General features: G+C 45.6%; 47 protein-coding genes, 1 tRNA gene and 3 pseudogenes. 20 read left to right on the top strand and 31 right to left on the bottom strand.

Annotation, left to right across the window (positions count from 1 at the left end; all coding sequences use genetic code 11):
• Window positions 1-187: 187 nt before the first annotated feature.
• A pseudogene (locus tag ACWQXP_RS15445) lies at window positions 188-1,159 on the top strand (tyrosine-type recombinase/integrase); the annotation flags it as partial.
• A 133-nt stretch (window positions 1,160-1,292) separates the two neighbouring features.
• Here ACWQXP_RS15445 and ACWQXP_RS15440 read toward each other — a convergent pair.
• Window positions 1,293-1,368, bottom strand: a tRNA-Arg gene (locus ACWQXP_RS15440).
• 210 nt (window positions 1,369-1,578) lie between these two features.
• On the opposite strand from ACWQXP_RS15440, the gene ACWQXP_RS15435 reads away from it, so the two are divergent.
• Window positions 1,579-2,220 carry a YIP1 family protein gene (locus ACWQXP_RS15435; protein ID WP_454063768.1) on the top strand — a complete coding sequence of 214 codons (642 nt, stop codon included), beginning with the start codon at window positions 1,579-1,581 and terminating at the stop codon, window positions 2,218-2,220.
• A gap of 334 nt (window positions 2,221-2,554) precedes the next feature.
• Window positions 2,555-3,382, top strand: a complete 828-nt coding sequence (locus ACWQXP_RS15430) for a hypothetical protein (protein ID WP_454063767.1) — start codon at window positions 2,555-2,557, stop codon at window positions 3,380-3,382.
• A gap of 221 nt (window positions 3,383-3,603) precedes the next feature.
• Here the strand turns inward: ACWQXP_RS15430 and ACWQXP_RS15425 are convergent, their stop codons facing one another.
• The 5 genes from ACWQXP_RS15425 to ACWQXP_RS15405 all read right to left on the bottom strand — a co-directional run bounded on the left by ACWQXP_RS15425 (window position 3,604) and on the right by ACWQXP_RS15405 (window position 9,748).
• Window positions 3,604-4,044 carry a hypothetical protein gene (locus tag ACWQXP_RS15425; RefSeq protein ID WP_454063766.1) on the bottom strand — a complete coding sequence of 147 codons (441 nt, stop codon included), beginning with the start codon at window positions 4,042-4,044 and terminating at the stop codon, window positions 3,604-3,606.
• Window positions 4,045-4,077: 33 nt separating this feature from the next.
• On the bottom strand, window positions 4,078-5,073 hold the full coding sequence (locus tag ACWQXP_RS15420; RefSeq protein ID WP_454063765.1) for an RluA family pseudouridine synthase: 996 nt from the start codon (window positions 5,071-5,073) through the stop codon (window positions 4,078-4,080).
• 885 nt (window positions 5,074-5,958) lie between these two features.
• Window positions 5,959-7,113, bottom strand: coding sequence for a sugar-transfer associated ATP-grasp domain-containing protein (locus ACWQXP_RS15415; RefSeq protein WP_454063764.1), 1,155 nt, complete (start codon window positions 7,111-7,113; stop codon window positions 5,959-5,961).
• Window positions 7,114-7,189: 76 nt separating this feature from the next.
• Window positions 7,190-8,233 (bottom strand): GNAT family N-acetyltransferase, encoded by a 1,044-nt coding sequence (locus ACWQXP_RS15410; RefSeq protein ID WP_454063763.1) that lies wholly within the window; start codon window positions 8,231-8,233, stop codon window positions 7,190-7,192.
• A 207-nt stretch (window positions 8,234-8,440) separates the two neighbouring features.
• Window positions 8,441-9,748 (bottom strand): Mur ligase family protein, encoded by a 1,308-nt coding sequence (locus ACWQXP_RS15405; RefSeq protein WP_454063762.1) that lies wholly within the window; start codon window positions 9,746-9,748, stop codon window positions 8,441-8,443.
• 606 nt (window positions 9,749-10,354) lie between these two features.
• On the opposite strand from ACWQXP_RS15405, the gene asnB reads away from it, so the two are divergent.
• Complete coding sequence (asnB, locus tag ACWQXP_RS15400) at window positions 10,355-12,241, top strand: asparagine synthase (glutamine-hydrolyzing) (RefSeq protein ID WP_454063761.1); 1,887 nt, start codon at window positions 10,355-10,357, stop codon at window positions 12,239-12,241.
• A gap of 51 nt (window positions 12,242-12,292) precedes the next feature.
• Here the strand turns inward: asnB and ACWQXP_RS15395 are convergent, their stop codons facing one another.
• The 17 genes and pseudogenes from ACWQXP_RS15395 to rpmH form a co-directional block, all read right to left on the bottom strand.
• Window positions 12,293-12,742, bottom strand: a complete 450-nt coding sequence (locus tag ACWQXP_RS15395; RefSeq protein ID WP_454063760.1) for a F0F1 ATP synthase subunit epsilon — start codon at window positions 12,740-12,742, stop codon at window positions 12,293-12,295.
• Entirely contained in the window at window positions 12,742-14,199 is a 1,458-nt protein-coding gene (gene atpD / locus ACWQXP_RS15390) for a F0F1 ATP synthase subunit beta (protein WP_454063759.1), read from the bottom strand. Before atpD ends, ACWQXP_RS15395 begins: the two co-directional genes overlap by 1 nt.
• A 66-nt stretch (window positions 14,200-14,265) precedes the next feature.
• Window positions 14,266-15,141, bottom strand: a complete 876-nt coding sequence (atpG, locus tag ACWQXP_RS15385) for an ATP synthase F1 subunit gamma (RefSeq protein ID WP_454063758.1) — start codon at window positions 15,139-15,141, stop codon at window positions 14,266-14,268.
• A gap of 107 nt (window positions 15,142-15,248) precedes the next feature.
• The gene (gene atpA / locus ACWQXP_RS15380) at window positions 15,249-16,760 is read right to left on the bottom strand and encodes a F0F1 ATP synthase subunit alpha (protein ID WP_454063757.1); all 1,512 of its coding nucleotides are present in this window, start codon (window positions 16,758-16,760) and stop codon (window positions 15,249-15,251) included.
• 3 nt (window positions 16,761-16,763) lie between these two features.
• Complete coding sequence (atpH, locus tag ACWQXP_RS15375; RefSeq protein ID WP_454063756.1) at window positions 16,764-17,303, bottom strand: ATP synthase F1 subunit delta; 540 nt, start codon at window positions 17,301-17,303, stop codon at window positions 16,764-16,766.
• Window positions 17,304-17,723: 420 nt separating this feature from the next.
• A complete protein-coding gene (gene mnmA / locus ACWQXP_RS15370) occupies window positions 17,724-18,869 on the bottom strand; it encodes a tRNA 2-thiouridine(34) synthase MnmA (RefSeq protein ID WP_454063755.1) in 1,146 nt (381 codons plus the stop codon).
• Window positions 18,870-18,898: 29 nt separating this feature from the next.
• Window positions 18,899-19,354, bottom strand: coding sequence for a bactofilin family protein (locus ACWQXP_RS15365; protein ID WP_454063754.1), 456 nt, complete (start codon window positions 19,352-19,354; stop codon window positions 18,899-18,901).
• 83 nt (window positions 19,355-19,437) lie between these two features.
• On the bottom strand, window positions 19,438-19,926 hold the full coding sequence (locus ACWQXP_RS15360; protein ID WP_454063753.1) for a bactofilin family protein: 489 nt from the start codon (window positions 19,924-19,926) through the stop codon (window positions 19,438-19,440).
• A 155-nt stretch (window positions 19,927-20,081) separates the two neighbouring features.
• Complete coding sequence (locus ACWQXP_RS15355; RefSeq protein WP_454063752.1) at window positions 20,082-20,930, bottom strand: ParB/RepB/Spo0J family partition protein; 849 nt, start codon at window positions 20,928-20,930, stop codon at window positions 20,082-20,084.
• Window positions 20,930-21,679 (bottom strand): ParA family protein, encoded by a 750-nt coding sequence (locus tag ACWQXP_RS15350; RefSeq protein WP_454063751.1) that lies wholly within the window; start codon window positions 21,677-21,679, stop codon window positions 20,930-20,932. The genes ACWQXP_RS15355 and ACWQXP_RS15350 overlap by 1 nt, the downstream gene beginning before the upstream one ends.
• A gap of 171 nt (window positions 21,680-21,850) precedes the next feature.
• Window positions 21,851-22,513, bottom strand: coding sequence for a 16S rRNA (guanine(527)-N(7))-methyltransferase RsmG (rsmG, locus tag ACWQXP_RS15345; RefSeq protein ID WP_454063750.1), 663 nt, complete (start codon window positions 22,511-22,513; stop codon window positions 21,851-21,853).
• A 414-nt stretch (window positions 22,514-22,927) separates the two neighbouring features.
• On the bottom strand, window positions 22,928-24,808 hold the full coding sequence (mnmG, locus tag ACWQXP_RS15340) for a tRNA uridine-5-carboxymethylaminomethyl(34) synthesis enzyme MnmG (protein ID WP_454063749.1): 1,881 nt from the start codon (window positions 24,806-24,808) through the stop codon (window positions 22,928-22,930).
• A gap of 28 nt (window positions 24,809-24,836) precedes the next feature.
• On the bottom strand, window positions 24,837-26,273 hold the full coding sequence (gene mnmE / locus ACWQXP_RS15335) for a tRNA uridine-5-carboxymethylaminomethyl(34) synthesis GTPase MnmE (RefSeq protein ID WP_454064716.1): 1,437 nt from the start codon (window positions 26,271-26,273) through the stop codon (window positions 24,837-24,839).
• A 149-nt stretch (window positions 26,274-26,422) separates the two neighbouring features.
• Window positions 26,423-28,087: pseudogene (yidC, locus tag ACWQXP_RS15330) on the bottom strand (membrane protein insertase YidC); the annotation flags it as partial.
• Window positions 28,088-28,192: 105 nt separating this feature from the next.
• Window positions 28,193-28,381, bottom strand: coding sequence for a membrane protein insertion efficiency factor YidD (gene yidD, locus ACWQXP_RS15325; RefSeq protein WP_454064715.1), 189 nt, complete (start codon window positions 28,379-28,381; stop codon window positions 28,193-28,195).
• On the bottom strand, window positions 28,378-28,830 hold the full coding sequence (gene rnpA / locus ACWQXP_RS15320; RefSeq protein ID WP_454063748.1) for a ribonuclease P protein component: 453 nt from the start codon (window positions 28,828-28,830) through the stop codon (window positions 28,378-28,380). Before rnpA ends, yidD begins: the two co-directional genes overlap by 4 nt.
• Window positions 28,763-28,903, bottom strand: coding sequence for a 50S ribosomal protein L34 (gene rpmH / locus ACWQXP_RS15315; protein WP_447971938.1), 141 nt, complete (start codon window positions 28,901-28,903; stop codon window positions 28,763-28,765). The genes rnpA and rpmH overlap by 68 nt, the downstream gene beginning before the upstream one ends.
• 241 nt (window positions 28,904-29,144) lie before the next feature.
• Between rpmH and hisS the strand changes: the two genes are divergently transcribed.
• The 7 genes from hisS to gyrA all read left to right on the top strand — a co-directional run bounded on the left by hisS (window position 29,145) and on the right by gyrA (window position 39,252).
• Window positions 29,145-30,416: a histidine--tRNA ligase gene (gene hisS / locus ACWQXP_RS15310; RefSeq protein WP_454063747.1), complete on the top strand. Its 1,272-nt coding sequence runs from the start codon at window positions 29,145-29,147 to the stop codon at window positions 30,414-30,416.
• Between the two features lie 160 nt (window positions 30,417-30,576).
• On the top strand, window positions 30,577-30,924 hold the full coding sequence (locus tag ACWQXP_RS15305) for a hypothetical protein (RefSeq protein ID WP_454063746.1): 348 nt from the start codon (window positions 30,577-30,579) through the stop codon (window positions 30,922-30,924).
• 33 nt (window positions 30,925-30,957) lie between these two features.
• Window positions 30,958-31,230 carry a hypothetical protein gene (locus ACWQXP_RS15300; RefSeq protein ID WP_454063745.1) on the top strand — a complete coding sequence of 91 codons (273 nt, stop codon included), beginning with the start codon at window positions 30,958-30,960 and terminating at the stop codon, window positions 31,228-31,230.
• Window positions 31,231-31,540: 310 nt separating this feature from the next.
• Window positions 31,541-32,920, top strand: a complete 1,380-nt coding sequence (gene dnaA, locus ACWQXP_RS15295; protein ID WP_454063744.1) for a chromosomal replication initiator protein DnaA — start codon at window positions 31,541-31,543, stop codon at window positions 32,918-32,920.
• Between the two features lie 17 nt (window positions 32,921-32,937).
• On the top strand, window positions 32,938-34,065 hold the full coding sequence (gene dnaN, locus ACWQXP_RS15290) for a DNA polymerase III subunit beta (RefSeq protein WP_454063743.1): 1,128 nt from the start codon (window positions 32,938-32,940) through the stop codon (window positions 34,063-34,065).
• 105 nt (window positions 34,066-34,170) lie between these two features.
• Window positions 34,171-36,627 carry a DNA topoisomerase (ATP-hydrolyzing) subunit B gene (gene gyrB / locus ACWQXP_RS15285; RefSeq protein ID WP_454063742.1) on the top strand — a complete coding sequence of 819 codons (2,457 nt, stop codon included), beginning with the start codon at window positions 34,171-34,173 and terminating at the stop codon, window positions 36,625-36,627.
• A gap of 102 nt (window positions 36,628-36,729) precedes the next feature.
• Window positions 36,730-39,252: a DNA gyrase subunit A gene (gyrA, locus tag ACWQXP_RS15280; protein WP_454063741.1), complete on the top strand. Its 2,523-nt coding sequence runs from the start codon at window positions 36,730-36,732 to the stop codon at window positions 39,250-39,252.
• Window positions 39,253-40,151: 899 nt separating this feature from the next.
• Here the strand turns inward: gyrA and ACWQXP_RS15275 are convergent.
• Window positions 40,152-41,141 (bottom strand): zinc-dependent alcohol dehydrogenase family protein, encoded by a 990-nt coding sequence (locus ACWQXP_RS15275; RefSeq protein WP_454063740.1) that lies wholly within the window; start codon window positions 41,139-41,141, stop codon window positions 40,152-40,154.
• A gap of 593 nt (window positions 41,142-41,734) precedes the next feature.
• Here ACWQXP_RS15275 and ACWQXP_RS15270 point away from each other — a divergent pair.
• Window positions 41,735-42,292 carry a hypothetical protein gene (locus ACWQXP_RS15270; RefSeq protein ID WP_454063739.1) on the top strand — a complete coding sequence of 186 codons (558 nt, stop codon included), beginning with the start codon at window positions 41,735-41,737 and terminating at the stop codon, window positions 42,290-42,292.
• 1,077 nt (window positions 42,293-43,369) lie between these two features.
• Here ACWQXP_RS15270 and ACWQXP_RS15265 read toward each other — a convergent pair.
• On the bottom strand, window positions 43,370-44,176 hold the full coding sequence (locus ACWQXP_RS15265) for an aspartyl/asparaginyl beta-hydroxylase domain-containing protein (RefSeq protein WP_454063738.1): 807 nt from the start codon (window positions 44,174-44,176) through the stop codon (window positions 43,370-43,372).
• A gap of 631 nt (window positions 44,177-44,807) precedes the next feature.
• On the opposite strand from ACWQXP_RS15265, the pseudogene ACWQXP_RS15260 reads away from it, so the two are divergent.
• Both ACWQXP_RS15260 and ACWQXP_RS15255 read left to right on the top strand, forming a co-directional pair.
• Window positions 44,808-45,034: pseudogene (locus ACWQXP_RS15260) on the top strand (type II toxin-antitoxin system RelE/ParE family toxin).
• Entirely contained in the window at window positions 45,009-45,329 is a 321-nt protein-coding gene (locus ACWQXP_RS15255) for a HigA family addiction module antitoxin (protein ID WP_454063737.1), read from the top strand. The pseudogene ACWQXP_RS15260 and the gene ACWQXP_RS15255 overlap by 26 nt, the downstream one beginning before the upstream one ends.
• Window positions 45,330-45,438: 109 nt before the next feature.
• Here the strand turns inward: ACWQXP_RS15255 and ACWQXP_RS15250 are convergent, their stop codons facing one another.
• Together ACWQXP_RS15250 and ACWQXP_RS15245 are read right to left on the bottom strand one after the other, a co-directional pair.
• Window positions 45,439-46,086: an REP-associated tyrosine transposase gene (locus ACWQXP_RS15250; RefSeq protein ID WP_454063736.1), complete on the bottom strand. Its 648-nt coding sequence runs from the start codon at window positions 46,084-46,086 to the stop codon at window positions 45,439-45,441.
• Window positions 46,087-46,211: 125 nt separating this feature from the next.
• A complete protein-coding gene (locus ACWQXP_RS15245; protein ID WP_454063735.1) occupies window positions 46,212-46,670 on the bottom strand; it encodes a hypothetical protein in 459 nt (152 codons plus the stop codon).
• A gap of 2,122 nt (window positions 46,671-48,792) precedes the next feature.
• Here ACWQXP_RS15245 and ACWQXP_RS15240 point away from each other — a divergent pair.
• Both ACWQXP_RS15240 and ACWQXP_RS15235 read left to right on the top strand, forming a co-directional pair.
• Window positions 48,793-49,236: a hemerythrin domain-containing protein gene (locus ACWQXP_RS15240; protein WP_454063734.1), complete on the top strand. Its 444-nt coding sequence runs from the start codon at window positions 48,793-48,795 to the stop codon at window positions 49,234-49,236.
• A 219-nt stretch (window positions 49,237-49,455) separates the two neighbouring features.
• Window positions 49,456-49,800, top strand: a complete 345-nt coding sequence (locus ACWQXP_RS15235; RefSeq protein WP_454063733.1) for a four-helix bundle copper-binding protein — start codon at window positions 49,456-49,458, stop codon at window positions 49,798-49,800.
• A 306-nt stretch (window positions 49,801-50,106) separates the two neighbouring features.
• Here the strand turns inward: ACWQXP_RS15235 and ACWQXP_RS15230 are convergent, their stop codons facing one another.
• From ACWQXP_RS15230 to ACWQXP_RS15220, 3 genes are all read right to left on the bottom strand, one after another.
• Window positions 50,107-50,952, bottom strand: coding sequence for an aldo/keto reductase (locus ACWQXP_RS15230; RefSeq protein WP_454063732.1), 846 nt, complete (start codon window positions 50,950-50,952; stop codon window positions 50,107-50,109).
• A gap of 113 nt (window positions 50,953-51,065) precedes the next feature.
• Window positions 51,066-51,740 carry a hypothetical protein gene (locus ACWQXP_RS15225; RefSeq protein ID WP_454063731.1) on the bottom strand — a complete coding sequence of 225 codons (675 nt, stop codon included), beginning with the start codon at window positions 51,738-51,740 and terminating at the stop codon, window positions 51,066-51,068.
• Between the two features lie 12 nt (window positions 51,741-51,752).
• The gene (locus tag ACWQXP_RS15220) at window positions 51,753-52,298 is read right to left on the bottom strand and encodes a hypothetical protein (protein ID WP_454063730.1); all 546 of its coding nucleotides are present in this window, start codon (window positions 52,296-52,298) and stop codon (window positions 51,753-51,755) included.
• A gap of 661 nt (window positions 52,299-52,959) precedes the next feature.
• Between ACWQXP_RS15220 and ACWQXP_RS15215 the strand changes: the two genes are divergently transcribed.
• The 4 genes from ACWQXP_RS15215 (at window position 52,960) to ACWQXP_RS15200 (ending at window position 56,129) form a co-directional block, all read left to right on the top strand.
• Window positions 52,960-53,559: a LemA family protein gene (locus ACWQXP_RS15215; RefSeq protein ID WP_454063729.1), complete on the top strand. Its 600-nt coding sequence runs from the start codon at window positions 52,960-52,962 to the stop codon at window positions 53,557-53,559.
• Window positions 53,560-53,583: 24 nt separating this feature from the next.
• Window positions 53,584-54,495, top strand: coding sequence for a TPM domain-containing protein (locus ACWQXP_RS15210; protein WP_454063728.1), 912 nt, complete (start codon window positions 53,584-53,586; stop codon window positions 54,493-54,495).
• 6 nt (window positions 54,496-54,501) lie between these two features.
• Window positions 54,502-55,146, top strand: a complete 645-nt coding sequence (locus tag ACWQXP_RS15205) for a TPM domain-containing protein (protein WP_454063727.1) — start codon at window positions 54,502-54,504, stop codon at window positions 55,144-55,146.
• Window positions 55,147-55,559: 413 nt separating this feature from the next.
• Entirely contained in the window at window positions 55,560-56,129 is a 570-nt protein-coding gene (locus ACWQXP_RS15200) for a DUF488 domain-containing protein (RefSeq protein ID WP_454063726.1), read from the top strand.
• A gap of 350 nt (window positions 56,130-56,479) precedes the next feature.
• On the opposite strand, the gene ACWQXP_RS15195 is transcribed toward ACWQXP_RS15200, so the two are convergent.
• Window positions 56,480-56,905 (bottom strand): CBS domain-containing protein, encoded by a 426-nt coding sequence (locus ACWQXP_RS15195; RefSeq protein ID WP_454063725.1) that lies wholly within the window; start codon window positions 56,903-56,905, stop codon window positions 56,480-56,482.
• Window positions 56,906-57,671: the final 766 nt, after the last annotated feature.

Raw genomic sequence — 57,671 nt, 5'->3', positions numbered from 1 at the left:
TTAAAAGGTGTGCTGACAAAAGCAATATTTGATTTTTTATGATTTAGGAGTATTTAGGCCCTCTCAAATAAGAATAATTAAACAAAAAAGGTCAAAACTCTGAAGCTAAGCGAAAAATTCACCACAAAGTGTGGAGTTTTGTCGCGTAAAGGGTAATTTCTAGCCGCGTTTTTTAAGAGAAGATTAGATGGCACGCAAAGACGGAAAAGATCGAGGAGTTGTGTTTAAGGGCGGCAAGTGGTGGGTACGAGTGTATCCTGGAGGACGGGAAAAATGGTTTTTAGCCGACAATAAAACCCAGGCCAAAGCCCTCTATGGCAGATTAAAAGCTGAAATACGTGAGAAAAGATATTTTCCTGAACAATTTGAAGAGAAAAAAGATATTTCACTGAGCGCGTGGATTGATCGATATCTGGAAGGATCAACCAATCGTAATAAAAAAAATGAGTGTATCCATGGTCGGTTTTGGAAGTCTCGATTAGGAACTCGTACGTTACGGCAGATTTCAATCGAGAACTGTCGCCACATGCAAGCCAAACTTCTGGCGGAAGGAAGATGGAGCCCCGCAACCATCAATCGATATATGGCATTCTTGCGCCGAGTATTAATGGTGGCGATGAAGGAAGGAAATCTCGAGGTAAACCCTGTGAGCGCAGTCAAATTTTTTCCAGAGGAAAATCGCACACGATTTTTGACTGATCAAGAACTGCTCAACCTCCATCATCATTTAGACCCAGACGATTGGAAGGTCGTGGCGTTTGCTCTGGAAACCGGCTTACGTCGTGCCGAGCAATTTAACCTCCGATGGAGTCATATCTCGTTCGAGGCCACGATGCTGACCATTCCACTGTCAAAAAGTGGTTATACCCGTCATGTTCCCTTGACGGTCGAAGCGTTGACCATTTTAAGATCGCTGAATTCCATTCTGACATCTCCCTTTGTATTCTCCGGTCTGAAGAATACTCTACAACCCATGGACAGTCGGGCCTTCCTCAGACGCGCATTTGAGCCAGCGTTAAAAAAAGCAGGGATTCAAGAAGCGTCTTGGCATACCTTGCGTCATACGACGGCATCTCGCCTGGCCATGAATGGGGTGCCCATCCGAACCATTCAGGAAATACTGGGACATAGAGATATTACGACCACTCTTCGCTATGCGCATCTTTCGCCTGGGCACATCAAAGAATCTATTGAAAGGGGAAGCTTGGGACATTTGGGGATTGGAACCGGGAGTAAAACCGGGAGTAACGTGTCAGAGACGATTCGAGATCATTCAGAAGTGATTGATTTATTGGCGCGCCCGGAGAGACTCGAACTCCCAACCCTCGGTTCCGAAGACCGATGCTCTATCCATTGAGCTACGGGCGCGTAGGCTATTCTTTATACATCGCTTAACCCAACCCGTCAACCAACAGACCAGACCACATCATCCACGGTCTCTTGCTATTAGGCAAACGCGACGAAACTTGATCTCTTCTTTCGCGCACTTCGCGATATTTCTTAGGTAAATTGACGCCCCATCAAAGCTCAGAGTAAGGTACGCCATTCATCGAATCATCGTGAGAGGAACGTATTCTTATGTCAGAGACAAGCCCGCAAGAGAATCCACCATTGGCGACCGCCATTCTTCAAGATGTCTACACTATTCTCACCAACCCGAAAGGATTCTATCGCCGCATGCCGAAGGCTGGAGGATATGGCGACCCAGTTACGTTTGTCTTGGTCATTGCGGTGGTGACCGCGGTAGGGATGGCGGTCGTTTCCCTCTTTGGACTTGGGACTGTTGGCGAAGCGATGGCGGTGGGTTTTGGCGGAATTATTTTTATTCCTATCATGACATTGGTCTTAAGTTTTCTCGGTGCAGGTATTGTGTTTGCCGTATGGAAAATTATTGGCTCACAAGAACCATTTGAGGCAGCGTATCGATGCATGGCCTATGCCGCGGCTTTGTATCCTATCACGGTGGTGGCCAGTCTGATTCCTTATCTCGGCTCGATTATTGGAATTGTCTGGTGGACCTATCTCATGATTGTTGCAACAACCGAGGTTCATCGTCTACCGCAAAAAACAGCTTTTGTTGTCTTTGGAATTATAGGGATTTTCTTTGTGTCCACCAATCTTAGTAGTGAGATTGTGGTGAGGCGCATGTCCTCTGATATTGAGAATGCGGGAACCAATCTCCAGCAGTTGGAAAAGACGACTCAGGAAACATCAGAATAAAAACCTTGAACAGGATTTGAGTACGTGAAAAAATCCAGGACGGAATTTGACAATGTTCTCGGATGAATCTCATTCGCGCATCATGAAATTAATCATGAATTCTCTGCACCCTCATTCACTCTCTCCATTCCAATTTTTCACATTTGCAATCATGTCCCCAATTCCGTCCTAACCGCCGAACGGCTTGTAGCTTGTCACTGCCCAGCTAGGACTGCGTTCTCTTTCTCTAAATCCACAGCGAAAAACACACGTGAATGTAATTGAGCCTTATTGTGACTTAGGGTAGACTTCCAAAATATATTTTTTCTCATCAACTGTCATAAGAGGTGGAATAATGATTGGACGAATTGAAGGGTTTGATCAATTATTGGATGAAGGGTTTGCAGAACTTCGTCTTCGCATGAAAGATCGCGTCAGAGAAAGGCGAGTTTCACGTGAACAAGCTGCCGATCTCTTGCCACTCATTCGTGATTTGAACTTTCCTGCTCTGATGATGTTTTTGGCCAAAGGGACAGGCACCAAAGACAGTGGGAAAAGTAAAAAAATTTCATCATTTGATATTCGTGACTCGAAAGCCATTCGTGCCGCTCTGAAACGTGTTCCCTTACCGGCCGGTTTGAAGCCCAAAGAAGCGCAACAGGTGATCGATCTGCTTCTGACAGGACAATTCTTCGGTGATGTGGCCGATGCAACAGCCGCCACGCTTCATCTTATTCCCGACCTACCCATTTCTGTCGTTCGAGATGTCCGTTCACTTCCGAGACTGCCGATTCGGCTCGTCATTGCCATTAAACGAGACTTAATTTCGGTGCCAAGCCGAGTCCGTTTAGTGAAACAAGACCTCCTGGATAACGGCAAGCTTGATCGTCAACCCGTAATCTTGAACAACACGGTGAAGGTTATTTTTCAACAGGCTGCACCCTTTCAAATCGCCCAAACTCTTCAGACACTCTTGGGCAATGAAACTGTGCGTTTAGCGATTATCATTTACGCCAGATCTGAGGGCATTCAACTTAGTCAGAAAGAACTCGATGCCGTTCAAGAGGCGCTCGATCCCAACGACCCTGACTTGGGTGCGCTCGTTTTTCCAGCATTTGAACGATTTCGAAAAGATATTGGCCTGTCAAACGGGTTGAAGATGTTGGAACGGCTGGTTTTGTAAACGGGAACAAACGTATCTCGTATCTCGTCGCTCGCACCTCGTATTCCGTGAGAAGAGTCTTCTGCCTTTTCTTCACGAGATACGCTTCACGCTACACGAAGGATGCTTCACGTTCTTTACTGAGCTTTACGAGCAACAAGCGACGCATTCCGGCATGAGCGACGAGTTTGGAGAACAAAGCTCGTCGACTTTTTCAACGTTCCCCAAAGTTGAAAAGGGCATTAGTAGGAAGTGGGAGGCGGGAGTTCGAGCTCCGGTTTGTTGGCTTCCGGCAACAGTTTATGGAGACGGCGATACAGCTCTTGGATCCGTTGCTGCCCTGCTTGGGTCGTTGCGATTTTCTTATCTTTGTGAATCTCGACTAATTGCTCTACCGCTTGCTGGAGTGGAGGAACTGCATTAAAGACTTTTCCGGTTTCGAACGCTTCCAGTGAATCAATGAAAAGCGGACTCAGGCTCTTAAAGGTTGTTCCGGCTCGATCACGGAATCGATACACGATATCCTCATAGGACTCCACGGCTTCTTCGGTTGGGCGAATTCCGCCCGGAATCGACATAAACGACTGAGCCGGAACTTTCGCTGAAAACGTGGCGAGAGCCGCAACCAATTCCCCTAAAATATCGATGACTTGCGAAGATTCTAATTCTTTAGGTTTTTCCATTTTTCCAATATCCCTTACTTCTCTTGAACATCTTTATTTCTCGTTCCGTTCAGTCGAGCGACGGTCCGCCGTAGACGTGGCGTTTCGCAGACCTTCCATCACCCCAACTATATCCAGAGGCAATGGGGCTTGCAAGAGCAATTCTTTTTGAGTTGCAGGATGAACAAAACCCAACACCTTCGCATGAAGCATCACACGGGGAACCACAATGTCTTGCACCGCCATCACTTTTTTCCCGCCATATGTGGCATCACCCAAAATTGGACAGTTCAGAGAATTGAGATGTACACGCAGTTGGTGGGTTCGGCCGGTGCCGGGAATCAATTCCAAGTGACTCGCACATTTTCCATACCGCTCAAGGACTCGGTACATGGTCAGCGATTCTTTCGGTCGCGTCGTCCGAGCGGAAAACTTCTTTCGATCTTTCGTATCCCGGCCAATGGCTAATTCAATCCGACCTTGGTTGGCTTTAGGTTTTCCCCACACAACAGCTTCATAGACTCGCTTAATGCTATGTTGCTTGAACTGCGACGCAAGGGATCGATGGGCCTGATCGTTTTTAGCGACCACCATAACCCCGGTCGTATCTTTATCCAATCGATGGACTAGTCCAGGACGTTCCTTTCCGCCAATATTTGAAAGGTTTCCCTCACGCTGCACCATATGATGCAAGAGCGCATTCACTAACGTCCCGCTCCAATGTCCAGGAGCAGGATGAACCACAAGCCCGGCCGGCTTATTAATAACGAGTAATACCTCATCTTCATACATCACTTCGACCGGAATGTCCTCAGGCTCTATTTCTATAGGTTCCGGACGAGGAACCGTGAGAACAATTCGATCGCCGGGCTTGATCTTATGACTTGGCTTGACTGATTGCCCATCAACGGTAATATGGCTCTCAAGGATAAGACGTTGAAGAGCGGTTCGTGAGAAATACGGATCTCGATTGGCAAGAAAATGATCAAGCCGCTTCGTGGATTCCCCAGGAGTCACAATAATTTCCGTTCGTGTTTCAACGTGCGGCATGACAATTCCCTCAAAATACTGAAATCAACATTTTGTGTAGTACGATCAGAGCAGAAGCTTTTTATCCTGGAGTGTTCTCTATGAACATCACTGAAGCTCAATGTGCTGAATTACGACTGCCTTTACTCATTGTCTCTAAACACCAGAAAAAATTTCAGAACAATTCTAGAAAGCATTCTACTAGGCTATCCTCCCTCCGTCATCTATAAGTTGCTCCAATACACTTCATGATCAGACAATCACCACGTCCTATAGCTTCCTAACTACCTATGATCTGACGCCTGCTGGCTCTAGCCGTGCCACGACTTTTTCATATAGTTGACATGTGTTCTTGCGTTTGACCAGGCATGTGCATTCCGTGAGAAAGAATGAGGTTTCGCTAGAGTCCGTTGAGTGAGCGCCTCTCATACTGGGCGGGCTTGTTTGAGCGAAGCGAGTTTGCCCGCCCTACCAAACGGGGTTCATCTCATCCGATGAGCCTGGCCTGGGCGTTCATGGTTTTGGGTCCTTTTGCCGAAACAAAAGGGCCTCGGCTGCCGGGACGAACCCCGGCAGAGAGCAAAAACCTAGGACGATAAGAAATGCATACGATGAATAAGGGAATGGGAATGAGCCATGTTCTTGAGCCAAAGCTCTTCTGACACTATAGCAATCTACAAACGTTCCAAACAGGAACATACAACCATCTAGGGCACCGGTAAAAACTTATGTGGTTTCGCTATGGAATCTTGGAACCATTTCCAACGCAATGACACCAACTCCCAGTAGGCGGATTGAAGGACACCGGCTGAAAACAAGATCTGTTTGTCAAAGGAACGATAGGTAGCACAAGTCAGCAGATGATGAACGAACCGAATATTGTGTGTACAGGAAGGAAAGTGCCGATTAGGCTCCAGATGAACCCTGTTGTTCTCGCATCGTCCGTTGGACAATCGAGGCAATTTCCTGACGAAACGCTTCGTGATCCTCAAGAGCTGCGCTAACTTCCGGCGATAAAAACCCTTTTCCTGAAGCATGTTGGAGAAGGTCTAAGTTTCCTCGGAAGTTCACTTCTAAGAGAAGTGGGCCCTTGTCAGAAATTGCCACATCGAAATGCAACAAGCGTAAACCAGGGAGAAGTCGAGCGGCTGTGAGACACAGATCTTCCACTTTTTCCCAATCAGGAATCCTGAGAGGCCTCAGTTCAGCACCGGTATCAGGATGAGTCGAAATCTGCGTGAATTCTCCATCGGTGGCTTGCCCGATTACTCTGTAGACATCACCTGTCGTGACATCAACCGAAGCTAACAAATTCCCAGTCCGACCATGTTGGAAATTATCAATAATATTACTACCCGTTGGAATTTTCCAGACAGCACGGCAAAGCTGAGGGCCGTACTTTGTCATAATCACCACGACGCGCAGGGTTGAAGATCGTGAGCCACATCGAATCGCCAGATCAGGGTGAGGCTTGAACACATCCTGAAAAATTTGCCCACCGGATAATTTGGTTTCGAGACCCTCGATAAATTCAGAAATCGATGACTGTGTACCATTGGCGAACACGACAGAATCATCTTGCGGACAATAGGAAGATAAGTAGTGAGCGCCACGCCCAAAATTTCCATGACTCGGTTTGACAAAAATGGGATAGACAGCTTGGCTTTTGAGATAAATGGTCAGCGTTTCCTGAGAAGAAAATGTCGGAATTCCTTTAATAAACCGACCGTTCATATCAAAAATCGCTTGGATACGCGGATAGGGAATTCCTGCTCCCTCCATAAATGTATAAAACACAATCTTGTCGAGAGACAGTCCACCCCATTCAACTTTATTAAAGGTATTATTAATGAACGATTCGCTATTCCATCCAATAAACTCTTCTTTTGCTGACACGTCATACCGCTGATCATCAAATAATCCATAATCAAAGTACTCCGAAGGGCCAATCTTTCCACGAGACCGATGCAGGCGCACAATCTCCATCGCCTGTGCGAGAAGACCCTTTCCACTCTGACTCTTTGCCTGTCTGGCGCGCGCGAAGATCGCAGCAACATTCATTCGAATCTCCTTCAAATCGTAAAAACGAGAGAACCTGAGGCGTTATGCACTCTGGTCAACTCTATCTCCAGAACGGTTATCCACCGACATGAGTTTCTTCCGGCTTACCCCCAAATACATTTTTGGCAAGCACAATGCTCATATGGCGAAAGTAGTTAATGTGATACATCGTACGAAAGTCATTCGTCCATTTATCTGTCCATCCTTCGTTCACACGGCCATAGGTTTCCACATATTCGATTTCTTTGTCGTTGAACAATCGTTTTAAAATTTCATATTGAAGAATAAAACCAGGCGAGAGATGTCGATAGGTTTCATCATAGGCCATCTTTAAAAAGACGATCATGCCATTTCGTCGAAGACAGATTTTTTGGGCGACAGGTTTTTCATTAAATCGTAGAGTGTAGATCACACCTTCGTTGGCTTGACTCATCTTCTCTAGCAGATGTTGATAAAACTGCCCTTGAACATTATCGGACGTCACCGCCGTGCCTTCTCGACCCTTCCAGCCTGATTCTTCCAATCTCCCATATTCCTGTATCCCACGCTGCATGTCTTCAGGAGCCTGCAGGACATCGACCGATGGACACAGTCCCTCTCGTTCTAACCGCCGCAAACGTTTTCGGACATTCCCTCTGAGGTCGTTGGCTCTCTTATTCCAATATGGTTCAAAGTCTCCGTGTATTGGTATTCGTGCCGTTTTCATATAGCTCTTCACTTCGATTCTCTCGTGCGTTTCGACAGAATCAAACACACCAAAGTGAGGATCTTGCTGCGTGACACCTAAGCCCAATGCATAGCCTGGAAGACTTTTCAATATTCCTCTCATTTGCTCTTCGAGATTTGTTGGATTTCCGAGAAGAATCGGCCCAATCGGTGCCTGAGACGGTTGAAACGTACTCCACATTCCTAACCCAACATTCTCTACCAAAACCATTCCAGGGTATTCTCGACTATTAGAAATACCCAATAAGGTCTTCTCATTTGAAAAGTATTTGACGAGTGCTTCCCAAAACTTCGAATCAAGTAACACATGGTTATCGATGTTTGCGTTCAGGTTATCCCACTGTTCTTGGTAGCGTTGAAAAACCTCGTGCCCTTTATAAAAAGTCCAATTCATGAATCGTCAACAAAGAAAAAAGAATGAGGTTGAATGGGAAATAACTGAAATGCCCAATCCGATCGATAGAGAAATTTCTCGAAGACAGCGCTCGAAACAATCAAGAGCTCATACTCTATGAGATCGACTCATTTCCTGAAAAAGTTGAGGGCTTTCTGAGCAGTCGTGGAATGTTATGGAGATAGGAATAAGAAGTGTGAGCGTTCCTTAGACCAAAATATGGGGAGGGGCCATAAAACCATCGAACTTCGAGTCCCATTCAAACCCCAATTGCGTACATCGGTCACAGAGGTATTGGCGTGGACAGGTCTCTAACGTGCAGGTGACATGATCCAGTTGCGCGAGGAAAATTCGAGAAAGGTGATCGCTCGTCCTGCCTTTGAGTAAGACGAGATCCCCAGGACCTAACTCATCCTTTAAAAACAATGCGGCTTCTGCAACGGTAAAAAACGAATGAACGCGTTCTGGCAACATCCCGGCATTTAGCGCAGCGCGGCTGGCATAGTGACTTCGTTCTCCAACAAATATCGCCCAATCTGCCACTTGAGGTGCCTGACGACCAAGGCGACGAGCACGGTCGCGAGGGCTCAAACTTGAATCCGAAAAATCACTGACCACGATAAACTTTCGCTCCGCAATCGCCCGTTCCATGGCAGAGAATGCCGTCTGAAAGGTCGTGATTGAACCATTCCACTCATCTCGAATAATCGTGGCGCCATTCGGTAAGGTCACGGGCTGCATCCGCGCCCAAAATGGCTGAATCGCTTCAATGGCTTGAACGGCATCGGCTAACGGAACCCCACAAGAAACGCCGGTTGCCAGGGCCGCAAGAATCGAATCCACCCAATGGGTCCCAATAAATGCGGTATGAACTTTTTGGGTCTCACCACGGTGTTGTACCTGAAGTTCAAGACGTTCCGGCCATTGTGAATTAATATGAGAAGCCCGAAACTCGGCATCTTCGCCTGTTCCAAACAGACAGGTCTCGAAAGAACCTAACGCACGCATGGCTGCAACGTTTGGATCATCGCCATTAAGAATGGCACGCTTCTTCGCTCCCAAAGTACGAACTAATTCAGATTTTTCTTTGACGATATTTTCTATGTTCTTAAATGTATTCGAATGACAGAGTTTTACGCCAAGCATGACCACGATATCAGGCCGTAGAATCTTGACCAGATGCTTCATGTCGCCGGGGGCCTCAATCGCCGTTTCAATCACCGCAAACCGATGCCATGGGCGGACACTCAAAATCGTTCCCGCCACACCTCCGAATCTATACGCATTCCACGTCCCGGATGTTTTGGCCGTGAGGTATTTTGAGGATAGAATTGCTGCCAAGAGTTCCTTCGTGGTTGTTTTTCCCGTACTGCCAGAAATGGCAATAATGGTGGTTCGAAATAACAGAAAACGCCAGAGATACGCGGATGGGTATCGGAGTCGACTCACCGTTTTTTCCCATAACCGAATACAGGGATAGCGAAGGCGAAGGATTTTTTTGATGATTTCAGGCAACCGCATATTCGATAGAGAGCATATTCCAGTTCAATGGCATGGCATTTCTACCAACCACTATCAACGACTCCAATTAACTTCCAATGGTGCCTAGGCCACGGTTGTTGCACGCCAGTGGTAGAACTGCATGGGCAGCCAATGTTGAACTCTGATTTCCCACTGAAGTGTTAATTCAAAGTAGCCTAGACAGCGTAAGACTCTAGCGAATTTAAATAAGTTCCAGTCAAGCTAGCCCTTGGATACGATCGTTCCAAAGACCAAGCTTTATTGATGGACAAACAATAATGACGACTTAGTAATCATTTTGGTGCCAGCATGACAGGTATCTAAGTAACCCAGCGTCATGATCCACATCAAACATTGACAGTTCATGGAATCGGCTATAGGCCCCAAACATCGGAAGTTATTTGAAACGGTCATAGGAAAAGATTAATACTTCCTATCGACCGAGCCGAAGAGACTCTTTAGAACTTTTCCATTTTATATTATTGAGCGTTAGGACCGTTCTCAGTCCGATATGATCCATTGAGATAAAAATGGATTCGTTGTTCGTGTCACCTTGTTCAATCGAACGCTCAAACTATTCCTGATTCGGAGACCAATATTATGTGCGGAATATTTGGAATTCTCCATCATCAGCATGACACCGTTCCAGACAAGTCAAAGCTCGAGAAGACGGCTCTGCTTCTTGAACATCGAGGACCAGATTCTTACGGCATTCATGCCGACACCGGCATCGGTCTTGTTCATACTCGACTGTCATTGCTTGATTTGCAGGCACGGAGTAATCAACCTTTTTGGGACCCCCAGGGCCGCTATGCGCTGGTGTACAACGGAGAAATTTATAATTTTAAAGAGATGAGAGAAAGGTTAGAACGTCGAGGCCATACATTCAGGACAACGAGCGATACTGAAACGTTGTTGCAATGTCTTATGACAGATGGTGTGGAAGAAACACTACCGACTCTTGAAGGGATGTTCTCATTTACGCTCTATGACAAATTAGAGCAGACGCTCACCCTTGTTCGTGATCGGTTCGGCATGAAGCCACTCTTTATTTGTGATACCAATGAGGTATTTCTCTTCTCGTCTGAGATCCAAGCCATGCGACCGTGGCTCACCTTCACTCCTGACAAACTCTCCATTTCATCATTTCTCTTTGGATTTGGTGGACCTACAAAAGGCCACACCTTTTTTCACAACATCAGGAGTCTTTCTCCCGGTACGATACTGAGAATCAAAGCGGGTCATGCCAGTCACACCAGTCCGTTCTTTTCTATGACTGACTTTTGGGATCAAACTCAAGCCAATCGCTTGCAGAACCTAAAGCCGAAAAATTTGGTCGATGAAATAGAGGAATTATTGTTAGAAAGTGTGAGAAAACAATTATTGGTAGCCGATGTGCCCGTTGGAGCCCTGTGCAGCGGTGGGGTTGACTCGTCGTTGATCATGGCCATGGCAGCAACTTTTCACAAAAACCTTGCTATCTTTCACGCCAATATTGTGGGACCGAACAGTGAGTTGGAGGCCGCCACTCGGCTCGCTGAACACTTGGGGTTGGAATTGAACACAGTAAATGTACATGATCAGGACTTTATCGATAGCATGCCAGATGTCATTGAACATTTTGGACACCCCTACTATGAATGTCCTCAGTCTATCCCCATACTGTTGGTTTCTCGATTGATTCACAGTCATCGCATTAAAGCCGTCTTATCTGGAGAAGGCTCCGATGAATGCTATTTAGGCTATAATTGGGTCGTACCAAATATTCAACAATGGCGGCACTATATTAAAGACATAAGTAAAAGACTCCTACGATTCACCGGAGCAACATTGTCCTCCAGACAAAATCGCAACATAAACATTCATGAATTGATACTGGGATTACATAACCGATTTGAAGTGAATCTGGAAAATGATGAAATCGACGAGCTGAAACAATTAACCAACTGCACGACATTACACAATAGTACGAGCAAATCATTAAAATTACTCAACTATGGTCTACGAGGCTTACTTCACCGCAATGATTCAATGGGCATGGCCGCAAGCGTGGAGTCCCGATTTCCTTTTCTTGATACCAAATTAGTTCAGCTCGCGGTAAATGTTCCTTATAAGCACAAGGTCCGATTTTCACCAACAACTCTTGATACTAATCACCTCTTTTTTTGTGATAAATGGATACTCAGAGAGGTGGCCAAGAGGTATTTGCCGCCAGATCTGAGTCATCGATCAAAAAGACCATTTTCTGTTGATGCCTATCGTCGTTCAAAAATCTCCTCAGATTTTTTTGACAAGTCCTTCGTCTCGGAGCTATTTGGCCTCTCTTCACGAGAACGGACATATTTAGCTGACCACATCTCTGGAAGCCCGACCTTGAAGACAAAACTTATTCAATTGGAAGTCTGGGCACACATTTTCTTAAAGAATGACTCGAAAGAGTCAATTCTCAACACCCTGCAACGAAATATTTCTGTGACGGCTGTTTAAAGAAAATGGACGCAGAAGGTAGGAGAAGGTAGGAGCCTGAAAGGAAGCTTATTAGGAAAGAGAGTGACGCTGTTTCAGACGACCTGCAATTTTTTGCCGCAATCGAGCTTTTTCGAGACTAACCTGTGCTTCTTTTACTTCTGAAGGAAGTCCGCCACGTTCCAGCTGTTGCTCAGCTTCTCGGACGGCTTCTTCAGCACGTTCAACGTTGATATCTTCGGCCTTTTCGGCTATCTCGGCGAGAATGGTCACTTTCTTCGGAGTCACTTCAGCAAAGCCCCAGAGAACAGACATAAAATGCGTTTCTTCGCCAATACGATAGTGCAATTCACCGATGCGTAACGTCGTCAAAAAATGACAATGCCCAGGGAGGACACCAAAATCACCCTCGCTCCCAGGTGCAGAAACATAATCGACTTCCTGGCTCAACAGACGATGGTCGGGGGTGACAACCTCTAAAAGAATTTTACCTGCAGTCACGGCGGTAGGAGAAAGAGCCATTACACTTTATACCCCAATTTTTCAGCTTTTTCTATGGCTTCTTCAATTGGACCTACCATATAAAAGGCTTGTTCCGGTAGGTGGTCATATTTGCCATCGACAATTTCTTTGAAACTGCGAACGGTATCCGTCAATTTCACATATTTCCCAGGAGATCCGGTGAAGGCTTCGGCGACATGGAAGGGCTGCGATAAGAACCGTTGTAACTTTCGAGCTCTGGCCACGGTTTGTTTATCATCTTCTGAGAGCTCATCCATTCCCAAAATTGCAATGATGTCTTGCAAATCTTTGTATTTCTGCAACGTCCCTTGGACGCGTTGCACGACTCCGTAATGTTCTTCACCCAAAATTTGCGGATCCAAAATCCGAGATGTGGAGTCCAATGGATCCACAGCTGGATAAATGCCCAGCTCTGCCAAACTCCGCGACAGCACAGTCGTGGCATCTAAGTGAGCAAACGCCGTCGCTGGTGCAGGATCGGTCAAATCGTCTGCAGGAACGTACACGGCTTGGACGGAGGTGATTGAACCACTTTTCGTCGACGTAATACGTTCTTGCAAGGTTCCCATTTCGGTTCCCAACGTTGGCTGATAACCGACGGCTGATGGCATGCGTCCTAACAATGCTGACACTTCCGAGCCTGCTTGCGTAAATCGGAATATATTATCCACGAACAACAACACGTCTTGGTTTTCTTCATCGCGGAAATATTCGGCAATGGTCAGACCTGTTAAGCCGACACGCAGTCGAGCCCCTGGTGGTTCGTTCATTTGACCATACACAAGTGCCGCTTTAGACTTGGAAAAGTCTTTAGGGTCAATAACTTTAGAATCCTGCATTTCATGCCACAAGTCATTGCCTTCGCGAGTTCGTTCACCGACTCCGGCAAAAACTGAATAACCCCCATGATGCAATGCAATATTGTTAATCAGCTCCATAATAATGACGGTTTTTCCTACGCCAGCACCACCAAAGAGTCCGACTTTTCCACCTTTCGCATAAGGCTCCAGCAAGTCAACAACTTTAATACCGGTTTCTAAGACTTCAGTTTTGGTTTCTTGGTCCTCTAACGCTGGAGCAGAACGGTGGATGGACCAACGTTTCTTCGCTGGAACAGGGCCATACCCGTCAACTGGATCACCTAACACGTTCATGATCCGACCCAATGTTTCTTTTCCCACTGGAACGGAAATCGCGGCACCGGTATCCACCACTTCAAGCCCTCTGACTAACCCATCAGTCGAGGACATAGAAATTGCGCGAACCCGATTTTCTCCAAGGTGCTGAGCCACCTCCAGAGTCAATGTGTCTCCGGCCTCACCAGTCTGTTCCCCCGCCACTTGAGCAATCGTCAAGGCATTAAAAATATGCGGGAGCTTTCCTGGCGGGAACTCAATGTCGACCACCGGTCCAATGACTTGCACGATTTTTCCGTTTTCTGTATCGGTACCCACCATAGACTCCTTGGTTTGGAAAAGGTTTAGGAACTCTGTGACATAAACGGTTCCTGCACAACCCTTAATTTATTGAATAGCCTCAGCGCCGCCGACGATATCCATCAGTTCTTTGGTAATCGCTGCCTGACGAGTTTTGTTATAAAACAAGGTCACCTTCTTAATCAGCTCGCCAGCATTACGCGTGGCTCCGTCCATAGCCGTCATCCGTGCAGCCTGTTCCGCAGCGGCTGACTCTAACAGTGCACGATACATTTGAATCTCAAAATGTTTCGGCAACAACGTCTCCAATAATTCACCTTCATCTGGTTCATAGAGGTAGCCGCCTACGGTTTCTGGGGCATCCTCTTCTTGGTCTTCATGAAGGGATTCAATGGGCAAGAATTTCTCGACAATCACTTCTTGCTGCATAGCGGATTTAAATTCATTGTAGACAACATAGAGATGATCAAACGTGCCTGCATGATATTCAGACACAACGTTCTGACCAATATCCAAGGCATGTTCAAAGCTGAGACGATCAAATACCCCTGGCCATTCTTGTCGAATAGGCCAATCACGTCGTTTAAAAAAATCAATGGACTTCCTGCCTATAAGGCTCACCGAGACCTGTTTCCCTAGTCGACGTTGTTCTTCTAAAAATTCGCCCGCCCGACGAAGGATATTCGTGTTAAAGGCTCCACATAGGCCACGATCACTGGTCACCACCAGTAGTTCAAGCGTCTGGCCATCACGTCGGCTTAAGAGCGGATGGGCGGACCTGTTGACGCGTTGGCTTAAATTACTCATGACTTCCCGTAATTGATGAGCATAGGGTCGAGCCGCGAGAATCCGTTCTTGCGCACGCTTCAATTTTGCGGCCGCCACCATTTTCATGGCTTTGGTAATTTTTTGGGTATTTTTAACGGAAGCAATTTTCCGTCGAAGACTTTGAAGACTTGGCATAATTCTCTTGCGTCGTTCGTTTCGCGTATTTCGTCGCTCGCGTGAAGAGTCTTTCTGGTTTTTACGAGATACGACTCACAGTTAACGAGATACGTTTTTTAGAGGTGTTATTCGTACCCTTTTGATTTCTTAAACTCCGTGATAATTTGCTTGAGTTTGCCACCGAATTCATCATCAATTTTCTTAATCGATTTCACCTCATCAAGCATTTGAGAATTTTTCTCTTTCACATACGCGATGAGCCCTTGTTCAAATTCACGAATTTTATTGACCGGCACATTGTCAAGGAAGCCATTGACGCCTGCATAAATGGAAAGGACTTGCGTGGCAACTGGCATCGGTTTGTATTGCTCTTGTTTGAGCAATTCCACCATCCGTTCTCCTCTTGCCAATTGAGCTTGCGTGGCTTTATCCAAATCACTGCCAAACTGAGCAAATGCTGCCATTTCTCGGTATTGCGCCAGATCCAATCTCAGTGTTCCCGCGACTTGCTTCATGGTTTTAATTTGGGCGGACCCCCCGACGCGTGAGACCGAGAGGCCGACATTAATCGCTGGCCGTATGCCAGAATAAAACAAGTCGGAAGCTAGAAAGATCTGCCCATCAGTAATGGAAATCACGTTGGTGGGGATATAGGCAGAGACGTCACCGGCTTGCGTTTCGATGATTGGCAAGGCCGTCAAACTACCAGAACCTTTTTCTTCACTCATCTTTGCGGCACGTTCTAATAACCGAGAATGCAAATAAAACACATCCCCTGGATAGGCTTCACGGCCTGGGGGCCGACGAAGCAGAAGGGAAAGCTGACGGTAGGCGGTGGCATGTTTGGACAAATCATCATACACAATGAGTGCATGTTTCCCATTATCACGGAAATATTCCGCCATGGTCACACCGGCATATGGCGCAAAAAACTGTAGCGAAGCCGAGTCACTGGCGGTAGCCGAAATGACCGTCGTATATTCCATTGCCCCATGATCTTCTAACGTCTTCACCACTCGGGCAACAGTCGAACGTTTTTGGCCAATCGCAACGTAGAAACAATAGACATCTAAGCCTTTTTGGTTAATGATGGTGTCAACGGCAATAGCCGTCTTTCCCGTTTGACGATCGCCAATAATGAGCTCCCGTTGTCCGCGCCCAATAGGAATCATCGCATCAATGGCTTTGAGGCCAGTTTGCAGAGGCTCCCCAACCGATTGCCGATCCACAACACCAGGCGCTTTGATTTCAAGCAGCCTAGACTCAGTGGAATTGATAGTGCCTTTTCCATCAATAGGTATCCCAATCGAATCAACAACTCGACCAACCAAGGCTTCGCCCACGGGGACTTCAGCGATCCGACCTGTACGTTTAACAGGATCTCCTTCACGAATGCCCACATCTTCCCCGAGTAACACCACACCCACGCTATCTTCTTCTAGATTAAGGGCAACTCCATATAACCCACCGGGAAATTCAAGCAGCTCCCCGGACATGGCTCCATCTAGACCATAAACTTTGGCGATATTGTCACCGACTTGGATGACATAGCCCATCTCCTGCACGTCGACCCGCTGGTCAAACCCTTTAATTTTTTCTTGAATGATGGAACTAATCTCTTCTGCCTTAATCTGCATAATTTACCCCTTTGCCAGGCGGGTCCTCATATTGGCTAATTTTCCTCGCACAGTACTGTCAAAAACACGGCTTCCAATGCGAATTTGGAGGCCGGCAATTAAGCTGTCATCCGTGTCAAATTTGATTTTAACGGCCCGGTTTAATTTGCGGGTCAAGTCCGATTGCAGTTCTTCCTGCTCCGTTGAAGACAATCGATTGGCTGAAGAAACCCATACATGCTGCAAACCATTTTTTTCATCAACAAGATCACTGAAGGCTTCCCCGATTTCAGGCAGAAGGATTCCCCGATTTTTTCTTAACAGTTCTTCGAAAAATTGCTTCAGGATTGAAGGCGCACCCGACCGTTCACTCATTTCATGGAGCAGAGCCACTTTTTCCTCAAAGGTAAAAATCGGGGAGGCCAGGGCGTGTTTAAACGATTGAGAGGCCGCGAGCGATTCGGATATCGTATCCAAGCTCTTGGAGACTACGGTAATACTCTGATCGTCAAGCAATTGAAAAAGCGCGGTAGCATACCGACGCGCAACTGAACGTTTGTTCACGGTTTACTGAAACCTTTTAAAATTCATTTTGAGGATTACTGAACCAAAATAGTTTGAGAGTGCTGCCGTTGGTTAGACACCGTCCAGATTGTAAGAATCCGTGTTTGGAATGGTCTCTTCATTATGAAGCGATAAAGACCACACTTCAGGATGACGGCACAGGTGCCAATCAGTAGATATAACCGTTCTTATGACTAAGAACACGATGCATGGCCATCCTCTATTCGCGTCTCTCACTCCTTCTGACGTAACAATCACTAGCGTCAACCATGACACTACGTGACTTTACACGACATGTGTCGATACTTTTGGGAACGGCTATATAACGGAGGAGAGCACAAACGAGGCAAAATTAGCATGGGTGAGTGGGGCTGTCAACTCAAATACAGAAATTTACGCTTGTAAGACTAATGGAAAAACTTATAAGGACTGAAGCGATGAGGCAGGCTTCTGACGTTGAACCTGAATGGGTTCTTGACCACGCTGAATAATCCCGCCACCCAACACCCAGCCGGCTTCATCATAAAACACGACTGATTGTCCGGGACTTAACGAGCGTTGAGGTGTAATAAATTTCAGCACAATAGTAGCTTCTTGATCCCAGGTAACCGTTGCAGTTGCCGGGGTTGTCGCATAGCGGCATTTGGCAAGGACATTCGCTCCCTCAGTGAGATGTTCCTGATGAAAAATATTTAATTCCGAAAGACGGCATTCCCACATATCGAGGTCTTCTGCAGCCCCTAAGACGACTGTATTGCTTTCAGGAATCACGTGATGAACATATAAACGTTCACCAGTGGCGATCCCTAGTCCTTTTCGTTGGCCAGATGTATAGAAGGCCACACCATTATGTTTCCCAATGGGACTTCCCTGCATATCAACAAACGTTCCAGGCTTCATCGACTCTGGGGCATTAACCTTAAGGAATTCTCTGTAGTCACCTTGAGTCACAAAACAAATTTCCTGACTTTCTTTTAATTCCTCAGTTGGAAGACCCATTTTCTCTGCACGACTCCATACTTCAGATTTTTGAAGTTGGCCAACCGGAAAGAGAATATGCGGAAGCCAGTCAGGTGAAATGCGATACAAAAAGTATGACTGATCTTTTTTTCGGTCTTCGGCTATGCCGAGCTGAAGAAGCCCATTTGGACTTTTCCCAATCTTTGCATAATGGCCAGTTGCCACATAATCAGCACCTATTCTTTTGGCATGTGTATACAACGAGCCAAATTTGACCCGCTCATTACATCTCACACAAGGATTTGGGGTTTCTCCGCTGAGATAGGCTTGAGTGAAATTATCAATGACCCCTTTTTGAAAAATCTCTCGGGTGTCGATGACTTCATGGGGAATATTTAGTAGTTGAGCAACATGTTTAGCGATTCCAACCTTACAACACCCTCGCTCTTCCCATCGCTTTGATGTTCTGGTTTCTTCTGTTTCTTCCTCCCAAACCTGAAGGGTTACACCTTGAACATCATAGCCCTGCTCAACCAGAATTGAAGCCGCGACCGAGCTATCGACTCCGCCGCTCATCCCCAGGACAACTGTAGGTCGAATAGACACGAGATATTTACCGCTGGATACAATAAAAATTATGAAAGAGAGTCATGAGCAACTTGAAGACTTTTGGAGTTCTGATTCCCATTCTCTGGCTCGTCGGCTTCCACATCAAATACTTGTGCAGGCGCAGCCCCCATATCACACATACCATGGAAATACACTCCATCTTCCATCGAAAACCCCGGGGTATGCACATCTCCAATCATAACGGCTGGCTTGAGTAACTGCACTTTGTGGGAGGCGGTGATATTGCCTTCCACGCGACCGCCACTGACGATGGTTCCACCGTTAATCGTCCCTTTAATCACGGCGTGTTCTCCAATGATTAACGTATCGTCAGTGGTAATTTCTCCTTCAAAGTGTCCATCAACACGAACGGTGCCTTCAAACTGGGCTTTACCCTTAAAGTCGACACCTTTTCCTAGAAAGGTGTAATGGTCATCTTCAAAAATCGTTTCTTTTTTCGGTTTGCCTTTCTCGCCCCACATGTCTTTGCCTCCTCTAAACGCCTGCCTTCATGGCAGTCCTTATAACCCGCGAAACTGGCTCAATAGGTATCTTCGGCAAAGAGTTACGATACTTTGAGAGTTTCTTCGGCTTTTCCAATGAAGGAGGTTTCTTTTGACTTGCTCTCACCAGCCTTCGGCATCACACATGTCCCATTAAAGAGGACACCTTCATCCATAGAAATAGACGGCGTTTTCACTGACCCCTCAAAGACAGCAGGAGACATGAGTTTGACGCGTTCTTTTGCCATAATATCACCAGTGATTCGCCCCTGGCAGGCAATAGTCCCGGCCTCAATTTTGGCAGAAATCACGGCCTTTTCTCCGACAATGAGAATCCCATCCGTGAAAATCTCTCCTTCAAGGCGACCATCCACACGAACCGAGCCTTTGTACCGAATGGTTCCTTTAAAAGTCACGCCCTCACCGACAAAGGCAATGACGTCACCAGCAGCTTTTTCTAAGTCAAATGGCTTGGCATTTCCCATTGATGTGGCTCCCTCCGTAAAGCCTGAAGATTGATCTGCATCAGCATTGCTACTTTTTCCAAACATAACAAACCCCCCTTACGTTTTGGACATTGGCCTTTGAGACCGACTATCCAGATTTTCCATGTTGAGGGTCATCAGCATCATGTGTCGAAACCTCACCCTAGACTGGACAATCAATTGCTTACATGCGTTTTCCATATAATAATTGGCAGCAATTCTTATTCCAAGATAGAACCTGTAATTCGTTCAAGGTCCTCCTCTGAAAAAAAGTGAATAATCAGCTTTCCGCCTTTCTTGCCCTTAGCAATATTGACTCTTGATCCTAAATGTCTTCGTAACTGCTCTTCGATATGAAAATATTCTGCCTGTTTTTTTATGATCTTACGAGGAGATATAGAATTTTTAACTTTAGAAACAATAACTTCTGTTCCTCGCACCGATAAACTTTCCTGAACAATCTGCTTAGCAACCGCAATCTGCTCCTCACCCTTCTTCAGACCTAACAGCACTTTGGCATGCCCCAAGGTGACTTGATCGCGTTCGATAAACTCTTGTACTTCCCTTGGCAGGGTTAACAGGCGTGTGACGTTGGCAATGGTCGAACGGTCTTTTCCCACAGCATTGGCGACTTGATCCTGAGTAAAGCCAAATTCCTCAATTAATTGAACATATGCGCGCCCCTCTTCCATAGGGTTGAGATCTTGTCTCTGGACATTTTCAACCATAGCGAGTGCCAAAGACTTTTCATCGTTTGAAAGCCGAACGAGGGCCGGGATCGCTGCAAGACCGGCAATTTTTGCCGCCCGCAATCGGCGCTCACCGGCAATAAGCTCAAAAGCTCCATCACCAGTTCGTCTCACAAGTACAGGCTGAAGAACACCATGTTCCTTCAATGACGCCGCTAACTCTGTCATTTCTGTTTCATCAAAGACTTTTCGTGGTTGATAGCGGTTCGGGATAATCTGGTTAACAGAGATGTACTTTATCTCTTCTCCCACGCTCCAATTCACCTTCTTTTTTTCAGGCAAGAGAGCCTGCAACCCTTTACCAAGTGCTTTCTTTTCCATCAGGCGATGATCTCCTTAGCCAGATCAACATACGCACGAGAGCCGGACGATGCGGCGTTGTAAAGTAAGACCGGTTTGCCATAACTTGGTGACTCTGCGAGGGAAACATTTCTTGGGATCATCGCTTGATAAACCTTATCCTTAAAATATTCTCGTATTTCGCTTTCAACTTGGCGAGATAGATTAATACGAGAATCATACATCGTCAATACAATACCCTCTAATTCAAGATGGGGATTGATTGATTCCTTAATACGGTCAACATTGCCAAGTAATCTCCCTAAACCTTCCATGGCATAATACTCACATTGCACTGGAATTAAGACGGAAGTGGCTGCCACGAGTGCATTAATAGTGAGAAGTCCGAGTGCAGGTGGACAGTCAAAGATGATCCATTGATAATCATTTTTGACTTTATCCATAATGTTTTTTAACACTTCTTCTCGCCCTGAAAGACTAGACAACTCAACTTCTGCCCCGACGAGATCCGTACTCGATGGAATCATATCGAGACCCGTCACTTCTGTTTTAACGATTGAGTCCTCGATAAAGTCTCGAGCCATCAGACAGTCATAGATTGTGGCTTTTGGCGACTGTATTCCCATTCCGCTTGTGGCATTGGCCTGTGGATCTAAGTCAACAATAAGGACAGAATACTGCTGCAAAGCTATTGAGGCGGCGACATTAATGGCCGTGGTTGTTTTACCGACACCGCCTTTTTGATTTGCGACAGCAATAATCTTTTTCAACTATTCACTCCAGAATTAAATGACAAAGTTCCACGTGGAACACATGGACACCTCTAATCAAAACATCACATTAAGGAGAGTACTTTCAACGTAGAATGCACATGAATCACACTCATAAATCAAAATTATCGCGATCAAGGATACCTGTCATCAAAAAACTTGATACCATGATTACTTCAATAAACTATCGGCTGGTTGTAAGACAGTTAAGACGCGCTCCCCGTACCCGTGTGGCAATTCATATGATAATTCCCGACTAAGGTTCATTCCAAAATATGAATCTGCTATGCCAATAGGACGTGAACGGTATATACACACTCGGCTTTCCTTATGCAAGACGGAAAGAACACATGGAAAAATATCTTCAGGACTTATTGCCTTTGATACGACACAATCATAGGAACAACCAGAGTCATTAGCTTTTACGAACTCCTGAATTGTTTGTTGTTTCACCAATACTTCCTGAAGAGAAATTACTCCTATTATATGGTGAAGAAACGCTGTCTTTTTTAACTTTGGCTCTATGAGTGTGAGTGTTATTTCAGGAAACGCAATTTTTAACGGCAATCCCGGAAAGCCACCACCAGTTCCGATATCAATAATTGACAGCTTCTTTCCTAAATCAAGCGCCAGCGACCCTGCTAAAGAGTCTATAAAAAGGTTTACTATGATATCTGACTTGTTTTTCAAGCTTGTCAGATTAATTTTGGCATTCCAACGACGCAATTCATCAAAATATACTATAAATTTCTCTATTGCGTCGTGAGGCAGCTTGACTCCAATATGTGCCGAGCCATCAACAAGTAAATTTTCTATGTTTTTCTCATGTTCCACGTGGAACTTGGACACCTGTAATCAAAACGTAAGTTGCCTAATAGACTTCAACGTCAAAAACCCCATGAATGAGCCTTATAACCCACAACGATCGTGGCCAAGGACACCTGTAATCAAAACACTCAATAGCAATGGTACGGAGGCCTCGCGAGTATCACCTTTTAACCCTAGGCCAACAGTGGTCCACTTGGACGCCGATAATTGACATATCTGAATGGCTGATGCGTCATTTCATGTTGCATATAGGTTCTAATTTTCATAGGAACTATCGCGTCCAAGCATACCTTTTTTACGACTATAGCGAAACCAATTAACTTTCAGCCGATTCAAATAAGCCAAATCCGCGCGAGATAGCGGTTCCTCTCATGACTCACCCCTACGGTTTCCAAACACACCATAAGGAGGTCATAAAACTTACGAACTTATACAATTTTGCTGACGTTTATAACGATCTAATGAGACAAGGAGAAGAGAAATAGCAGCCGGGGTCACGCCTGAAATGCGTGAAGCTTGCCCTATGGAAGATGGTTTGACGCTATTCAATTTCTCAAGAACTTCATTCGAGAATCCCGTGACGGAATGATATGCAAAGTCGACTGGAATACGACGATTTTCCAATTTCTTAAATTTCGCGACCTGTTGCTCTTGCCGTGTGATATACCCCTCATACTTCACGGCGATCTCAACAGATTCCCAAAAATCTTCATCGTATGAATCCTGCTCAAGAGACAGATCAACGAGCTGTTTATAAGAGATATTGGGCCTTTTGAGAAGTTGAGCCAATGTCAGATTATTCGTACTGAGATCAATACCCAACATCTCAATATTCTGAAAACCGTTTGACTTTGTCGGTGTCGTCGCCTGCAGCCGTTTCATTTCCTGCTGCATGCGCTCTCGCTTATGATGAAATTTTTGATACAACGTTTCATCGATAAGGCCAAGTCCATGCCCAATGTCCATTAAACGCATATCTGCATTATCCTGTCGTAAGAGCAGACGATGTTCGGCTCTGGAGGTAAACATCCGGTAGGGCTCAAGCGTATCTTTTGTAATTAAATCATCAATAAGAACGCCAATATAGGCTTGCGATCGGTCTAATATGAGTGGCGGTTCATTTCTTACGCGAAGCGCAGCATTTATCCCTGCAATGATTCCCTGAGCCGCCGCCTCTTCGTAACCAGACGTCCCGTTTATTTGACCAGCGTGATACAGACCATCCACAAGTTTAGCCTCCAAGGTCTCATGGAGTTGTCGAGGAGGAAAGTAATCATATTCAACGGCATAACCCGGTCGTAAAAATTTGGCCTGCTCAAGACCCGGTATGGTTTTCACGAGGGCTTGCTGCACATCAATGGGAAGGCTGGTTGAAATCCCATTCGGGTAATAAGAATTTCCCTGTAACTCTTCCGGTTCCAGGAAAATTTGATGTTGCGTCTTATCTGCAAACCTGACCACTTTATCTTCAATTGACGGGCAGTACCGAGGTCCTGTTGCATCGATTATCCCTGAGTACATGGGCGACCGGTCTAAATTTTCTCGAATGATTCGATGGGTTTCCTTGTTGGTATAGGTAATATGACAGGGTATTTGGGAATTGGGAATCGACTCAGTTCGATAAGAAAATGGCCGTGGCGGGGAATCCCCAGGTTGAATGATAGTTTTTTCAAAACAAATACTGTCCCGATCAAGACGAGGAGGAGTCCCTGTTTTGAGTCGTCCCGTTTCAAAGCCTAAATCCCTCATGCAGTCAGAGAGATGTTCCGCAGAATATTCTCCTGCTCGTCCACCGGGAAGATGATTCAGTCCGACATGCATGAGTCCTTTGAGAAATGTGCCAGAGGTCAAAATGACGGCACGTGCAAGGACCTCGGTCTTATCTTGAAGTACAACCCCTTCAACACAACCATTTCGTGTGATAATACGGTCTACCGTGGCAGAAATAATCTGCAAACCCTCTTGTTGACGCAAGGTTTCTTGCATAGACATGGCATACAGTCTCTTATCACATTGAACTCGAAGCGCACGGACAGCCGGACCTTTTTTCGTATTAAGCATACGGAATTGAATACCAGATAAATCAGTATTAATACCTACTTGCCCGCCTAGAGCATCAATTTCCCTTACTAAATGACCCTTAGCTATTCCACCCATGGCAGGGTTACACGGCATCTGAGCAATTTTCGTCTCATCGATCGTCACCATGGCCACTTGGCAACCCATGCGGGCAGCCGCAAGTGCTGCCTCACAACCGGCGTGGCCTCCCCCAACCACAATGACATCAACGTTTCTAGACATGGGCCTTGCTCTTTTTATTCATATCGATTTATTTGCCTATACAAAATTCTGCGAAGACTCGATCAAGGATATCATCAGTGCTGACCGACCCTGTAATTTCTCCCAAGAAGTTTAACGATGCGCGAACATCAACAGCAACACAATCCGCGGAAAACCCCTGTTCAATCGCAACGAGCGCATTCGTGATGGCCTCTAACGCAGAGAGTAACGCCTGTTTATGCCGAAGTCGAGTGATCATGACGGCATCTCTCGATTCAAGCTGTCCTGTAATCAACACATCCTTTATATTGGAACAAAGCTGCTCAAATCCAGATCGTGTTTTTGCCGATATGGAAACAACTTTTGTTCGACGAGCCTCTTGTGGATCATCCGCAGACTCACGAAGCATTACGTGAATATCACATTCACGTACTTTTCCTGGTAAATCGCTTTTGTTCAAGACTATCACGCGCTTTTTCTGTACGCTATTCTTGATGAGGAGAGCGTCTTCTTCAGAAAGAGCTTGTGAACCATCTAGCACGAGTAAAAGAAGTTCTGCTTGTTCAAGTGCCTCTGTGGAACGCCGGATTCCTTCTTCTTCCAGTGTATCCCCGGCTTCACGAATGCCTGCCGTGTCCTGCAACCGAATCAAAATACCATGAATACTCATCACTTCTTCTAAGACATCACGTGTGGTGCCAGGAATAGCCGATACGATAGCCCTATTCGTTTCCAAAAGTGTATTCAATAAACTCGACTTTCCAACGTTTGGCTTTCCGACGATGGCCGTCATGACACCCTCTCGAATAATTCGTCCATCTTCAGCCGTTTTCAGTAAATTCGTGATTTCCACTTCAAGAGATTGGAGAACACGTTTGAGCTCATCTTGTCCAAGAAACGTAATATCTTCTTCAACAAAATCCAATCCTGCCTCCAGATGGGCCAACACATGAATCAATTCATCTCTCATCCGGTCAATTTTTTCTGCCAATGAGCCTTGGAGTTGCTCCTGCGCCACTTGAAGGCTTGTTGCTGTCGTCGCGCGTATCGTATCTAAGACGGCTTCAGCCTGCGTTAAATCCAGACGACCATGTAGAAAGGCACGCCGGGTAAACTCGCCCGGTTCCGCTAATCGTGCACCATAACGAATGAGCGCTTCACAAACTGTTGTCAAAATAAGGCTTCCCCCATGACAGTGAATCTCTACCACGTCTTCCCCTGTATAAGACTTTGGGGATCGCATCAGCACGACTAACGCTTCATCGACTTTGGTGATTGAAAGATTTTGCTTAGAGTCCTGAGAAGAGACCTTCACGTCTGCAAGGTAGAGTTGATGGCTTCGTATCGTCTCCAAGGACTTTCCTCGTCGAAGCGAAAGAATGTTCGAGGTCATCCCGAACGCCTCTGGACCGCTAACCCGCACGATGCCAATCCCCCCTTCGCCAATAGGAGTGGCAACCGCGCAAATCGTATCATCGAGCTGCATACTCACTTTCGATTTTTTCGTTTGGACTTACCCTTTGCATTCTCGCTCGGAGACTCATTTTCACTCTTCTTTTTCTTTTGATCAATGGGGTCGGACCCAGAGGCTATCTCGGGACTTGGCTGTGGTGATGAAAAGGTAGGCTTCTTGAAGATATAGCGGTCTGTCACAAACTGCTGTGTAATCGTCAGGACATTGTTTGTAACCCAGTACAGCACGAGTCCAGCTGGAAAGGTCAGGAATAAAAATGTCAGAAAGACTGGGAGGATCAACATCATTTTCGCTTGAGTGGGGTCCATTGTCGTCGGCATGATCTTCTGCTGCAACACCATGGAGGCTCCCATCAAAATGGGCAGCAAATAGTAAGGGTCCGGAACAGATAAATCAGTAATCCAAAGCATGAATGGAGCTTGCCGAAGGTCTACGGTCATGTACAAGATATTAAATAACGAGATAAACGCTGGCATTTGTAGGAACATCGGGAGACAGCCACCGACCGGATTGACCTTATGGTCCTTGTAGAGTTTCATCAACTCTTTATTGAGACGCTCACGATCGTCTTTAAACTTGTTTTGGATCTCTAAAACCTTTGGCTGAATCTTCTGCATGCCCTGCATGGACTTGTAACTTTTATACTGGAGTGGAACAAATAGCAGTTTGATGCAGACGGTCAGGAGAATGATGGCAATGCCATAATTTTGAGTATAGTCATAAAAGTACCGAAGGACATAGAACAGTGGTTTGGCCACGGCTTTGACCACACTCCAACTATCATAAATAAACCATCCAAAATCGATCGTGTCTTCCAGGCCGAGCTGAAAGTCTTTGAGTAGATCAAACTGCTTGGGTCCGGCAAAGAGTCGAAAGGCATAACTCTGTTGTTCACTCGAGCCAGGAAACTGCACTCCGGCCGTTATGACGTTTTCCAATTCTTCTATGGCAAACACACCCTCAGCATTCTCAGGAATCACCACACTCATGAAATATTTGTCTTGCAGTGCAGCCCAACGAATATCGCCCGTTCGCTCGACATGTGGCTTGGTGTCGACTGCATCACTTTCATTTAATTCGGGAAGCTCTTTTTCCAGCTTCTCTCCAATCATCCAAGCTGGCCCTAACGACCCAATAAACCCTTGCCCCCATTCCACAATGCCGAAATTCGTTCCTAGGAGGACATTAAGATCTTCTTCAATACCTTCACTCTTGATGACCACATCAACAACATAGGAATCATGGTGAAAGGTAAACTCTTTCTGAATCCAAAGATCTTTTTCTTTGGATTGAAGGGTCATCGTCATATGGCCAACCGGATGGTTTTCATCGAGAGTGGAAAAATCTCGCTGAACGGTATACAGCCCTTGTTGAAAGAGTTTTGTGGTGTCTTGATCCGAGACTTCGAGTGATAACGGTTCGTTAAACTGGCCCTCTGCATACACAAGTTCGACAGGTAGCGGATCTTCAGACTGCGTCAAATATCGTAATAATTGCCAACTTGTGATCTCGGCCCCGCGGTTGGAAATTTGGGCTCGATAGAGAGGAGTCTCGATCGTTTCGATCTGTTCTTGTTGGTCCGTCTCACTTGCTTGAGAAGCATCTAAAGAAAGCTGGCCTTTCTCAGATGTCTCCGTTTCAGCAGAGGACGAAGTCGCGACCGTCTTCTGGTCTTTCTCTTCATCTTCCACCAATCGTGCGTCTTCGGTCTGGTCAATGATGGATGTATCATTGAGAGGGGCAAAGCCATATTCTTTCATGACGATGTCCCAGCCAATGATGATTCCCAAGCACAACACGATAAAAAGAACGACTCGTTTTTCCATTGACGTTAATGCTTCCTAGACAGTTTTTGGTGGTCCCGATTCAGAGCAGGCCTCGAGTGTTTCAAAATAAAAACGAGTAAGAGTTCAGAAATATCGAAATTTGGATTAGGGAACTGGATCAGTCCCGCCTGAATGGAATGGCTGACATTTAAGAACTCTGAGGGTTGTCAGCCCTACCCCCTTCACGAGTCCATACCGACGAATGGCTTCGTAACCGTAATGAGAACAAGACGGTTCAAACCGACAGTGCGGTCCCAAGAAAGGTGAAACCCATTGTTGATAGACTGAGATTATCCAGAGAACGAGTCTGGATAAGAATGATGAGGAGTGGGACGAAGAACCCCAATCCTGTGAAGGGCTACTTTCCAATTTTCCTGAACAATCTGAAATTTTTTCTGTAATACAGGGGACTTTGGGAAGATAACAATATCATACCCTTTTACTAAATCATCCTGTATGGCCCGCACCAGTTCCCGAAAAATACGCTTTGCTCGATTTCGAAGTACAGCTTTCCCAAATCGTCGTCCAACAACAATGCCCACACGTGATTGAGGTTGCTGACTTTCACAAAACATGAGGTTGAACAATGGGTGTTGTACGCGTTGCCCCATACGTTTTACCTGATTGTAGTCCTGTGTTTTTTTGATAAACAGACAATATCCAGATGAGTCGCATTTACTCATCTGAGACAGTGAGACGAGTACGTCCTTTTTTTCTCCTTCTTGCAAGAACTTTTCGCCCATTTTTTGTGCTCATCCGTTTTCGAAATCCGTGGTCTCGTTTTCGTTTAAGATTTGATGGCTGCCTGTAAGTCATTGACACAGTAATAGTCTCCTTCGTAAATCATAGGTGCAAACCCTAAATTATGGGGATTTCTATTATGGATGTCAATTAGTCCGTCCCCTGAATGCCCATGAGATGATATCCAATATTTATCAGTATGGTGGTCAAATTCCGTTAATTGACTAGATTCAAAGGTGAAGATATAGTCATTCAATGAAAAATAACCTGTAATTTTAATTATTTATGAATTTAACTCTCGTAAGGATCTCAGGTTGTGAAGATTCGAAGTATTAAAGGCATCAAGGATATTCTTCCAGATCAAATGCCAAAGTGGAATATCGTCGAACATGCCGCACACAAACTTGCCAAATGTTATGGGTTTTCAGAAATTCGAATTCCGACATTTGAACAAACTCAATTGTATGCAAGAAGTATTGGCGAATCCACTGATGTGGTTGAAAAAGAAATGTATACATTTCAGGACCGTGATGGCACTTCCCTGACCCTACGTCCAGAAGGAACTGCCGGTGTGGTTCGAGCCTACCTTGAGCACAATCTCTCCACTCAGTTTTCTATGCGAAAGCTGTATTACATTGGCCCGATGTTCCGTCATGAGCGGCCTCAAGCTGGAAGATTCCGACAGTTTCATCAGTTTGGCGTAGAAGTGTTCGGCACTGAAGATCCGTATATGGATGTCGAAGTCATTTCGTTACTATGGCAATATTTCACAGATTTACAGTTACCAGAACTCACTCTATATATTAACTCCATTGGTACACCAGAAGATCGCCAACTGTATATTTCTCAACTTCAAGCCTTTGCCAAACCTCAACTTCAAAATTTTTGTGAAAACTGCCAACGACGTTTTCATACCAATCCTCTGCGCATACTGGACTGTAAAGTCCCTCGATGTAACTCCCTTACTGAAGAAGCCCCCAAGCTCTTAGAGACTCTCTCTCCAGCATCTCTCGAGCACTTTACACATGTTCAAAACGGCATTTCATTACTCACGATCCCTTATACCATTCACCATAGACTCGTCCGGGGTTTAGATTATTATTCCCAAACGACATTTGAAATTACTTCGTCTCACTTAGGCGCACAAAATACGATAGGAGCCGGTGGCCGATACGACGGGCTTGTCAAAAACCTTGGAGGCCCACCAACTCCGGCTATAGGTTTTGCTGTGGGACTGGAACGGGTCAATCTGCTTGTACCAGATGCCGTACTCTCTCAACCTTTCCCAATGGTCGTTGTGGCTGGTTTTGGTGATCAGGGGCGACCCGCAGGCCTTAAACTCTTAACGCGCCTTCGACAAGCTGGAATCATCGTTGATGCTGATTTTCGTGCAAATTCACTGAAAGCCCATTTGCGGTCGGCTGATAAATTAGGGGCCCTGGCCACAATTATTGTCGGAGATGACGAGGCTCAAAAAGAGGTGGTGATTATTCGGAATATGAAGGAAAAAAACCAGCTTGAAGTGCCAATTTCCTTAGTTCCAGAGAAGCTCAATTCGTGGATTCATCAAAACAGCAATATCTTCTAATTTCTTGACTTTTTTTAATAAAAAATGTTAATTTTTCTCTTATTTTTCAATAAGAAACAACTGATTTTTGTTTTTTCCCTCCCCCAGAAACTGAACAACACGTTTTCGGGTGTATTATCAATATTTTGTGCAGAGCGTTTAATGGCTTGTTAATGCATCCATGTCTTTGAAGCTCATAGTCGTAATCCGTAAAGATCCGACGATCACCCCACAACCAGTGGAGGGCCTCCGTATTGCGCTCGGATTATCAACAGGCCCGAATCAATTGGCTATTATCTTGTTGGGGCAAGCACGAATGCTTGTAGCAGAAGAATTAAGTTCCTCTATCATGGATTTGGATACGCTCGAAAAATATCTGCCTTCTATCCAAGAACTACAACTTCCGATTATTGTCCCTGAAGAAAACCAACAGTCATTTGAATTAGATCCAGACTTTTCGATTCAAGAAAAATCAGAGAGCCAGATTCAGACTCTGGTCACGAATGCAGACCGAGTTCTTATTTTCTAACTCGTCAATTATTTCGGACAGGTTGATCTCTATATGTCTCATACGCTCTACATCCTCACGAAAACTGGTCAGAAAGAACAAGATGACTTTTCAACCTATATTCAGCAGCAGTCTGAGAAGGAAAACCAGCAGTCTTCTCTAGTTTTTACGCAAGAGGTACAGCTCGACAGTAATTTCGTTGGCGAAAATATGTATATTATTCAAGAGGATAAAGAAATTCAAACGAATGATATACCGCTGAATGCTATTGCATATCGCGATTTACTTGGGTTGATTTTCAATTCTGATAATATCGTGGTCCTGTAAATATTATTCACAAGTTCAACGATCTCTCTCTCTAAATTATTTTTATAAGAATAAAAGATCGTAGTGGGAGTAGGAAGAGTAATAGGGTCTGTGAATATGTTGATAATTAATATTATATATATAAATCAAATAGTTATAAAGTGTTAGTGTGTATTATCCTTGTGAGTATTTGCTAGGTTTCTGAAGAATATCTGTAGATGCCCTGGGAATTGAAGAAGAAGAAGCTGGTGGTAAGTAGCGATCTGAGTGGTGTTTCAATTTTCAATGTTCGTGATAATGAGTGAAATTATTAACAGGTGTTTATAAGTCTGTGAATAAATTAGATTCTTTAGGAGACAGTCATCAAAATACTTGGAGACAAGTTTTAGACTTTCTCCATTCACGTGTTGGGGGAGAAGTCCTTGAAACTTGGTTTAACCCATTACTCTTTGAAGGGATGGATGGCCAAAAAGCCAGAGTTTCAGTCCCTAACAAGTTTTTCGGAGAGTGGCTGAGTAGAAACTATCTTGATGTTTTAGCAGAGGCTATTCAGGTTACCGGTGCTCTCTCAGATCCTGTTGAAGTCGATTTCATTGTCAGGGATGCCAAGGAAGATCAGCATCTGCAAGTTCCTGCTTCTGGATCAATGGTTCGAGACTATAAACAGCCATCTCCCAGTCGGAATAAAAAAATACCTCTGCCTAATCCCAAATATACCTTCGATAATTTTGTCGTTGGAGCCAGTAATCAATTTGCCCATGCGGCGAGCAGAGCTGTGGCAGAATCACCGGCCCTCGCATATAACCCGCTCTTTATATACGGAGGAGTGGGACTTGGAAAGACTCATCTTCTCCATTCTATAGGAAATTTTGTCGTGAGGAATGGTGAACTCAGGATTGCATACGTCACCACGGAACAGTTTACCAATGAAGTCATTAATTCAATTCGCTATGACAAAATGATAGAGTTACGTCGGCGTTATCGAAATGTGGATATGCTGCTCATTGATGATATTCAATTTCTCGCGGGAAAAGAGCGAACGCAGGAGGAATTCTTCCATACATTCAATTCGCTGTATGAAGCGAGAAAACAGATTGTCTTATCGAGTGACCGATTTCCCAAGGAGATGCCTTCGATGGAGGAGCGTCTTCGTTCCCGTTTCGAATGGGGTTTGATTGCTGATCTTCAGCAGCCAGACGTGGAAACTCGTATTGCCATCTTGCGAAAAAAATCAGAAGAAGAAGGAGTCGGCATCTCCGAAGATGTCATCCAATTACTCGCGGCAAATCTAAAAAGTAATATCCGAGAAATAGAAGGCGCATTAATTCGACTTGGGGCCTATTCCTCTCTCACAGGCCAAGCGATCACTGTAGATATGGCTAAAAATGTTCTGCGAGATCTCCTTGGTGGGAAGCGTAATGTGATTACGGTCGAAGACATTCAAGAGATTGTGGCCACTCGTTTTCATGTCAAAGTTTCGGATTTGAAGTCCAAGCGTCGCACGAAAACGCTTGTTCACCCTCGACAGGTGGCGATGTACCTGAGTCGAGAACTCACAGACGCTTCATTTCCAGAAATCGGTCGTGATTTTGGCGGAAAAGACCACACGACCATTATTCATGCATGTAAACAGATACAAAAATCACAAGAAGCCGATTCCGTTTTGCGAACGACCATAGCCAGTCTCAAAGAAGAAATTGGCAAAGGATAGCCAGGGAGAGTCATGACATGAAGGTCAGAATACAGCGCCAAGATCTCCTCACAGCCCTTCAGCGCGTGCAGGGTGTGGTTGAGAAGAGAAACACCATGCCCATTCTCGCAAATATTCTCTTAGAAGCGAAGGCTGAAGGTCTTGATATTCTTGCGACAGATCTCGAATTAGCGATGCGCGGTTTATATAAAGCCACGGTCGATGAACCTGGTTCCGTCACGTTTTCAGCCCGGAAGCTCTTTGAAATTCTCAAAGAAATACGGGAACAGGAAATTCAATTACACGTCGCCGACAATAGTTGGGTCACGATTAAAGCTGGTCGGAGTGAATTTCGTGTGGTGGGGCTCCCGAGTCAAGATTATCCCAGTCTCCCAGCTATCGAACGAGACGGGTTGATCCCTCTTCCGGCAGCAGGGCTGTTAGAGTTAATCCGTCGAACCATCTTTGCCGTGGGCGATAATGATACCCGGTATGTCCTTAATGGTGTGTTAGTCTCGATCATTAGCGGGAATGCCAAGACTGCTACTCTTCGTTTGGTTGGAACCGATGGCCACCGACTCGCGATGGCGGAAGAAGAAGTGGTTATCGATCAGGCCCAGTTGCCTGCTCCTGAAACGAAAGTCATTATTCCCAAGAAAGCCGCAATAGAGATTCGACGTCTTCTGGAAGAAGATGACAACGAACCGCTCGTTGGATTTACGAAAAATATGGTGATTTTTCGTAAAAGTGGGCTTGTCCTGACGTCACGTGTGATGGAGGGCGCCTATCCGAACTATCAACAGGTGATGCCGAAGGAAAGTCCTCAAAAAATCAAAATCTCCAAAGACGAATTTGAGGGCGCAATTCGACGGGTGTCTCTTCTCTCGAAAGATAAGTCGTACGCCATTAAACTTTCCTTTACACAAGACCGGATTCATTTATCATCGAGTAATCCAGACCTTGGTGAAGCCAACGAAGAAATTTCAGCCGAACATCAGGGAGAAGATTTTTCCACGGGCTTTAATGCGCGGTACCTCCTTGATGTGCTGAGTGCCATAGAGGGGGAATCCCTCACCTTGCAAATGGAAACACCACTGAGCCCGTGCTTAATTCAGGAGTTCGGAAATCCCAAATTCAAAGCCGTGGTTATGCCGGTTAAAGTCTAGAGGTCTTTGAACAGTCGGGAACACCATTCATCAACTTCATCGTCTAAATTACAATCTATGGAATCTTCGGAAATACCGGAACCAGGTCACGGACAGGCAAGCGGAATGACGTCGTCACATGAACAATACGACGCCGATCAAATCCGTGTCCTTGAAGGTCTGGAAGCCGTACAAAAACGTCCAGCCATGTATATTGGGAGCACAGGGCCTGATGGCTTGCATCACCTTGTGTACGAGGTGGTCGACAATTGTGTCGACGAGCATATGGCCGGGTTTGGAAAAGAAATCAATGTGACGATTCAGCTTGATGGCAGCGTCGTAGTGTCAGACAACGGACGCGGCATCCCCACGGGCATGCATTCCACGCAAAAAAAATCAGCAGCAGAAGTGGCTCTCACCGTTCTTCACGCCGGCGGAAAATTCGAGCAAGGGGCGTATACGGTTTCAGGTGGACTTCATGGAGTGGGTATTTCAGTCGTGAATGCCTTGTCAGAGTGGCTGGAATTGGAAATTTGGCAAAACGAACAGGTCTTTGAGCAACGTTATCTTCGCGGAATTCCCTCCGAGCCACTGGCCATAACGGGGAAGACGAAAAAGCGCGGGACCAAGATCACCTTTATGCCTGATTCACAAATTTTCGAAACGGTGGAATTCAGTTTTGATGTACTGGCTCGGCGGCTTCGCGAATTGGCTTTTCTTAATAAAGGCTTAGCCATTCAACTGATTGATCAGCGAAAAGATAAAGAAAAGGAACAAGAGTTTTGTTACGAAGGCGGGATCGTGTCATTTGTCGAACATCTCAATGAAGCCAAGACCCCCCTTCATAAGCCGATCGTGATTGAAACTGAAAAACCGGAGATGATGCTCGAAGTCGCACTACAATTCAATGTCGGCTATGCGGAAAACCTCTTCTCGTTTGCGAACAACATCAACACCCGTGAAGGCGGCACGCATCTGATCGGGTTCAAAGCGGCGCTGACGAGGACAATTAACTCCTATGCCTCCGCCAATGATTTATTGAAAAAAGAAGTCGATTCACTTTCGGGTGATGATGTCCGTGAAGGTTTGACCGCTGTAATTAGCGTGAAAGTCCGCAACCCGCAATTCGAAGGGCAAACAAAAGCCAAACTGGGCAACAGCGAAGTCAAAGGCGTTGTAGAAGCCGCGGTCAATGAAGCACTCGGATCGTATTTCGAAGAAAATCCCGTGGTGGCCAAGAAAATTATTGGGAAAGCCATTGATGCGGCGAGAGCGCGGGAAGCCGCCAGGAAGGCGAAAGACCTGATTCGCAGAAAAGGCGCGCTCGATGGGGGCTCGCTTCCTGGAAAGCTTGCGGATTGTTCGGAAAAAGATCCAGCACTAAGCGAACTCTTCATTGTCGAAGGTGACTCGGCCGGTGGCTCCGCGAAGCAAGGTCGCGACCGGAAGTTTCAAGCGATTCTCCCACTTAAAGGGAAAATCTTGAATGTGGAGAAAGCCCGGTTCGACAAGATGTTGTCCAGTGAAGAAATACGCACGCTGATTATGGCTTTAGGTACCGGAATTGGACGAAGACGGGAAGAATCGGAAAAGGGGAAAGACGATAAAGAAGTTTTCGACATTAATCGCGCCCGGTATCACAAGATTATTCTCATGACCGATGCGGATGTGGACGGCAGTCATATTCGAACTCTCCTTCTCACATTTTTGTTTCGCCAAATGCATGAACTGTTAGAAAGCGGCTATATCTATATTGCGCAACCGCCACTCTACAAAGTGAAAAAAGGAAAATCTGAGCAATATCTCAAGGACGATAACGCTTTGAATGACTATCTGTCCGGGCTGGCGGTCGAAGATGTCGAAGTGTTTGTTGAACGTGATAATACCTTTGTGACGCAAGGCGAGCTGCTGCCCCTTCTCAAGAATCTCATTGCCTTTGAAGACCTGTTGAACCGGTTTGGGAAGAAACAATATGAAACGGGAATCTTGCGAGCATTTGTTGATCAACAGGAGTTGAGCCGGGATTCGTTGAAAGAACGAGCACAACTTGAAGTGATTATTGCTGAAGTCAAACGTGCGTTGGAAAAGGCCTATCCCCAATCACGCATCACCACGGAAATTCGTGAGGACGAAGAACATAATACGCACTCGGTACTCTGTCGTGTCCCAACGAATGGCATGATTCATACGTTGACGCTGACACATGATTTAATCGGATCTGCGGACTTTCGAGAATTGCAAAAACTCAGCCCCACAGCCATGGGACTTGGAAATCCCATGTACAAAATGAGATCCAAGGACGTCACGTCCGAATTCGCGACATCCGACGAGCTCGTGCAAGCGATCTTGGCTACCGGTAAAAAAGGGTTATCATTTCAGCGATACAAAGGGTTGGGGGAAATGAACCCAAATCAGTTATGGGATACGACAATGAACCCAGAGACCCGGGCACTCTTACAAGTGAAACTCGAAGACATGACCGGAGTCGATGAAATCTTCACCATCCTCATGGGTGACGAGGTTGAACCTCGACGTAACTTTATTCAACAACATGCACTCGAAGTTCGTAACCTTGATGTGTAAAAGCCCAGTGAAGAAGTCAAAATAAAAATTGTAAAGTAAAGCTAATAGAAAATCCTATGATTGCCATTTTAAAAATTTCAATTTAACCGTTGCCAACTGCCTATGCCTATTGAAGAACGTCTGACTCAAGTCGCCATTGAAGACGAAATGCGAATGTCCTATTTGGATTACGCGATGAGTGTGATCGTCGGACGAGCCTTGCCTGATGTTCGAGACGGACTGAAGCCTGTTCATCGACGGATTCTCTACGGCATGAATGAAATGGGGCTCGCGGCCAACCGACCCTATCGGAAATCCGCCAAGATTGTCGGAGAAATCATGGGTAATTACCATCCCCATGGCGACTCGGCCATTTACGACACGCTTGTGCGCATGGCGCAGCCCTTCAATATGCGGTACACCCTGGTCGATGGACAGGGAAACTATGGGTCTGTTGATGGTGATCCACCGGCGGCGATGCGGTATACCGAAGCCCGGCTCACCAAAATCGCCCAGGAAATGCTGGTCGATATCGACAAGGAAACGGTTGATTTCACTGCGACGTACGACGAGTCGAGTGTCGAACCTCTTGTGCTGCCCGCACGGGTTCCGAGTTTGTTGATCAATGGAGCTGGGGGTATTGCTGTGGGCTATGCCACGAATATTCCCACGCATAATTTGGGTGAAATCACGAGTGCATTGATTGAACTCATCGACCGCCCGGATATGAATATCGATGACCTGATGGAAATTATTCCAGGTCCTGATTTTCCGACTGCCGGTTTTATTTACGGTACTCAGGGAATAAAAGATGCCTACCATACCGGTCGGGGGTTGTTGACGGTTCGAGCGAAAGCCGACATTGAAACTGATGAAAAAACTGACCGTTCGCGCATTATCGTTACGGAGTTGCCGTATCAAGTTAACAAAGCGAGACTTCTTGAAAAGATTGCCGAACTGATTCATGACAAACGGATCGAAGGCATTTCAGACCTGCGTGATGAGTCAGATCGTGATGGGCTTCGTGTCGTCATCGAACTTAAGAAAAACGAAACTCCTATCGTGCTGCTCAATCAGTTGTACAAGCATACGCAAATGCAGACGACCTTCGGGGTCATCATGCTGGCCTTGGTACACAACCGTCCAGAAGTCTTAAATCTGAAACAAATTCTTGCGGCCTTTATCGAACATCGCCGCGAAGTCATCATTCGGCGAACAGCCTTTGATCTTCGAAAGGCTGAAGAGCGCGCCCATATTCTCGAGGGCCTGACTATTGCCCTGAATAATCTTGATGCGGTCATTGCACTGATCCGAGGGGCGAGCGCTCCCGATGTCGCACGGCAAGGGTTAATGGAGGAATTTGCGCTCAGTGAACTTCAGGCCAATGCGATTTTAGATATGCGCTTACAGCGTCTGACCCAACTGGAACAAGATAAATTAGCGCAGGAATATCAAGAGATTAAGGCACGCATTCTCGAACTCAAAGAAATTCTCGATTCCGATACACGAGTGCGGCAAATTATCAAAGATGAATTACTTGAAATCCGAGAAGCCTATACGGATGAACGGCGAACGCGCATTGTTCCGGTCGAAGCGGACATTCAACTTGAAGACCTTATTGCAGAAGAAGAAGTTATTGTCACGGTTTCACACGCCGGGTATATCAAACGAAACCCCGCTTCAATTTATCGTGCGCAAAATCGTGGAGGCAAAGGCAAAATTGGGATGGGCGTGCGCGATGAAGATTTTGTCGAGAAGATCTTTAGTGCTTCAACTCATGACCATTTGCTCTTCTTTACCGACGCAGGAAAAGTCTATTGGCTGAAGGTGTATCAGCTTCCCGATGTCGGACGCGCGACAAAGGGCAAAGCCATCGTCAATCTCTTAGCCCTGGCTCCAGATGAAAAAGTCACGGTCACCTTGTCGGTAAAAGAGTTTCGCAGTGATCAATATATCGTTATGGCCACACGTCAAGGAACGATTAAGAAAACAGAGTTATCGGCCTATTCCAATCCGCGGCAGGGGGGCATCATCGCGCTGACATTAGATGAAGGCGATAAGCTGATTGGCGTAGAACTCACCGATGGTCAACAAGACATCGTGTTAGGCACACGTCTTGGTCTCGTCATTCGTTTTAAGGAAGCGGATGTGCGTGCCATGGGACGAACGGCACGCGGGGTGCGAGGGATTAACCTTGAAGAAGGCAACTACGTCATTGGGATGACGACGTTGTATCCCGACTCCGTCTCTTCCGTGTTAACGGTGACCGAAAAGGGCTATGGCAAACGTACACAGGCCTCAGAGTATCGAGCGCAATCTCGTGCGGGCAAAGGGGTAATTAGTGTAAAAGTGACGGACAAAAACGGTCCAGCTGTGTCTTTCCATCAAGTGATCGATACCGATGATATTATGATGATGACTGCCGAAGGGATGGTGCTGCGTATGCGAATCGGCGATCTTCGAGAAATCGGCCGCAATTCGCAAGGCGTGAGATTGATTGATATGTCCCAAGACGATCGTGTCGTCGGTGTCGCCAAGCTCATGATTGCCGAGGTTCCTGAAATTCTTGAGCAAGAAGATCCCCAAGAGACCAATGGTCAACCGCCATTGGAGCCTGAGACGTCTGATTCAGACGAGAGCGAGTAACGGTGTCTAGAGTATTTTGACCTTCCGCTACTATCTTTCCAACCCCTTCAACTTCTTGGTTCTTCTGACTCTTAGAGTTTGAGAGATTGAAGTAAATCCAAGAAATTATGAAGAATCCGGCACTTATGAAGGAAATTAAGGAAGGGATGACTCAGCTCAAAAAAAGGCCAACGGTTTTCTTTTGAAGGGGTATTTGGCCAATCAGACCAAACATCAAAACGTAAAAAATGAGTAGATTCCGCCTGGAAATTTTTCAGGCCCTCCGCGATCTCATCATCCTACTTTCTCCTCAGTTCAAACGAAACGTCAAAGCAGCGACGCCATCGCTATTTGAAGAACCCTTCCAAGCCAAAAAATTAAGAAACGAACTCTCAGAACTCAGAAGTTCGAGGTTGTCAGATGTTGCCTCGGTCTATGGCCGTTTCAGTTATACCGAATCGGTAAAGTACCAAACTGCTAAAATTTAATATCCACTACGTGATATACAAGGTTCATTGCTGTTAGAGCATCCATGCGGGTATAACTTTCCGATGCTTGAAGTGAGTCATCGTGCGGGCTTGGCGATCTCAAGTCGACACCTCAGGAGCAGACCCGCGTTGAACGTCAGTTGTCTATTAAGGTTACGCAGGTTCACACAACAATCGTCGCTACTAGGACACCTGTAACCCTCATGGTTCGTATGCCGAGTGCGTCTCAGTAAGAGTTGGACTGACAAAAAGCACTGGCGTGTTACGCGTTCGTGTCTTAGCCCATCTATGATCACACTATTGAGTGACCCTGGAGTATTCTCAGTAAAGATTGAAACGACAAGGCCAGTGGTGCGTTGAGCGTTCGTAGCCTAGGCACCCATCGAACTTATTTGGATTCGCTATAGCCTTGCCGCTTGATGAACAGAGTTCTCACACCGTGACGACGATTTTTCCTTTTTGCTGATTGCTTTCCATATAACGGTGCGCATCCACGATTTCCTCTAATGGAAAGGTACGATCAATAATGGGCTTCAATTTGCCGGATTCGAGGCCTTGATAAATATGCTGTTTCCCGCGCGCGAGCCGTTCGGGATTACTGACAATCTCAAATAATGTGTAGCCTCGTACTGTTAATCCTTTTGACAGCGCTGAAAGGAGAGGGAAGGGGGTTTGGTCTGAAGAGAGGGCTCCATATTCAAAGATGATTCCCTCCTGTGCCGTGGCCTCGCCAAGTTGTTCCAGGATGGGGCCAGAGATTGGATCAAAAACGAGACGGCACCCCTTTCCCGAGGTAAGGACATTCACTTTCGTCACTAAATCTTCTTCTGCCGTCGCAATCACGTGATCCGCTCCGGCCTCCAAGAGAAACAATTTTTTATCGGAACCGCGAGTCGCCGCGATGGCGGTGGCTCCCATAGCCTTGACCATTTGAATGGCCGCGAGGCCTACACTGCTACTGGCGGCAGTAATCAGGACGGTATCATTTGCATTTAAATTCCCATATTCGATCAGTGCTCCATAGGCGGTCATATACTGCATCCATATGGCTGCACCTTCACTAAACGATAAATGGTCAGGATAATGGACGACGGCAAAAGCCGGTACGATTGCACTTTCACCGTACACGCCATACTGGCCAACAGAAAATGACGGGATCGTACTCACCCGATCGCCAACACGAATGCCGCTCGTGTCAGGCCCCACCGCGTCCACCGTTCCCGAAGCTTCGTAGCCAATCCGTGAGGGGAACGTGGGCGTTTCCAAATACTGGCCTCTCCGAAACATGACCTCTGCCCGATTGAGTCCGAGCGCCTCAACCTTGAGCCGAACTTCGCCCTTACCAGGTTCAGTCAAAGGCAAATCTTCTATTTTCAGAACGTCGGCTTCCCCGGTCTCATAAAAACGTACAACTTTTGGCATTGTCTTCTCCTTCAATTAACGTTGTGATTACGACTTGTTGTTTCATCTGCCGTGTGACCTCAAAAATTGCACGGCCAAATCGATCCGTTTCAGTCTCTATCCAATCATTCAACGCGACTCGACTCGTAGCATAGGCTGTTCAGGCCTTGCGAACAACTCGAACTAACCCTGGACAGAAAACTCGGACTAGGTGATTGCTAAATTAGACGGAGAATGAGATCGGAAAGGGTCTTCAAATATATCGAATGTTTGAGAGAACAAGATTTATTTAAACTTTTTGTCATGTCATGCAATCATCATCGCGCCTCGTCACAAAATTAATGGAAGAACATTGCTGATTGAGCATGACGAATCGGTCATTAATGACCATTTGATGGCAGTCCATCGATATGTTCTGTATAGATTTGTGAAAAATCGAGACGATTTGTCTCTATAGGCACAATATGGAATATGTCAAGATAAGGAAATACACGCACAGGAGAATAACGAAACGTTAAAAAACTATTGGTATAAAAAGCAGGAGGTATGTTACTACAAGATGTTGAGCACGAACATTCACGTCCATAGCACATTTTTAAAGGAGATTAGATTAAATGAGAGAAAAACAAAACACAGGAAAATGCGGGTGGTGTCTCATGACCGGAGCTGTCATCTGGTTGGGCTTGGGGTTGCTTATGATACCGAGCTGGGCTCTGGCCGCCGATGAGCCAATGCCAGAAAAATCGTGGAGTGCGGGTGGGGCTATCGGGTATTTATCCAATACCCCTGACGGTACGGCATTTGCTCTCAATTTACATGCCGATGCCAATCTGAATGAACGCGTGTCCGTTGGGCCGCTTCTGCAGTTGGGGTTTACGGGTGATCTCACGCTTGTAGGATTTTCTGGACAAGGCAAATATACGATTCCCATTTCAGAAACGGACGATCGATTCAAGGTTGTGTTCCAAGGAGGCATCGGATTTGTCCATGCCGATCCTGGGCCAGCGGATACGTCGTTTCTTCTTCCATTGGGCGTCGGCATGGATTATCAAATCAATCCGCAACTGGCGTTTACAAGTGATTTTTTGTTGAATATTACAGATTTAGATCATGGACGTGGCTATAACGATACCAATGTGATGCCCAGTCTGACCTTCGGGGTGCGATTCTGACCGGCTAGTAACAGGGAACTCTCTGGTCTGAGAGGCTGTACTCATTTTCTAGACCTCTGTAAATGAGTACACTTCCCTTGTTCCAGAATATGTCGTTAGTTTCAGATGATTCCGGAAGATGGCTGACTTCTTGGCTTTTCTTCATTTCTGCAGACCCCTATCAAGTCAAAGAGTTAAAAGACATATCTGCAGGACTCAAAAGCTTCGGAGTCACCAGATCTCGATTGATCCTTCGAGTCAAATAATCCACTGTAGAAATTGTAGCCTTTGGACTACGGAAAGATATTAATGAACGAGCAGCGACGGAACTGAGTAAGATACCGCGAAATCAGAAAGAGGGTGAGGTAATTTACCGTTGTGGAAATTGGAGCTTACTTAGCTGTAAATCAGTTTGATCGCATTGAATTGACGTGTAAGGATATGAATTGTCAATTCACGACAAGAATTCACAGGGCTTAAATAAAACCGCTTGTTCACCTTTGAGCGCTATGTGCGGTTGATTAAGCGAAGTGTTGAGGATGAGTTGCAGAGCGGTTATAACCACTTCAGTTATACCGAAACGATAAAGCGCTAACTTATACAATGTCGCTATCCAATACGAAATAGAAAACGTCAAGCATTGTAATAAATCCAAGGGGGTATAACCTTCTGCTGTTTGGGCATCGTTCTTCGCTGTCTAGGCGACCTATAATGAACTATCAAGAGGCAAACAGGTCTCACCATTAGAAGCACTTCGTTGCTGTGAGAGGGATACAGCAATTGTCACCTAGGCGACCTTTCCTCTAAACTGGAAGTTAATTGGATTCGCTACAATACTGGTAAAACTAGATCTAATCTTGAAACCTCGTCCCTTTCGTTGATCATGGGTCGGAAGCTATCGGCGTGTTAGTCTCAAAATCATCGTAGCCATACTGCAACATTCATCTGCTACTATCGTGGAACACGTTACACGTCGCACAATCCTTTAGCTTTCAAGTCACCTTGAAGCCTTTTTCTGATGTTATGAATCTATTATTAGATGAGCGTAGATCAGAGATCTTAGTAAAACCACACAATATATTTAGCGTGTGATATGTGTCATTTTTTTTCGGCTCGCTGATAAAGGTCTTCCCACATTTTCAAATTTTTGCGAGCTTCTTGTACATATCCACTTCTTCGAATCCCTACAAGCAAGCCTTTACTGATGACCCGACCTAAGAATCGCATAGGTCGGTCTACATCTATTACTAAGACAACGCGTTCTTGATTTGTGGCATTCCAGACCTCGTGACCATAGGTGTCGTCGAAGATAAGACAACGTCCTTCTTCCCATTGACATAACTGATTGTCCACTCGCATGACGCACTGCTCTCGTTTTTCCGGAACATATAAGGCGAGATGACAGCGTATAAGACCTTTTGTTACGCCACGATGATAGGGAATATGATAATTTGGGCTAAGAATCGAAAAGAAGGCGGTTTGAAGGCTGGGAATCTCATTCAACACTTTCATAGTCTCCGGACATCGTATCCAGCTCTGTTCAGACTCATACCCAAATCCTTTGAGAAAAAAGGTTTTCCAATTTTGTCCGATTGAGATCTTCCGTTGATCGGGAGAAATTTCATGAAAATATGGAATATATTCTCTCATCTGTAGAAGATCCTGCATCTCCTTTCGGATCACTCCGTAATTTAATTCAAGAGTTTTGGCCCAGGGAAATTGAGATACATCGAACACTGGAGAATTTCCTATTAATGATTGGCTTCCAAGATAAGAAAATAGTGCTCGGAGAATATTCTTTCCTTGTTTTTTCCACCATTTTCGTCTAATGGCATACAGGTTTTGTATCCAATCAGCCGTTCCTACCTTTATGACGGGATTTATTGAACTTCTTTGTCGGACCATAATATTTCTTTTTTATAGGCAATTTGTCCAGTGTATCAGTCGCAAAAGCAATCATGATAAAAAATGCAAGTTCGCATTTTCACCAGTATGCGACCTTCCTTTTTATTCCATTTTTATTGCTAATCCCTATATTGGATTCCTTGTCACTTGATACCTTCGCTGACCATGCGAATACAATCATTTATATTAGTTTAGTTCCTCATACTTATGTTTATCATTGTTTAAATATGAGCACGACTAGTGAAAACCCTTGTTTGTATCACCATGTTGCGAATCTTACAGATAGACTTTGACAAGTGATTAAGACGCCTACAGCATTAAACCTCCTCAATCAAAAAAGTTGGTTTTTCAGACGCATACACATCATAGTTTGTTTCTGTTTTGTTTAATGAACTCTTCACGGTTATAGGGCTGTCCTAGAAAAAGGGACATCCTTCTTTTCTAGATGTATAAAATCCTCAGTCTGCCGTAGGTGAAGATATTCGAACACTGATCCAGATAAACTTGGCAGTCAAAGGGCTCGGCGAATGGAGCACATTACAAAATCAAGAATGCCTACTTTTCCAATTCAAGGTAGAAATTCACAGCGATGAAACTCGACTTCTTGATTATCTTTGAGCCTTATACTTGATTGTTTAAGCAAGGAGATAAAGCGTACTGCACGAAGGGGTTTATTGTGTTACATGAAGCCGCTGAATTGAAAGACCCGTGTGTTCCTCCTGGTAATAGGCTAGAAGCACTCAAGGGAAACTTGAAAGGAAAGGGCAGTATTCTATTCGAATCAATGATCAATGGCGTGTCGTTTTTCAGTGGGAAGGAGGAAACGCATTGAATGTGCAGATTGTTGATTACCATTGAATGGGGAAGTCTGATGAAGCAACCGAAAAATCCATTCCATCCCGGAGAAATGCTGTTAGAGGAATTTCTTGAGCCTGCTGGCATTAATCAATCTCAATTTGCGCATAAACTGGGATGGACTCGAACGCGGCTCAACGAACTCATTAAGGGGAAGCGAGGGATTACTGCCGACTCTGCGTTAGATCTGGCTAAGGCATTGGGAACATCCGCCAAAGTTTGGATGAACCTTCAAGCTACGTATGACCTTGCCAAGCAACGAAGCGTCGCAAAACAGCTTAAATCAATTTATAATTGAATAAACTTCTGTGTTTTCGGCATGGAGAAATAAAATTCAGCGGATCGAAGAAGAATGGATCTGAAAAAAGGGAGACATTCTCCCTTTTGAGAAAGATGGGGGTTCTCTCTTACGAGTTTATCCGAGGTCGTCCACGAGGATTCATGCTGGCCTCGAGCCCCAACCGCTTGGCGGTTCGCCGCATCCAGGCCGTCTGGCCAAACGGCGTGCCCCGATTGACACTTTGTCGAATCGCCTCGACTTCCTCGTCCGCATTGGCGGTGTTCACCAACTTCTTCCATCCTGACGGCCGTGTCACCGGGCTACTATGCAGCCACCTCCCCCGAGTGGGCAAACTTGACCACCGCCAGTCTTCTGCTCGGGTGACGAGACGAGCCCGCACGGGATTTCGCTCGATATAGCGCCAGACCTTAAGTAAATGTTCATCCTGTTGAATCGGAAAGGCTTTAAAACGTCCCTGCCAAATATGGCCGTTCGATTGATGGTCCCGGTGATAACGACGCACATGGGTGGTCATCACCCATTGCATCCACTGGCTCAACTCGCCGTCTTTTCGCGGCCACACGAGCAGATGAAAATGGTTGGGCATAAGACAGTACGCGATGATCCGTAGAGGTCGTTCTTCCAAACTCTCCTGGACAAGTTCAAGGAAGGCCTGGTAATCGCCAGAATTATGGAAAACCTCGGCGCGCGCGTTGCCGCGATTGATGACATGGTAGCAAAGTCCACCGACAGAGGCTCGAGCAGTACGAGGCATAACCCTATACTAACCCACTCTATGGTGAGACGTCTACAGAAAAGGAGAATGTCCCCTTTTTCAATATTTTTCAGCCGTCGTTTGCGGCAGAGTTTCCAGGACCGTTGTCGAGATAGCGGCAAACCTCATCCACTAGTACCGCGGATGATATTAGCAACAATCTGTGCAACGCCTACTTCTGCGACTTGTACTGAAAGCTCTAAGCTTTTCTTGAACGTAAGAGGAACAGGCCATCCAAAAGTGAAGTCTTGGACGGGCCCTCCTTTTAAAAGAACAAGGCCGCGTGGGTTGTTTTGAGTCAGTCCCAAGTTACTGGCGGCAGCATAGGATAAAGAAAACACGACACGCCCATCGATACGGAGTGTCACAAAGGTCAAATCATTCGCGCCACCCTGCTTCGATACATGTCCCGCGAGAAACAAGCCTGGTCCCTTGATTGATATCAGCTTGTGAGTGCTTCCCTTTTTCAGATTGGTCTTGAGCCCTTGAGCCCCTTGAGGATTACACATCCCGACTTCACATCGTGTTTCAGCAGATACAACGCTCTTGGCCTTTGCAGTTTTTGCCTTCTTTTTGACTGTCATGGATTACCTCCTTGCGCTATTCACGCCTAAGAAATCATGAAGATTTAGTAGATTGCGGGATGAATGTCTTCTTCGTTGTGAAGGACACTCTCGCCATCATAAGCGCAACTTTGGCGCAACTTTTATGCCTTTATGATCAAAAGGCAAATTTGGGCAATCAATCGAGAGATTCACTATGTTTCATAGGCTAAACACACTTGCACGGATTTAAAAATAAAACCAAAGTCATTTCGTTCTTGTTCAATAATGTTATCTAAACCGATACATTCTGCATTTTTAAGATAACAAACAAAAGCGGATGACAAAGCTAAAACCTAATCAGAAAATTATCGTGATAGGGGACATTTTCTGACGGCTCTCCATAAATTCATAGTTTAGGGATCTTCTTCAGTTGCTCTTCCAGCTGCGCGAAGGCTTCGTTGACATGACGCACAGAGATCGCGTTAAAAAAGGGGACAAGAAGTTTGTTTCACAAGACAAATTAATTGGTGTATGTCTTAGGCCTACCTAGATTCTTGTTCTTGAAGGCAAGCCAAATTCTTCTCTTGGATTCATGAATCATAGTTGCGTCTTTGTCTGACGAATTATGATGATATACCTATAAAAATTCAGGAATGCTCAGCACGAGGAATATCTTTACGTCAAAAGGCATGTGATTTGGTTTCAACACAACAATTATTCTTAGCTTCCTCGGAAAATTTTTGATTGAATACAAGCTGTGAAACTTTCATTAATTGTGGTGAAGCCAATTAGGCAAGTGACATTCCCTTTACATCAATGGGTTGATGTCTCTCATGCGTGTTTTTCAGGGAACCATCGAATTCCCTGATCTTTTTTGCTTCTCGCCATTTTTCGAAGATGCATGAGCGTCTCGCCAAGAGAGATTTAGTATGTTGGCGAAGAAAAATTGTCTCGTCCTGGAGCAAAATGTCTATATTCCTATAGCTTCTTCAATCATGGCACCTAAATATCACATAAAAATGGGCAATTCTATGGGTCATCCCTTATTCCACATTGGCATAACGGTTGCTAGGGTATTGGTAGGTCTCTGATTAGCCACAATGGGCTGACATAGAAGGGAGGTGAAGGCAGATGAACACCAATAAGCCAGGTGCCAACAAAACGGGGCAGAACAAGCCGGCGGTTTCTCAAGATCAAAAGAAAGATCAAGCGAAGGCAGGCCAAAAGAAACCGTACGGTAAACACTAAGGTGTCTCAAACACACTGGGGTCGCCTGAAACGCGACCCTGCGTGTTTGAGTTCGGTATGATATATGTGTATGTAAGTTCCAGGCTTTACAAGAACATTTTCCTGAAAGATCATGCAGCACATTCAATCCGTCCTTTGGCCCTGAGACTGTGTGCGCTGCTATCAGCTGCGACGATTGGAATTTTTGATGTGGTCTTTTACTTGCGCCACGGTCAGCTATTCGTACATGACGTCGACTTCAGAGAATGACGAAGGAGGCTAGTAAACGAATGGAGGGATGGACCGAGGACGCAAAAGATACGGTAGGGTGTTTGTGGAGCAAGGGCAAAAGGCTATTGGAGCGTAGGGTGCTCATCGGCAAAAATCCTTTTCCCTGATGTGACTTATTGAAGAATCATAAGTCATTCCGGTCCTCCCATAACTGTGTCAGAGAGAGTTTCTCAACTTAACCGTTCCTACGAATCATCAATACGCTGGAACATCCTTGAGTTGGATATTCGCCAACTCCTAACTCCTGGCACAGGTTCATCGCAAGCTTCCTGGCTTCGTTGCCTTGTTGTGGATTCTTGACAATTGAGAAGGGATTCTCCCGAAGCGTCTAATAAGCGTGGGCCATGACCATGCCGTCCATGATGATCTTGGCAATATGACCTCTCCTTTCTCTTCTACCTTCAAACTCTGAAGTCATTCGTCTTTCCCCTATCCTAAAACGCCTCCCTCTCCTCTCCGCCTGTCCGCCCGCACCTCGAGGCAATGACTGTCATTAATTTTTCGTGTTCCATTACATTTCCAGGGTTCTATACAGTTCATCGTGGCCATGGCTTGTGCCTATACTTCATCACAGTCGACGATCGTATTTTATATATTAATATTTTTATCAACCAGTAAACTGATCAATAAGAGGGGTAAGTCGATGGACATTTTTCAAGTTTTAAAAAAAGATCATCAAGAGGTAAAGGAATTATTTAAGAAGATTAAAGAGACTGGTCCCCGAGCGGCCAAAAGCCGAGAGAAGCTATTCGCTCAATTAAAAGGCGACCTTGAGGCACATAGTTATGGAGAGGAAAATGTGTTTTATCCTCGTCTGAAAGAACATGCGGAAATGGAAGACCTTGCCGAGGAAGCCGTGGAAGAACACAACGGAGTCGCTGATCTGCTCGGTGAATTAGAGGACATGGATCACGAATCAGATGAGTGGAATACCAAACTTGCTGAATTGAAGAAAAATGTCGAACATCATGTCAAGGAAGAGGAAGGAGAGATTTTTAAAAAGGCCAAAAGTATTTTGAGCAAAGAAGAAGCCCAAGCCTTAGCCCAAGAGTTTCAGGAATCGAAAGAGGAAGCCGCGGCGAGTTGAAACCTCTGTTGCGCGAGATTACAGGGTTATAGGTGAAGTATATAACCTTTCCTAATCCATAAAGAAGTTATTGGGCGAGAAACGGTGGAATTTCTCTATCGATCGCCTTTCGACAATTCGTTTTTATATGTCTCGATCTTTTTCACGGCACTCATTGTAACATGTAACTTTCGGATGCGGTAAACGGACCGCATCCGAAAACAAAAGGAGGGTCTTGTTATGGCGCATCAATATCAATCGTGCGTGGAAGCCTGTGTTCAATGTGCTGAGGCATGCGAATCATGTGGAAATCAGTGTTTAGGCGAGATGCCGGATTGTGCAAGAAATTGCATCGATTGTGCTGATCTCTGCTGGTCCTGTGCATCGTTTATGAGCCGAGACTCTCAGTTTAGTGCTGAAATTTGCAATATCTGTGCAACTATTTGTGATGCATGCGCTACAGAATGTGAAAAACATCAAAATGATCATTGCCGTCGATGCGCCGAAGCTTGTCGTCGGTGCGCGGAGGAATGCCGCAAAGTAGGCGCGAGTGCAGGCACCCAGAGACAGGCTGTCGGCGTTTAAACTGAAGACCAAATTCTATCCATGATGGGGCAAGGTTTAGGTTAAGCCTTGCCCTGTTTTATCTCACTGTTCGGCATGCAGCAGATCCTTCTCTTTATCAGTCCCGTAAGTGGTAACGCTTACTTTAACCGAACATATCATCCCGCTGAACACATACCGGTGGGTCGGCCATCCGTCAGCTACTAGGAACCCCCATTTTGAAATATCCTCGTGGGTGTGGTGTGGTAGAAGTTAAGCTTTTTCGGTGACAGACATCTTCATAAACCTTGTGTTCGCGATATACCACACGGCTTATAAGACCTTTAATCAAAGAGTGGGAATGCCTTCTCGGCGAGGACCGAGAGGAAATGTCTGATTCAGCCGTTCCACATCTTCGTCTAAGAGCACGATATCAGCGGCACGGGCATTGTCTTCGACATGGGAGATCTGGGAAGTTTGGGGTATAACGAACACGAAGGGATGCCGTAGGAGGAACGCCAGGGCGATTTGCCTGGGAGAGGCCTCATACTTTAAGGCGATGGCGGAAAGAACCTTTCCGGCATTGCTGGTCGCAGAAGGAAAACTGCCGGATCCGAACGGACTATAGGCCACCACGGCTATATTCTGTCTGGCACAAAATGGCAGAATGGCATGTTCAATCGCTCGTTCCTTCATATGATACAGAACTTGGTTGCAGGTGATGCTTTTTGCGGCCGTGAGTGCCAATGCACTGGTCAAGGTAGGTTCATCCACATTGCTCAGTCCCCACGATCGGATTTTTCCGTCCTCCTGCAGTTTTTCAAACGCGGCAAAGGTTTCTTCTAACGGATGAGGACCGAGCCAATGCAGGAGGTAGCAGTCGAGATAATCTGTCTTCAATCGCCGTAAACTTTGCTCGCAGGCCTTTCTCGTGTTTTTCCGCGACGCATTGGACGGCAAAACCTTGCTCACCAGAAAAATTTGGTCGCGCCATTGAGGAATGGTTTTCCCCAATAGGATTTCCACCTGGCCGTCTCCATACATCTCGGCGGTATCGATATGCGTCATACCTAACTGCAACCCGTGCTCAATTATGCTGGAAAATTCCCGTGTGGAAAGAGCTTCCATATTCCACGTCCCCTGCCCGATAACGGGAACAGAAAATTCAGTGGGACCAAATTGACGGTACTTCATATACTGATAAAAGTTTGAACTTGTGACTTATTGGCTAATTTATGACAGACTTATGCTCAATGTAAATTGTAAGAAAGGAAACATCCGGTCACAAGATCTTGCTTGATAGTTGATCATAAAGGAGGAGGCGAAATATCTGTTGACGTCCGTCCAAACGCAAGCAAAAAGATATATTGATTAAAATAGACATCGTCTTCGTAAATCGGTGAAGAGGCAATGAGCGCGCCGCTTTTCGTATCGGAGATTTCTAGTTGAAGCCGTGAGTATCCTCGTTGTTTGGTCGCCTTATACAGAGATAATTCTGGTAAGGCAATGGGAATAATCGTGCTTTCAATGGCAGGAAGTCCCACGAAGGATTCGCTTTGTTCTGTGCCAAATGCATGAAGAATGACTCGGATAAGATATGTGCCATTCTCAGATTGAACTTGTAAGCCCTTTTCTCGTAACCATCCCACGACCAGTTCTTGAGCAAAATCTTTATCATCGGTGAGCCCGGCGGTTTTGACGCTGACCGAGGCTCCGGGGTCGAGCGGTATTCTTGCTGAATCCAAGGTACGTTTAAGAGACTGAGACAACAAGAGTTGTTCCCACGTCGTCCTTTCAGTGTTGGTTGTTGTTTGCATTCCACTACAACTTGAGAGACTGAGAGCAATGAGTGCCAACATGATAGGCAGGCGAAAACTTCTTCCATAAAATTTGTTTTTGTCTGTCAGAGAGTTCATGAAAGTGTGTGAAGCAGCTCTGCGCAATCGAGAAGTCAGTGGAGGCGTGATTAGACGGAAGACCATTCAAATTTCTCCTTATTGAAGTTCGTCAACTAGACACCGCTCTATAGAAGAGTCCACCCAATCTTTACCCGGTAATCTATATCCCCAAGCGGTCGCCAATGCCTGACATGTCAACTTAGTCACAATATCGTTTTCTGGTTGTGTCAGATACTCGGGATATCGTCCACTACCTATCCACAATAATCGGTTGGTCTTGGCATCTACTCCTCGTACCGACACAGATGGAGCCCGACGATCTCCATAACGGTTTGCGAACACAACCTCTTGCACCCCTAATTCTTGAGCGGCTTTCAGGATAGATCGTTCGTCTTGGAATGTATGAGTCCAGCGAATGTCTTTCGTTTTCAGGGTTTCCCCGATGGTGGTTGGGTCTAATGTCAATAAGCCGTGTTTCTGGAGCCAGGTCGTTGTGGTTTCCACCACGGCCGGATGATTCCCCCACACTATAACCTGTGTTTTCGAATTAGGAAGTTCGTGGTGGTATCCATCTGTAATGGGAAGCGTACACCCCGTCATTAATAGCAACAAGACCCACAGTTGACCAAATCTCCACTTCATTCATCTCTCCCTTCTTATCATGAGTTGTTTTTGGAAGTTGCACCTAGTTAATGTGAGCATTTTCTGCGTCTAACAACTCAACTGATCAACAAAAGTTATTAATGGACCCTGACCTCAATAGTAAAAGGTCTGTGCTTTGTTCTTATTACAACCAGGTGAAGTAATGAAGCTCATCACGAGACTGCTAAACTGAAAAAAATTCCAACTGAAACCTTAAATCTATATGGACAAAAACAACTGACGTTCCTGATTTCGAACATCTTGAGTAGGATTTCTTGGTATCGAAAGGACACATGTTCTCCTCAATCCTCATGATCATCCTCAACAACTATCCGTCGAGAAACAACTGTCTGAAACCCTAGTTCTTGGACAAAACTAGAAATTTTCAAGACAGTCCTTGATAAAGATGGGAAAAAATCCATCCGGTTTTAATTAGAAAACACATGTCCGGTTGTTTTTATTTGCTATCATGACACAACTCAGATGTTCCCTCTCTATTTCCCGTAATTGATGGTCCTTCAAACTCACTGGCTCACACATTCAATGTCAATAAAAGAGAATTCGTAGAACCGTGCATGGGGATTGGGTTATGGTGTGTCATAGTGCTGTACGAATGGGATCAGTGTGGGATACATGTGTATAGTCTAATGAGGAGGCTCCGATGATGCGAATCTTGCTCCGCCTTGCGGTCATGCTGTTGAGTCTAAGCCTCTTGTTCATGAGTGGCTGTGGGTATAACGATCTGCAAGCCCTGGATGAGGAAACCAATGCCGCTTGGAGTGAGGTCTTAAATCAATATCAACGTCGAGCTGATTTGATCCCAAATTTAGTCGCCACCGTCAAGGGGTATGCGTCGCATGAGAAAGAGACGTTAGAAAGTGTGACGAACGCACGGTCGCAGGTCGCTGGCATTAAGGTCACTCCTGAAGCCCTCAAAGATCCAACGCTCTTTCAAAAATTCCAGCAGGCACAGCAGGGACTAACTTCTGCCCTCTCCCGCTTGATGGTGGTGGTTGAACGGTATCCTGACCTGAAAGCCAATGAAAACTTTCGTGATTTACAGAGTCAGTTGGAAGGGACTGAAAACCGTATTACGGTGGCCCGTAAACGCTATATTGATAAAGTTGCCGAGTACAATAAAGGGGTTCGATTCTTTCCGACGAATTTAACGGCCAAATACCTTTTAGACCTTGAGGTGAAAGAGAATTTTTCTGTTGCAGACGAACGTGCCATCTCCACCCCTCCTGCTATTGAGTTCTAGTCCGGTGGTGAAGGGTTCGATGTCATGATACAAAAGCCGCCCTGGCTGGTTGTCCAGTGTGGAGGCTGGTGTGTCCTAGGAATTCTTTTCTTTGTGATTCCAGCCTGGAGTTTAGAAGTCCCACCTCTCACAAGCCACGTTGTTGACCAAGCACATGTGATTTCGTCAACCGATCGCTCTCGTCTTACATCGCTTCTCACTTCACACGAATCCAAGACATCAAACCAGGTAGTGGTCTTGACCTTACCTTCACTTGAAGGCGAGCCACTTGCGCCATTGACCCATCGTGTGGCCTCTAAGTGGAAACTCGGACAAAAAGGTACGGACAATGGTGTGGTGTTCTTGGTTGCCATCCAGGAACGAAAAATCCGAATTGAGGTAGGATACGGCCTGGAAGGCACACTCACGGATGCAAAAAGTTCCCAAATCATTCGACATGAAATCGTTCCACGATTCCGGGCTGGAGACGTTTCTGGAGGAATTGTCGCCGGGACGCAAGCGATTCTCGGTACGATCGAAGGCACGTATGTCGCGTCATCATCAGTCGAACCCACCGGAGCAGAAGGCTTGGGACTCTGGGATAGTTTTCTAATTGCGGTGATGCTGGGAACGTTCATTGGTCTCTTTTTAGGATCTCGGAAACGATTCAATGGCAGCGTTATTGGGACGGTGATCTCGTTTTTTATCGCATTTCCCGCCGCATTGTGGCTTGGCTTATTAGCCGGTGCGGCGACGTCGCTTCTTGTGAGTGTTTTCAATACGACTGGCCGAGGTTTATCTCAGGGTCATCTACTAGGTGGCCCTGGAATAGGATGGTCGGGACAGTCCTGGCCGATGGGGCGGTCAGGAGGTTTTGGGGGTGGCTTCGGTGGGAGCGGTGGGTTCGGAGGTGGTGGCGGAAGTTTTGGTGGTGGTGGGGCTTCAGGGGGATGGTGATGAACAATGATGTTTTCTGAAGAAGATCACACCCGCATTCGTGAAGCGGTCACAAAGGCTGAGCAAGGGACTCGCGGTGAAATTGTGCCAATGATTGTGGAACGATCAGCTCGCTATCGTGAAGCCTGGTACCGGAGTGGGATTGGATGTGCGTTTTTTGTCTTAACTCTACTCTTGACGGTGGAACTTGAATGGATGCCGTGGGGTTGGCATCCGTTCAATGCCGCTTGGCTCTTACTCATGACCGTTATGGCTTATGTGGGTGGCTATTGGCTCGGGACGATTCCCCCTGTGACTCGATTTCTCACATCAGATGATCGAATGGCGTACAAAGTGAGTCTTCGTGCACATCAGGCGTTTCTCGAACATGGTCTTCACCGTACGGAACTTGGTACTGGTGTGTTAATTATGGTGTCCCTACTCGAACATCGCATCGAGATCTTAACTGATCGCCCCCTCCTGGATCATGTTCCACAAGAGCGCTGGGACCGTATGGTCTCGGTGATTCGAGAGGGATTTCAGAAGGGCAATCCCGTGCAGTCTCTCTGCCATGCGATAGCGCTTTGTGGTGACGTTCTTGCCGAAGTATATCCTTCAACTGCAAACGAGTCGAATCCAAATGAGCTTTCTAACAAACTTCTTCATGAATAACTTGTGCTTCCTATGTGTTGCTTAATCTAGCCTGGATGATTTCGATAATCTATTTGTAAATTTAATATCAGGGAATTGACGCTCTATAGCGAAAACAATTAACTTCCAGCCGATTCAAATAAGTCAGCTCAGCGCGAAACACTGCATCACACGTACGAAAACTAATTGCAACGGCTATAGCTGCCTACTTGACTTCCGAGGTAATATTGAGTGTGGGAAGTGACATAGTGGGTTACTCTTAACCGCTGTTGATTCGGTGTCCTCGTCACACGGTCTGGCAATAATACAATGCGCGCTGTTTGAGAATGGCGTGGGAGAAGTTTGTAGGAGAAATGAATCGTGTTTCTGATTCAAAAACGATTGATCGGTGGCCTCGTCGGATTATGATAGAACGTTTTGAAAAGAAAAAAAGAATGCCGAAGAAAAAACCTTCGCCCATTGTGTTGACGATTGGACATTCTACGCGAGCGATAGAGGAATTTATCGTCCTGCTTCAGACCCACGGTGCGACGTGTGTCGCGGATGTCAGAACAATCCCTCGATCTCGACACAACTCTCAGTTCAACATGGACTCACTCTCTATTTCATTGAAGAAAGCCGGAGTTGGCTATGTTCATATGCCTGGGCTCGGCGGGTTGCGTCATGCTCGACGTGATTCGGTCAACACCGGTTGGCGCAATACTTCCTTTCGTGGATATGCGGATTACATGCAAACGCCCGAATTCGAGCAGAGCCTGGACGAACTCATCCAGCTAGCAAACCAGGAGCAAGTTGTCGTGATGTGTGCTGAGGCAGTGCCATGGCGCTGCCATCGTTCACTCATTGGCGATGCGTTACTCATTCGTAAAATTTCCACGGAAAATATTATGAGTGCAACACGACGTCAGACCCATAGGCTCACGTCCTTTGCCAAAGTGCACGGAACCACAATCCTCTACCCTTCTCAAGATTTACCGAACGATTTACGAAATCCCATCTCGTAAAGTGCATGGAATCCAAGTTGAAAACCCCGACTTCCTTTTATCATATCAATAGACGATATCTTCTAAAGTGGAATCAGTGCTGTCCCCCGTACCAGATGATCTTTTACTAATCCTATCGTAAGCGAATACCGTTATACGGAACAGATGAGAGGGCAAAATACTTAGAAGCTCGGTCAGATTTGAAGTATCTACACGGAATATATTTTTCCAAAACCTAGCTCTACCAAGTATCGATCGATCACGCGCAGGTTAATTTAACGTGTCTCACGATGCACGTTACTTCTTGTTTTTGGCTCATTTACGGCTCATGTCCTCTTAGAAACCTTCTTACGTATCATTCGATTTCTTTCTTAATCCTCGACGCCCAATCCCATGCCTATAAACGCACGAAGCAAATCGTGACGCGTGACTGAATTTATGACTTGTCCATTGTGAACAATAGGGAGCACAAGTATATGATATTCAGCGAGGAGTTTATGCGCATCCGAAATTAAAGTTGTTGTATCGACGAAGATGGGTTCTGGATTCATGATTTCGGTCACTTTGGTCAAACTTGGATCCCTATTAGAATCCGCCACCTTTAAAACATCAATCTCACTAATAAACCCTAGAAGCTCATTGTTTTCGCTGACGACTGGAGCTCCTGAAAGATGATTAGAGAGTAATTCGATAGCTGCTCCAGAGACAGTTTCTTCTGCACGAAATTTCACAGAATTGGTCGCGACAATCTCTCCAATGGTTTGAAACCCTTGATAGGGTATCCCTGGCATTGTCATGAGCATCTCCTTTTCTGATATCTCTAGAAATGGAATACTATTGACAGTGAGCATTGTTGACTATGAGGATAAACCTTGAGAGTAAAAGTTCAACTATCAATAACCCTAGACGGGCCGAATATCTTATTTTTGAATTTTAGTAGTCACTCAAATTGCATCTCGTGCATGCAAAAAATATTCGCAAATGGGTAAGAAAAAGAAATTAGTAGAAGAGAGGGTTGGTTCTCAAAGATACTATTTGCTGTTGAAAAAAGAAACTGTAAACAGGTCTAGGGTTTTGGCTAGTTACTCGTGAAATTTCTCATGGTTATAGTTAGGTATGTTTCATCGGATGATTGAATAAACGGCTGCGGTAGAGCGGTGAGAGTGAGTCCGACTGTTTCTTCCTGATAAGCCTTTCAGCGATGTGAGAGCTTGTCATCAGCTTCCCAAAAAATCATGGAGGTCATTATGAGCATGCAACTTAAGGACTCTGAAATCGGAGACCATGAAAGTACCAAAGACACCAAAAATCCTACGGTGAGAAAAATCTCGGAGATTAAAGCTAAAAAGAAGAAAACGGAAATAACGAACGCTATAAAGACCTCTAAAACGAGAAGTAGCGAAACAAAATAATCGTATGGAAGATTGAAAAAACTGGGTAACTAGTTATTTTTACAATGAGGTACGGGTGGGGCGCTGAGAGCTTAACCCAAAAAAATTTGTTTACGGCAAAACGTAAGACGTAGAGGTATTCGTTTACATAAGAGGGGAAGTCTCTGCCTAT

The sequence above is a fragment of the Candidatus Nitrospira salsa genome, from assembly GCF_965152625.1.
Note: the sequence above shows the minus strand (reverse complement) of the source record. Positions and strands in the feature narration are given on the sequence as shown.

What these genes read in the sequence shown, in the direction of transcription:
- atpD (WP_454063759.1), bottom strand. Translation starts at nt 14,199, where the DNA reads ATGGTGGGTACCGATACAGAAAACGGAAAAATCGTGCAAGTCATTGGA.
- ACWQXP_RS15425 (WP_454063766.1), bottom strand. Translation starts at nt 4,044, where the DNA reads ATGGAAAAACCTAAAGAATTAGAATCTTCGCAAGTCATCGATATTTTA.
- ACWQXP_RS15300 (WP_454063745.1), top strand. Translation starts at nt 30,958, where the DNA reads ATGTCTCATACGCTCTACATCCTCACGAAAACTGGTCAGAAAGAACAA.
- ACWQXP_RS15195 (WP_454063725.1), bottom strand. Translation starts at nt 56,905, where the DNA reads ATGACAATGCCAGGGATACCCTATCAAGGGTTTCAAACCATTGGAGAG.
- ACWQXP_RS15420 (WP_454063765.1), bottom strand. Translation starts at nt 5,073, where the DNA reads ATGCCGCACGTTGAAACACGAACGGAAATTATTGTGACTCCTGGGGAA.
- ACWQXP_RS15210 (WP_454063728.1), top strand. Translation starts at nt 53,584, where the DNA reads ATGATACAAAAGCCGCCCTGGCTGGTTGTCCAGTGTGGAGGCTGGTGT.
- ACWQXP_RS15230 (WP_454063732.1), bottom strand. Translation starts at nt 50,952, where the DNA reads ATGAAGTACCGTCAATTTGGTCCCACTGAATTTTCTGTTCCCGTTATC.
- gyrA (WP_454063741.1), top strand. Translation starts at nt 36,730, where the DNA reads ATGCCTATTGAAGAACGTCTGACTCAAGTCGCCATTGAAGACGAAATG.
- asnB (WP_454063761.1), top strand. Translation starts at nt 10,355, where the DNA reads ATGTGCGGAATATTTGGAATTCTCCATCATCAGCATGACACCGTTCCA.
- mnmE (WP_454064716.1), bottom strand. Translation starts at nt 26,273, where the DNA reads ATGCAGCTCGATGATACGATTTGCGCGGTTGCCACTCCTATTGGCGAA.
- ACWQXP_RS15365 (WP_454063754.1), bottom strand. Translation starts at nt 19,354, where the DNA reads ATGTGGGGCGAGAAAGGCAAACCGAAAAAAGAAACGATTTTTGAAGAT.
- ACWQXP_RS15235 (WP_454063733.1), top strand. Translation starts at nt 49,456, where the DNA reads ATGGCGCATCAATATCAATCGTGCGTGGAAGCCTGTGTTCAATGTGCT.
- ACWQXP_RS15225 (WP_454063731.1), bottom strand. Translation starts at nt 51,740, where the DNA reads ATGGTCTTCCGTCTAATCACGCCTCCACTGACTTCTCGATTGCGCAGA.
- ACWQXP_RS15240 (WP_454063734.1), top strand. Translation starts at nt 48,793, where the DNA reads ATGGACATTTTTCAAGTTTTAAAAAAAGATCATCAAGAGGTAAAGGAA.
- mnmG (WP_454063749.1), bottom strand. Translation starts at nt 24,808, where the DNA reads ATGTCTAGAAACGTTGATGTCATTGTGGTTGGGGGAGGCCACGCCGGT.
- ACWQXP_RS15275 (WP_454063740.1), bottom strand. Translation starts at nt 41,141, where the DNA reads ATGCCAAAAGTTGTACGTTTTTATGAGACCGGGGAAGCCGACGTTCTG.
- rnpA (WP_454063748.1), bottom strand. Translation starts at nt 28,830, where the DNA reads ATGGGCGAAAAGTTCTTGCAAGAAGGAGAAAAAAAGGACGTACTCGTC.
- atpA (WP_454063757.1), bottom strand. Translation starts at nt 16,760, where the DNA reads ATGCAGATTAAGGCAGAAGAGATTAGTTCCATCATTCAAGAAAAAATT.
- ACWQXP_RS15360 (WP_454063753.1), bottom strand. Translation starts at nt 19,926, where the DNA reads ATGTTTGGAAAAAGTAGCAATGCTGATGCAGATCAATCTTCAGGCTTT.
- ACWQXP_RS15430 (WP_454063767.1), top strand. Translation starts at nt 2,555, where the DNA reads ATGATTGGACGAATTGAAGGGTTTGATCAATTATTGGATGAAGGGTTT.
- ACWQXP_RS15355 (WP_454063752.1), bottom strand. Translation starts at nt 20,930, where the DNA reads ATGGAAAAGAAAGCACTTGGTAAAGGGTTGCAGGCTCTCTTGCCTGAA.
- dnaN (WP_454063743.1), top strand. Translation starts at nt 32,938, where the DNA reads ATGAAGGTCAGAATACAGCGCCAAGATCTCCTCACAGCCCTTCAGCGC.
- ACWQXP_RS15250 (WP_454063736.1), bottom strand. Translation starts at nt 46,086, where the DNA reads ATGCCTCGTACTGCTCGAGCCTCTGTCGGTGGACTTTGCTACCATGTC.
- ACWQXP_RS15435 (WP_454063768.1), top strand. Translation starts at nt 1,579, where the DNA reads ATGTCAGAGACAAGCCCGCAAGAGAATCCACCATTGGCGACCGCCATT.
- ACWQXP_RS15245 (WP_454063735.1), bottom strand. Translation starts at nt 46,670, where the DNA reads ATGACAGTCAAAAAGAAGGCAAAAACTGCAAAGGCCAAGAGCGTTGTA.
- ACWQXP_RS15410 (WP_454063763.1), bottom strand. Translation starts at nt 8,233, where the DNA reads ATGAATTGGACTTTTTATAAAGGGCACGAGGTTTTTCAACGCTACCAA.
- ACWQXP_RS15415 (WP_454063764.1), bottom strand. Translation starts at nt 7,113, where the DNA reads ATGAATGTTGCTGCGATCTTCGCGCGCGCCAGACAGGCAAAGAGTCAG.
- rpmH (WP_447971938.1), bottom strand. Translation starts at nt 28,903, where the DNA reads ATGACTTACAGGCAGCCATCAAATCTTAAACGAAAACGAGACCACGGA.
- ACWQXP_RS15395 (WP_454063760.1), bottom strand. Translation starts at nt 12,742, where the DNA reads ATGGCTCTTTCTCCTACCGCCGTGACTGCAGGTAAAATTCTTTTAGAG.
- gyrB (WP_454063742.1), top strand. Translation starts at nt 34,171, where the DNA reads ATGACGTCGTCACATGAACAATACGACGCCGATCAAATCCGTGTCCTT.
- ACWQXP_RS15265 (WP_454063738.1), bottom strand. Translation starts at nt 44,176, where the DNA reads ATGGTCCGACAAAGAAGTTCAATAAATCCCGTCATAAAGGTAGGAACG.
- atpG (WP_454063758.1), bottom strand. Translation starts at nt 15,141, where the DNA reads ATGCCAAGTCTTCAAAGTCTTCGACGGAAAATTGCTTCCGTTAAAAAT.
- ACWQXP_RS15200 (WP_454063726.1), top strand. Translation starts at nt 55,560, where the DNA reads ATGCCGAAGAAAAAACCTTCGCCCATTGTGTTGACGATTGGACATTCT.
- ACWQXP_RS15270 (WP_454063739.1), top strand. Translation starts at nt 41,735, where the DNA reads ATGAGAGAAAAACAAAACACAGGAAAATGCGGGTGGTGTCTCATGACC.
- ACWQXP_RS15220 (WP_454063730.1), bottom strand. Translation starts at nt 52,298, where the DNA reads ATGAAGTGGAGATTTGGTCAACTGTGGGTCTTGTTGCTATTAATGACG.
- ACWQXP_RS15215 (WP_454063729.1), top strand. Translation starts at nt 52,960, where the DNA reads ATGATGCGAATCTTGCTCCGCCTTGCGGTCATGCTGTTGAGTCTAAGC.
- ACWQXP_RS15255 (WP_454063737.1), top strand. Translation starts at nt 45,009, where the DNA reads ATGTGCAGATTGTTGATTACCATTGAATGGGGAAGTCTGATGAAGCAA.
- ACWQXP_RS15205 (WP_454063727.1), top strand. Translation starts at nt 54,502, where the DNA reads ATGATGTTTTCTGAAGAAGATCACACCCGCATTCGTGAAGCGGTCACA.
- ACWQXP_RS15305 (WP_454063746.1), top strand. Translation starts at nt 30,577, where the DNA reads ATGTCTTTGAAGCTCATAGTCGTAATCCGTAAAGATCCGACGATCACC.